This window comes from Paraburkholderia lebeckiae, from assembly GCF_014201005.1.
GTDB classification, from domain to species: domain Bacteria; phylum Pseudomonadota; class Gammaproteobacteria; order Burkholderiales; family Burkholderiaceae; genus Paraburkholderia; species Paraburkholderia tuberum.
The window spans coordinates 286,494-339,003 of the sequence record NZ_JACHDK010000009.1; the positions used below are offsets into that span (position 1 = coordinate 286,494).

Sequence of the window (52,510 nt, forward strand, 5' to 3'; positions counted from 1 at the left end):
GTCCCGCGGCCGCGCCCGGCGCGGTGGCCAGCGAGTGATGGCCGCCGTCTCGCCCGAGAAGGCGCCTTTCACGGTCGTGATCACGCGGCCGGCCGGCCAGTCGAGCGAACTCGTCGAACAGCTCGAAGCAGCCGGACTCGCGTCGCTCGACTTCCCGCTGATCGACATCGCGCCCGTCATCGACGACGCGCCGTTGTGCGCCGCGCTCGCGTCGCTCGAACGCTACGCGCTCGTCGTGTTCGTGTCGCCGAACGCAGTCGATCACGCGTTCGCGCGCCAGGACGATATCTGGCCGCATGCGCTGCCGATCGGCGTGGTCGGCCCCGGCAGCGTGCATGCGCTCGCGCGCCACGGCGTCAGCGCGCCCGAGCATCGCGTGATCAGCCCCGCCGCGGGCGCCGACGACGAATCGACGAGCTTCGACTCCGAGAGCCTGTTTGCCGCGATCGAGGCGCAACTCGGTGCCGCGGGCCTCGAAGGCAAGCGCGTGCTGATCGTGCGCGGCGACGGCGGGCGCGAATGGTTGAGCGAGCGCCTGCGTGAAGCCGGCGCCGAAGTCGACGCGGTGGCCGCTTACCGGCGCATCGTGCCGGAGCCGTCGATCGGCGCATGGGCGCGCGTGCACGAACTGCTCGCGGGCACGCCGCACGCATGGCTTCTGACCAGCTCCGAAGGCGTACGCAATCTGCACGAACTCGCGCACGAGCATCTGACCGCCGGCGAGATCGAGCAGCTCAAACACGCGCCGCTCGTCACGCCGCATCCCCGCATCGCGCAGACCGCGCGGGCATTGGGTTTTGATAGGATTACGGTGTCCGGCGCGGGCGACGAGCGCATAGTCCGAGCCCTCGTTGCCGCGGCCGCCGTGCCTCCCGTCGTCCAACCGGTATCGTCCAACCCGGCTCAACCACGCATGACTGAAACGAACGCATCCACGAACGCCTCACCTCAGCCGCCCGCAAGCGCCGCCTTGCCGCCGAACCAACCCTTCACGCCGTACGAAGCGCAAAAGCGCCGCAGCACGAGCGGACCGCTGCTGTGGTTTGTCATCGTGGTCATCGCGTGCGCGGCGGGCGTGGGCGGCTTCGCGATGAACCGCAAGCTGGTGCGCACCGAGCAGGAACTCGCGCAGCGTCAGCAGGCCAACGACACGCAGACCAACGAACTGCGCATCAAGATCGACCAGGCGCTCGCCACCGTGCATCAATCGGACTCGCAGGTCGCGCAGCTCGAAGGCAAGCTCGCCGATGCGCAGGCCGCGCAGCAGGCGCTGCAACAGCAATACGCGGATCTCGCGCGCAATCGCGACGACTGGACGCTCGCCGAAGTCGGGCAGATGCTGTCGGCGGCGAGCCAGCAGTTGCAGCTGACCGGCAATACGCAGCTCGCGCTGTTCGCGTTGCAAAGCGCCGATACGCGCCTCGCGGCGTCGGACAGTCCGCAGGCGGTCGCGGTGCGCAAGGCGATCGCGCAGGACATCGACAAGCTGAAGGCCGCGCCGTCCACCGATCTGACCGGCCTCGCGATCAAGCTCGACAACGCGATCGATCACGTGAACGGCCTGCCGCTGTCGGGTGAAGCACCGATTCCGCGTGCCACGCCGCATGCGGCCACGTGGGCCGACACCGCGAAGGTGGCCGCCGCCACCGGCAAGCCGCGCTGGAAAGTGTGGATCGACGAGGTCACGCACGGCATCGGCGAACAGCTGACGAGCCTCGTGCAGGTGCGCCGTATCGACAACGCCGACGCGATGCTGGTCACGCCGGATCAAGGCTACTTCGTGCGCGAGAACCTGAAGCTGCGTCTGCTGTCGGCGCGTCTCGCGCTGCTGTCGCGCAACCAGACCACGCTGAAGTCCGACCTGCAGGCGGCGCAGTCCGCGTTGACGCGCTACTTCGACGCGTCGTCGAAAGACACGCAGACGGTCATCGATCTGGTCAAGCAGGTGGACGCCGGTTCGGCCGCGGTCGAGCTGCCGAACCTCGATACGAGCCTGCAGGCCGTCAATCAATACCGGAACCGGGGTTAATCATGGCGATCCGGGGACTCCTATGGCTCGCGGCGCTGTTCGCCGTCGCGGTCGTGCTCGCGGTGGGCGGGCGCTTCGACGCTGGGCAAGTGCTGCTGATCTATCCGCCGTACCGCGTCGACATGTCGCTGAACCTGTTCGTCGTCGGGCTGGTGGTGCTGTTCATCCTGCTCTATGCGCTGTTGCGCATCATCCGCAATGTCTGGCGCATGCCGCAGCGCGTCGCCGCGTACCGCGCACGTGCGCGTGTCGCGAAGGCGCACGCGGCGTTGCGCGACGCGATCGGCAACCTGTACGCGGGGCGTTTCTCGCGCGCGGAAAAGGCCGCCAAGGACGCGCTCACGAATGGCGACAACAAGGGCGCGGCCGGTTTGATCGCGGCGACCGCTGCGCATCGCATGCATGAGTACGCGCGGCGCGACGAATGGCTCGCGCAGATCGACGAAGCCGACTGGCAGGACGCGCGCCTGATGGCCACCGCCGACATGCGCGCCGACGGCCGCGACGCCGACGGCGCGCTCAATGCGCTGACCGAGATGCAATCGCAGGGCGCGCGGCGCATTCACGCTCAGCAAATCATGCTGCGCGCGCAGCAGCAGCTGAAGAACTGGGGAGAAGTGCTGAAGCTCGTGAAGACGCTGGAGAAGCGCGAGGCGATCCATCCGGCGGTCGCGGTGCGGCTGCGTCAACTGGCGGCGGAAAATCTGCTGCGCGATCGTCGCCACAATGCGGATGCGCTGCTCGAACTATGGAACTCGCTATCGGCGACCGAGCGTCATTCGCCGCGCCTCGCCGACACCGCCGCCGAACTGCTGGTCGCGCTGAACCGTCCTCAGGAGGCGCGCAAGATCGTCGAGGAGGCGCTCGCGCAGAACTGGGATGCGCGCCTGTTGCGACGCTATCCGGATACGGCCGGCGGCGATGCGTTGCCGCTGATCCAGAAGGCCGAGGCGTGGCAGAAGGATCGGCCGGAAGACGCGGACCTGATGTTCGCGCTGGGGCGCCTGTGCCTGCATCAGCAGTTGTGGGGCAAGGCGCAGTCGTTCCTCGAACGCGCGCTGAAGCTTGCCGACAACGAGACGCTGAAGATCCGCTCGCATCGCGCGCTCGCGCGTCTGCACGAGCAGTTGGGCGATACCGACAAGGCGAGCCAGCACTATCGCGAGAGTGCGTTGGCGATGAACGTGACGTGAGTTCGGCGCTTTCGGCCATGCGCTGAAGCGCGCAAGCCCCGCAAACCGCTACCTGATGGCCGCAGCCTCGCGCTGCGGCCATTTGTTTTTCCGGCGGCCGAGCGTGCGCTGGACTCGCGCGCAATTCGCAGATCCCCAGCTCGAATCGTCGGGACTGCGCTTTGCTTCACCACCTCACTGGATGCGCAACCTCGGAGGTGTTCAAAGTGGCCAGCGACGCTGTGACGGTGCAAACCGAGACCCGCAGCGGCGACGTCGAGCGCAAGGGCGTCGTCGTCATTACAGGGGCAAGTGCCGGCGTGGGGCGCGCGAGCGCGTCCGAATTTGCGCGGCAGGGCTATGACGTTGGGCTCATCGCGCGCGAGCCGCGACGGCTCGCTCGTGCCGCCGAGGAGATCGCCGCGACCTATGGCGTGCGCGCACTCGCAATTCCGGCCGATGTCGCCGATGCCGACGCGATCGAGCGTGCCGCGCAGCGTGTGAAGCGCGAGTGGGGCGGCATCGACGTCTGGATCAACGTCGCGATGGCGACCGCGTTTGCGCCGGTGTCGGCGCTCAGCGCGCGCGATGTCGAACGCGGCACGCAGGTGACCTATCTGGGGCAGGTCAACGGCATGCTGGCGGCGCTCCCAGTGATGCGCGCGCGCGGGCACGGGACGATCGTCAATGTCGGCTCGGCGCTCGGGTACCGGTCGGTGCCGTTGCAGTCGATCTATTGCGGCGCGAAGTTTGCCGTGCGCGGCTTCACCGATTCGTTGCGTTCCGAGTTGCTGCACGACGGAGTCGATATCCATCTGACGATGGTCGATCTGCCCGCGGTCAATACGCCGCAATTCGACTGGGCGCTCAATCGCACGGGGCGCAGGGCGCGGCCGGTGGCGCCGGTGTTTCAGCCGGAAGTGGCGGCACGGGCGATCTACTTTGCGGCCACCCATCGGCGGCGGCAGGTGTGGGTCGGGTGGTCGACGGTCAAGGCGATCCTCGCGAACCGGATCGCGCCGACGCTGCTCGACCGCTATCTCGCGCGTGCGGGTTACGACGGGCAATTGACCGATGAACCGTTGCCCGCCGATGCGCCCGCGAATCTCTACGAGCCGGTGCCAGGCCACTACACTTCGCATGGTCGCTTCGATGATGAAGCGCGTGCGTACTGCTGGCAGATGTTCACCAATCGGCATCGCCATGCGGTGTACGGCGCGGCAGTGATGGCGCTGGCCGGGGGCGTCGCGTGGCTGCTGAGGCGCCAGCGGCCCTGATGCGCGGCCGGTCGGCCTCATCCCTGTCGCCGACGGAATGTCTGGACTATCCTTCGAATGACGGTACCGTCCACAAACCGTGGTGCGGCGTCCTCGACTACGGACATTCCAAAAATGGAAGCGGACAGGCCAGTTCCTCGCAAGGAACAGACTGCTGTAAGCAGCGCACACGGCTGGATGCGCTGGCTGCCGGGACTGACGGTGCTCAAGGCGTACCGGCTGAGCTGGCTGCCGAACGATCTGACGGCGGGACTGGTGCTGACCACGATGCTGGTGCCGGTTGGGATCGCTTACGCGGAGGCGTCCGGCGTCCCTGGCGTGTACGGCCTCTACGCGACGATCGTTCCGCTGTTGGCGTATGCGCTGTTCGGTCCGAGCCGGATTCTCGTGCTCGGTCCCGACTCCGCGCTCGCCGCTCCGATTCTGGCGGTCGTCGTGCAAATCGCTGCGGGCGACCCGTCGCGCGCGATTGCGGCGGCCAGCATGATGGCGATCGTGTCCGGCCTGTTCTGTATCGTGATGGGCTTGCTGCGGCTGGGATTCATCACTGAATTGTTGTCGAAACCCATTCGCTACGGCTATATGAACGGCATTGCGCTCGCCGTGCTGATCAGTCAGCTCCCCAAACTGTTTGCCATCTCGATCGAAGAGCGCGGGCCATTGCGGGACATCGTGAGCCTCGTGCAGGCCATCGCCGATGGCAAATCCAACTGGTATAGCTTCGCGGTGGGCGCTGGAAGCCTCGTGCTGATCCTGTTTCTCAAGCGCTTCGAAAAGCTGCCGGGCATCCTGATCGCCGTGATCGTCGCGACGTTGTGCGTCACCGCATTGCACCTCGATAGCATTGGTGTGAAAGTGCTCGGCAAGATTCCTCAAGGCCTGCCGACCTTTGCTCTGCCGTGGGTCACCGACGCCGATCTGGTCAAGATTCTGCTCGGCGGCTGCGCGGTCGCGCTGATCTCGTTCGCGGATACCAGCGTGCTGTCGCGAACTTTCGCGGCACGTTTTCGCAGCCGCGTCGACCCCAATCAGGAGATGGTCGGGCTCGGCGCGGCCAATCTTGCGGCCGGCCTGTTCCACGGCTTCCCGATCAGCAGCAGTTCGTCGCGCACGCCGGTCGCCGAGGCGGCGGGTGCGAAGACGCAACTGACGGGCGTCGTCGGCGCGCTGGCGGTCGCGGCGCTGCTGATGGCCGCGCCCAATCTGATGCGCTACCTGCCCAACAGTGCGCTCGCCGCGGTCGTCATCGCGGCGGCGATCGGTCTGTTCGAGATCACGGACCTGAAGCGGATTTTCCGCATCCAGCAATGGGAGTTCTGGCTGTCGATGGCCTGCTTTGCCGGCGTCGCGGTGTTCGGTGCGATCCCCGGCATCTGCTTCGCGGTGGTGATCGCGGTCATCGAATTTCTGTGGGACGGCTGGCGACCGCACTACGCGGTGCTCGGTCGCGTCGAAGGTTTGCGCGGCTATCACGACTTGCAGCGCTATCCGCATGCCCAGCGAATCCCCGGGCTCGTGCTGTTTCGCTGGGATGCACCGCTGTTCTTTGCGAATGCCGAGCAGTTTCAGGTGCGCCTGCTGCAAGCCGTCGCCGAATCGCCGGCACCGGTGCGGCGTGTGGTGGTGGCGGCCGAACCGGTGACGAGCGTGGACGTCACCTCCGCCGACATGCTGCGGGAACTGACGCGCACGCTCGACGAGCGCGGGATTGCGCTGCACTTTGCAGAGGTGAAGGATCCGGTTCGCGACAAGCTCAGACGTTTCGAGCTGACCGATCTGATTGGCGATGCGCGCTTTCATCCGACGGTGAGCAGTGCGGTTGATAACTATGTCGAGGGGGTTGGGAAGGAATAGTATTCAGACTTGGAGCTGGGTCACCGGAGAGCCGGCATGCGCCTGCCGTCCGCTTCTAAAACGCCTGCGAAAACGGTTTGGGACCGCGCCAGTTCGCATCGGCTCGAGATTCAGGCCAGGGTTCTCGATGTCGCGGTCCGCAATAACAGACAGCACTTGCAGTTTCTTCGCAAGAGTGCCGAGCGGCTCCTTGCGGACCGGACAGCACAGCTCGATCGAACACCGGATGCCTCGCTCCAGGCAGTACTCCGGGCGCAGGACGAGCGCGTCTGGAATCTTCAAGTTCGCGATATCGACGCCCCCATTCGGGGTATCGGCACACAGCAGCTCGCGGTGACGCCTGGTTTGCACCGTGACGAGCCCACATTTGTCCTACGGACACCGGTGACAAAAATCTGATCCGAACACATGCGCGCACCCTGAAGCTCCCACTCGCACATGTCGAGTCCCAGCTGGCTGAGCGGGCCAAATGGATCCGGCCGGACCTTGAGAGCGAAACGGCTTCAAGTGCCTTTCTGGACCGGCGAGCTATATGTTGTTCATCCCCGAGGAATGGGAGAGCAAGTATCCTGCAATGCTCTCCGAGAAAAGAAAGGCTGCATTCTTCGACACGCGCCGTCCATAGACGACGCGCCCTGCGCTTAGAAGAACCCCAGCGCCTCCGCCTGATAGCTGACCAGCAGACACTTCGTCTGCTGATAGTTCGACAACGCCATCTTGTGTGTTTCGCGCCCGATCCCCGACTGCTTGTAGCCACCGAAGGCCGCATGCGCCGGATACAGGTGATAGCAGTTGGTCCACACGCGTCCCGCCTCGATCTCGCGTCCCATCTTGTAAGCGCGGGTGCCGTCGCGAGTCCACACGCCCGCGCCCAGGCCATAGTACGTGTCGTTCGCGAGTTCGATCGCTTGCTGTTCGTCCTTGAACGTCATCACCGAGGCGACCGGCCCGAAGATCTCCTCCTGGAACACACGCATATCGTTGTTGCCGAACAGCATCGTCGGCTTCACGTAGAAACCTTCGCCGAGGCCGGCGCCAGGCGTTGCGCGCTCGCCGCCGACGAGACACCGCGCCCCTTCGTCCCGGCCGATGTCGATATACGACAGGATCTTGTCGAGCTGCTGCTGCGATGCCTGCGCACCGATCATCGTTTCGAGGTTCAACGGATGGCCGGCCTTGATGCGTTCCACCCGGGCGATCGCCTTCTCGATGAAGCGCTCGTAAATCGACTCCTGAACCAGCACGCGCGACGGGCACGTGCACACTTCTCCTTGATTCAGCGCGAACATCGCGAGACCTTCGAGCGCCTTGTCGAGGAACGCGTCGTCGCGATCTAGCACGTCGGCGAAGAAGATGTTCGGGCTCTTGCCGCCTAGTTCGACCGTCGACGGGATCAGGTTGTCCGCGGCTGCGTGGAGGATGCGCTTGCCGACCGGCGTCGAGCCGGTGAACGCGATCTTCGCGATGCGCTTGCTGGTGGCGAGCGCTTCGCCCGCTTCCTTGCCGAAGCCGTTGACGATGTTGATGACCCCGGCAGGGAACAGGTCGCCGATCAGTTCGACCAGCACGAGTACCGAAGCAGGCGTCTGCTCGGCGGGCTTCATCACGACGCAGCAGCCGGCCGCGAGCGCGGGCGCGAGCTTCCATGCGGCCATCAGCAGCGGAAAATTCCACGGGATGATCTGACCGACCACCCCAGCCGGCTCGTGAAAGTGATAAGCGACCGTGTTGTCGTCGATCTCCGAGATGCCGCCTTCCTGCGCGCGGATGCAACCCGCGAAATAGCGGAAATGATCGACGGCGAGCGGCAGGTCCGCGGCCATCGTTTCGCGCAGCGGCTTGCCGTTGTCGATCGTCTCGGCGACCGCGAGCAGCTTCAGGTTCTTCTCCATGCGCTCGGCCACCGCCAGCAGCAGGTTCGCGCGTTCTGTCACCGAGGTCTTCGCCCATTTGCGGCGCGCTGCGTGCGCGGCGTCGATGGCGAGGTCGATATCGGCAGCGCTCGAGCGAGGCACGCGACAAAACGGCTGCCCGTTGATCGGCGACACGTTGTCGAAATAGTCGCCGCCGACCGGCGGTACCCACTTGCCGCCGATGTAGTTTTCGTAACGCTGGCGGTAGGGATACTCGATGTCGATGCCGAGGGCTTTCAGGTCAAATGGATTCATCACTTGTCTCCGTTTTGTGATGTTGATCGGGTGACTGCGCGGGACCACATCAGGCACGAACCGTACCAATGCATCGAAGTGGGATATTTCAGGGACTGCGGTGAGCTGTATGGCGGAAGTGTTCCGTTTCGGAACAGTCGCGCGGGCAGCGGGTGTTCAGAAACGCCGCAGATTCGGCCGACGCTGACGCAGATCAAGGATGCGGGCCCGCGCGGGGTCGCCGCACGCGTCGGGCGGAATGACAAAGGGAGTATTCTGTTGACACGCATCGAAGCGTCCGGCACGACCTGGGCGCATTCAGGAGGAGACAATGCGCGACGACGTTCATCCGTTCGGCGTGGCGGCGGCTAACCGCTCCAAAGGTTGGCCCGCACCGGCGATCCAGAAAGCCCACGAACGCTCCGAGACGTTCGGCCTGCGCGCATCGATCCGGCCGGATTACGACATCCTGTCCGACACGGGACTCGCGCTGAAGCGCGAACAGAACCAGGTGCTGTGCGCGCATGCGATGCCGGTCATGGAGACGCTGCGCGAGCAGATCGTCAATACGCAAAGCATGATCGTGCTGACCAACGCCGAAGGGTTGATCCTGCATTCGATCGGCGATGACGACTTTCTGCATCGCGCGGAAAAAGTGGCGCTGCGGCCTGGCGCGAACTGGGCCGAGGATCGTCAGGGGACCAACGCGATCGGTACCTCGCTGGCCGAGGGGTGTGCGATGGTCGTTCATGGCGATCAGCACTATCTGGCGTCAAACCGCTTCCTGACCTGTTCGAGTGTGCCGATTCTCGATCCGCACGGCGATCTGACCGGCGTGCTCGACGTGACGGGCGACCACCGCAGCTATCACCAGCACACGATGGCGCTCGCGAAGATGTCGGTGCAGATGATCGAAAACCATCTGTTCTCGACTGCATTTCGCGACGTGCTGCAAGTGTCTTTTCACGGACGGCCGGAATTTCTCGGCACGCTGATGGAAGGGATCATTGCGTTTACCGATGATGGTCGCTTTCTGTCCGCCAATCGGAGTGCGCAGTTTCAGTTGGGCTTGTCGCTCGCTGCGTTGCGCGCGCATACGCTGTCGTCGCTGTTTCAGATCTCGTATGCGCAATTAATCGACCGGTTGACGCATGGCGTCGCGCCGCATCTGATGCTGAATTTGCACAACGGTGCGGTGGTTTGCGCGCGCGGGCAGTTCAGGCGGTCGTCGTTTGGGCTGGGGCGTGGGGCCGTCGATGTGCAGGGTGCAGTCGCGCCGCGACCGGTGTGTGCGAATGCGCGTCAACCGGCCGCGGGACTGTCGCGACTCGGCGATCTCGATACTGGCGATGCTCGTGTGTCCGCACTGATCGCGAAGGTTCGCAAGGTGCTCGGCAAGGATATTCCGATTCTGATCACCGGCGAGACCGGTACCGGCAAGGAGTTGCTCGCGCAGGCGATTCATAACGATTCGCCGCGAGGTGATGGGCCGTTTGTGGCGGTTAACTGTGCTTCGATTCCGGAGTCGCTGATCGAATCCGAGCTATTCGGATATGAAGAGGGTGCGTTTACCGGCGCGCGGCGTAAAGGGGCGATCGGCAAGCTGATGCAGGCGCATGGAGGCACGCTGTTTCTCGATGAGATTGGGGATATGCCGCATTCGTTGCAGGTGCGGTTGCTGCGTGTTTTGCAGGAGCGGGTTGTGACGCCGCTTGGGGCGACGCGGGCGGCTCCTGTTGATGTCGCCATTATTTGCGCGACACACCGCAACTTGCGCGAGATGATTGCGCAGAACCAGTTTCGTGAGGACCTTTACTATCGGATCAACGGGCTTGCGGTTCGGTTGCCGGCGTTGCGTGAGCGGAGCGATCTCGCGGTCGTCGTTCAAAAGATGTTGCAGTGGGAATCAGTCGAAAGCGGGGGGCGGCAGGCGCTCAGCGTTGCGGCTGATGTGATGGCGACGTTCGGGCGACATGCGTGGCCGGGTAACTGTCGGCAACTGGCTAATCTGCTACGCACTGCGGCGGCGATGGTGGAGGAGGATGGGGTGATTCGGTGGGAGCATTTGCCGGATGATTTTCTGGATGATGTGGGGGGCGCGGGTTGCGGCGATGGCACGGTTGGACAGGGGGACTCTGCTGCGTCGGCCGCTTCGAGCTCTTCAGCCCTTTCGGCCGGTTCAGCTGCGGATGCCCCTGCTGCCGGCGATGCGTCGCTGCCCGACGGTGCTCGGCTGCAAGATGTTGCCACCTCTGTGGTTGCGATGACGCTGGCGCGCTATGGCGGAAACGTGTCTGCCGCGGCGCGTGCGCTCGGGGTCTCGCGGAACACTATCTATCGCAGGATGTCGGCTGTGCAGCCGGGGCGGGTGGCGGAAAAGGATTGATGCGGGAGTTTGCGCAGGACCAGTCGATAATGGCCGCGGTGACCGGCCATTGTTTTCTCTATGAGTCGACTTGCTTGCGTGCGGTCTACAGTAGCCGAAGCACTTTTCCTTTTCACGACTCGCACCGCACGCGGATCGCTTGCAGGCGCGCGACGCATCCGTGGCCCGTTGGAGCGGGTGATGCCAACGCGTCCCGGCGAGCTACTACTGCTTGCAAATCTCACCGGCATCGCCGCAATGACCGGTCTGCTTCCGAAATCCCGAGCGGTAACGCCGCCGCTGTCGCAAACTGCAGCGGTCGCCGCGCAGCCAGCCGGCACGCCGCTCGACTCGGCTCAACCGCTCGGCTCAACCGTATGCGGAGCAACAAGGCACGCGGACCAACACGGTGAGCGAACCCCATGTTCATCACCACCATAGCAGTGCGTCGTCGCCAGCGCCCAGATACGCGCACGACGATATTTACCGTAATGCCACCCAGCCGCCACCTCGACCCGTTGCCGTCGACCCTAATGCAGGTGAGGTTGTCGCGGTCAACGCAGTCCAAACGCAAGAGCCGACCACCGGGCTCGGCGCAGTAGGCGGTTCGGTGGCAGGCGGGCTGCTGGTCAATCAGGTTGGGCAAGGGGGCGGCCGTGTTCTGCGACGATAGCGAGTGCGGTTGGCGGCGGCGTTGCCGGTAACGGTTATCGAACATGCCGTACGCAAAGATGCCACCTACCTGTCTATGGCGATTCGCTGAGTGCTTCGTAAGCACGCAGAGAACCGGAGGGCACAGCGCCTTACAAACGGTTACCAGGCTGACACTTCACGTTTATTTGTCCATTAGAGCTACACATACAATCGATATCGCTAAATCGCATCAACACCCGATGGCAGCGAACAGGGAGATAAACGTGAAGCGCATTTTCATTTTGTGTATTGCAGGCGCTTGCGCTGCGTGCACTTCGGGCGCGGCGCTGGCTCATGTAGACCTTGGTGTTTACCTTGGCGCGCCGGGGCCAGTTTATGTCGCGCCGCCCCCAGTGGTCTATGAGGCGCCACCAGTGACTTACGTGCCTGCTCCGGCCTATGGCTACGGGTATGGCTATGGCTATGGGTACGAATACAATGACGACCGTGACAGGCACTGGCACCATGACCATGGTTGGCACAGGGGCTGGGAGCACCATCATCGTCATGGGGACGATGACGAATAACCTGGCACTGCACCCAATTCGCGATATCGCAGCTTTGTTCTGACGACGCCGAAGCCTCGTTCCGAAGGCCGCCGTTCCTTGCGGCAGCGGCAGCTTTGCGGCACCAGAACTGAATGGGTACAACCGCCCAGTTGCAGCCGTTCGCCGTCGCTGCAACACGTTCATTCGACCGGTTGAATCCACCATCGAACTGCTGACTTTGATAGTCGGATCCTGCTGGACCGGCCATCGGCCAGAGCGGGCCATTCGGCCAGTCCTACGGACGGCCCTTGGTGCCATTGAGCGCTGCAAGGTCCGAGCCTGCAGGCGCCCACGATATCGCTTGCGTCCGGCTTGGGCGACGGAAATAGTGGTTCGATCAGTGCCCACAGTTTGTCATCGATGACGGGTGCTGGCATTCCTTGGTCCGTTGTTCAGACATCCAAGGTCAACCGTTATGCGGAAAGTAATCCGCCCTCCCAGGTTCTTTTTTGAACTGACCTTTAATTGACTCTCTTCTATTGATACCTTCTGCAGGTCATAGAAGAGCGCATGCGCGCGTGTTGTCGCGTCGAAAAACTTTCGCCGCAACGGCTGTGCAGCGTTAGCAATTCGCGTTGTTCTCCACGATCATGCGCTCGCTGCTTTCCACGGCGTAGTGACGCGAACAACCCGCTGAACTGTTCCCCGTCACCGACATAGATTTGCACTGGTATAGATCGATGTCGGTCTTACAGTCTCGCAAGAAATTTCCCGAGATGACGCCGCCAACCCGGCCCTCCACCGCGATGCCGACTGCATCTGGTCCGTTGAAGCCTTCCACGATATTGCCGACCAATACGGCCGCGCTTTTGTTCGAGCGAAGATCGATACCGTTGCGCGGGCTGTTCTGGCCAATTACCGTATTGCCGTTCACGACCGGATCGGCGACGTCATAGCAGCTAATTCCAAAGTCTCCCATTGCTCGAAGATTGTTATTACTGATGGTGGGGTAATCCTGGCTTTGCGCCCAGATGCCGATCACATGCCCAGCAGCAAGGCAGGACACACTGTTATCTGTAACAGTGATGCCTTGACCCCGGTCGTGCCAGGTGAAAGTCAGATCAAGCGAACCCGCCTTGATAGACTGGCTCGCGACCACGGCGGCGCCAGCAACGCTCAGCACATACGTAAGAGGTGGAACACCTGTGCCGCTGATACGCTGCCCGATCTGGATAGCGGGATTAGCTGTGGCGAGCGTGATATTCGGCGTGCCGTTTGCCGTGGCCCGCTGCTTGGGCAAGACCGCGACCGAGTCCGGATTCAGTCCTTGCAGAGAAATGGCTGCGTCGGCCGAGCCTTGAGTCAAATCCACGGTATTGCCGGAAATGATGCATTGAATTGCGCCGCCATACACCTGGATTCCAGCCCGAATCGGCGCATAACTGGAACCTGACCGGTCACTAGCCGGACGGCTGACTATCACGGCGTTACCCATCACCGTGCATGAACGCGAGCGAACCACCGCGATACCCCACCACGTCGAGCCTTCACACGTATTGCCTGTGATCGCGGTATTGTTGACGTTCTCTGTCACCACGCCTCTGCGAAACGCGCCTCGCACCACGTTGCCAACGATCGTGCACTGGTTATCTTGCAGTGGAAACGAGTACGCATGGTATTCCGCCAGCCCTTCGACATGAATGCCTGTGCGACAATCCTGTCCCGCCTTGGCCGTCACGAGGTTGCCGGTCACGGTGGCACAGCAGCCCCAGATTGTGATGCCGTCTCCCCGATCTTCGCCGTACTCGGATTGGGTGTCGGCCGGTCCTCCTCCTGCTCCGATGCAATCCAAGATCTTGTTGTTGGCAATGGTGAAGTCATGGTATTCCCCGTCCGACTCAACCTGTATGCCGTTCTGAAACTGGAAAATAGTCGAGTGCGTCACGCTTCCAATATTTGCCCGGAACAAGATACCCACATTTCTATTGCCTGTTCGTTCCTGAAGAAGATTGGGATTGGTGATAAACACGCCGTCGAAGTCACAACCGCTTGCGTTCACGGTGATCGCCGCGGCGTTCGCAATGCCGGCTGTGAACCGCAGTTCGCCGCCGCCCGAAAGGCGAATTCTCTTATTTACACTGAGTGGCCCAGTCAGATTGAAAACACAATTCTCCGGGACGATGAGCGCGGAAGCGGCATTGTCGAGTGCGGCCTGAAACTCGCGCGTGTGATCCAGCAACGGCTTCCCGGATAATGCATCCTTGCACACTCTCGACGACATGCAATCGAGCAGATTGACCGCCTGGTGTTTGTCTTCTCGTTGCGCCGTCAATGTTGCACCCGTGGCGGCCGCGCATCCTCCGATCACAGCGCCGGCACCTGTCGCAAGCCTTGCGAGAAAGTTGCGTCTTGGTTCGCTCATTAAGAAGTTGCTATTAGAAGGTTTTGATCGGAGCCTTGCGACAATGCCAGCTTCCTAAGAAGCTCTAAGGCAATGAAATTTGTAGTTGTCGCCAAATGGTTGACACAGGAGGCGATTTTCATGAATGGCTCATGCATGAGAACGAGGCGTTCGAACCGGACGCGAAGACGCCGGAAGTTGTGCAACCAGGCAACGGTACGCTCAACGACCCATCGGGTCTTGCCGAGGCCGCCGCGCGGTTCGCCACGGCGGGCAATGTGCGTGGCAATGCCAGCGGCATGTAGCGGGCGACGGAACTTGTCGTGATCGTAGCCGCGATCGGTCTGCCCAACCTTGGGTTTTGACAGTGGCCGGCCGCCGGCTGCAGCACGAATAGTATGCCGGTCAATACGGCCCGGTCGTCCAGCGGCTTGCACCCCGGGTACCGGGTTCGTCGTGGCTTCGGTCGTGGCAGAAGAGGTTCGATCAGGGACCACAATTCGTCATCGAGTATTGGTTTAGCCATGGCCTCCTCGTTGCCGAAACAATGAAGAGGGTAACAGAGCCGACTACGGGTTAACGACCCTTCGACTCATTTCGTTAGAGATTTTGAGTCCGCGAAGGCGAAGTATCAGATAAAGGATGATGGGTGAAATCGGCGACAGGTGCTTGAGATATGACCCATAGTCCGGTTCGAACAAGGCCTGAGTGGCGATGAAACTGAAGAGGAAACAGAAACACAGCCTATCGAATTGCACCGCGGGAAAGAGTGCAATCACCAGGCGATAGCGATTGAAAAGCATGACGAAGGTAAGAAACACGCCAATGCCGCCAGCAGTCTGGAGTGGCGACCCAGACGTTATCAACCTTAGTGGCACGAAAAAGGTAGTCCATGTGAGCACAACATTCACGATGCCGATAATCATTCCGTCGCCGTTGAAGAAAGGCTGGATGATTGAGCTGGCGTCATTCTCATCGCGGTATTGGTTGACGGCCTGGCGCGCAAATTCAATCGATTGACCATAGACATTGGCAAACACCACGGACACCACTGCGAACAGCAAGAGTCCCATGAACAGAAGAGCGACTGGCCGCCTCATAAACGGCGGCGCGAAATACAAGACGAACGTCGCGCATAAGGTAATGGCCCAATACGATCGGAAATAAACTGCCACAAGCATCGCGCCAATGGCGAAGATGGGCATCACCGCTCGGGAGCCGTGCAGGCTGAATACCACGAGCATCAGAAGCGCAATGACAATCTCCTTGGAAGGCAGACCGACATACACTGTCTGATTGACAAGCCAGAAAGCGACAAGAACCATTTCGATAACGGTAAGGGACTCAACTCGCGCTTTCCAAACAGCGATGGTCAAACTGAGGACCGAGGCGGCGAAGCCAATCAGCGTTATCCCAGGATTGGTCAAGCTGAAAAACTTGAAGATCCACGCCAGGTTGTCGAACGAATCTCCGTACGCCTCAACTTTTGTCACGGTCTTCATCCGGTCGCTGATAACGAGCTCGTCGAGCAGAAATTTCGCAGGCAGCACCGAGTCGTGGGCCGTTGCAACAATGCATAGCACAAGCAACACGACGCACCACGTAGCCGCCGAGAGGTCCGGTGTAGCATGACCGCCGATAAGACTGGGCACCTTGACGATTCTCATGGTTGGTTCCTAACGCCGCACTGACGCTAAATGGGATATCGGCTGTGAAATTCGGTTTGAACGTCTGCTCAGCGTGGTCCATATCGTCTGTCAGATCTCACCGCGAGCGATGCGCAGGCAATTGTCAGCTTTATGCCCCGTTTCGATCAACCGTCGGGCCCAATGCTGTGATCCGCTGCACGACTCCATGCCGACGAGGCACGGTTTGCGATTGGCAAAGTATTCGAGAGACACCGCTCGCTTGATCGGCCGTTCACGATTTCGCCGCTATCCCGATCCACCCAGTGAACCTGCATTACGTTCTTTGCGATGTCTACACCCACGACCATATGTGCCATGACAGATCCCTTGGTTCGGTTGAGCAGATGAGTATGATCAATCACTTCTCAATACGGTAGAAATCCGCATAGCAGTGGATCGCTCACACGGACCGACTGGGTGGGGGCGTTCATATCATTCAAATCAATGCAATCGGCGGGGTGCTATTTGACACCCTATCAGCACATTTGCTCGAAGGGGTGCGCTTGCATGCATGCGTCCGAAAGCGACAGTGTCTTGTCGCTTTCAAAGGTAATCGTCGTGGAATTCTCATTAATGGTCCCAAAAGAGAGGTCTCGCGATGAATGCGCCTGCCGGCACGCTGAAGAATATTCAAGTCGCGCGAGCTGTGGCCGCCTTAAGCGTTGTAGCCTATCACCTCGGCGCCATGCCCTTCGGACAAGTCGGCGTGGATGTTTTCTTCGTCATCAGCGGCTTCATCATGTCGTACATCGCGCCTTCGGATGGACGCGCGTTTCTCGCCAAGCGAATTGCAAGAATTGTCCCGCTATACTGGCTGCTGACCTTTGGTGTGTATGCGATCGCTGTCCTCGAGCCCCAATGGTTGAACACGACGACAGAAGGTGCCTCCTATCTCGTCAAGTCGCTTCTGTTCATTCCGTATATCAAGGAAAATGGCAACTGGGGACCACTGCTTAGAAATGGATGGACCCTAATCTACGAGATGTTCTTCTACCTAGTCGTTGCGGTATCGATTTTATGTGTCCGCGCAAAATATGCCACCTTACTCAGCAGTGTGATTCTCATTCTGGCGTGCGGTTTTGCATCGGCACACGGAACTGGAAATCTCATTGCCGACTATCTGATGCAGCCCTTGGTGCTGGAGTTCTGTCTTGGTGTCGCCTGCTACTGGATTTTCCGGAGCAATCATTTCGGCCGGATCAAACCTGCGATATGGGTTACGGTAGCGATTCTCAGCGTAATCACGATAGCCGGACTCAACGCGGTCTTCGGTGATCCAGAGGGATTCCAGCGGGTTGCAAGATATGGCATGCCAGCATTCGCTATCATCGTTTCACTTCTTGGGCTTGAACGATCGGGAGTCATATTCCGTAACCCTGTGCTAGCTCAAATGGGCGCAGCGAGCTACTCCATCTATTTGCTTCACCCCTATGCGATCGGAGCGATGGAAAAGGTCCTTCATGTTCACGCCGGTATCAGTACTGCAACGGGTGCCTTTGCTGCGCTGATTGCGATTGTCGCCGTGTGTGTTTCGGGATGGCTATGTTTCCGTTACGTTGAAGCGCCAATGCAGGGGATGCTGAAGCGCTTCCGGGTTCGAGCGCCACGAGTCAGGCCATCCGCTTGATGCTAGCCGGGCCGGCGTAACGGCCTGGGGGACGCCCACCAGAGCGGTGTATCCCCGCATGACACAGCCGGATGAGCTGCTGCACACGGTTTATGTAAAAGCCGTCATGCTTGCTGTCGTATTGGGCTTGTTCGCGATCTCTTGCCTGCTGGCGACACGAAACTACCACCTGAACGTCGCACTGTGGGTCGGATTGCCCGCCGCCGTCGAGTCGATACTGATTTACTGGCTTACTAGCGGGCGCAGGTGCACTTGTGGGGCGCCTCTTCCTGGCTGCTAGCCTGATAACATTCGCTGCGTTGCGGATTCATCAGGAACGCGGCCTGAGCAAATTGCATTTCGGATCTTTGCGCTGATGTCGTTCCTGTTGGCCTATCTGGACTGGCGACCGATCTCCTGCGCCTGTGTCATCGCGGTGCACCACTCCACGTTCAATTCTCTCCCGCTTGCTGGAATGAACGTCTACTGCTTCACCGAGCTCGCATGGTCGATCGTGCTATTAAATGCGGCTTACGCAGTCGTCCAGGTCACGTTGCTGATCTCGATCTCGATGCATATGAATGCCGATGCGCAATCGGGACTGAACTCGTCGTCCCTGGCGAGAGCTTTCGCGGTATACGGGGAAATTTGATCTGCGCCTTCCGCCCATGAAGATCGAGGGGACGTCAATCTCGGCGTCCTGAAGTGCGCAGGCTTCGTTTATAAGTTTGTATACCTAACGTTATTTGTCGAATGATAAATTCAATACCACAAAGCGAGTCCGGCCTTGTCAATGGGACGGGTACGAGTTCCTAAATATGTGGCTTTAGTGCCGAATCACGGTGGCAATGCATCCCGTATTGGTGGAGTATTGGCCGCGCGGCCATAGCGCGCTTTCAGATTTCAGATGCGACACCAGTTCAAACATCGCAACGAGGTCGAGCGCTTGCTCGGCGCGTCAAATGGTTCCTGCGCATATTTTCACGATTTGTCAAACTGGATGCGACGTTCATCGCCCTCATCAATTTAGCGCTCGTCGTTAATGGGCTTAACTTGTGTGAACACGCCTTGGGATCTGGCGCGGCTCCTAGGGGTCTCTGAAAGAGTTTGAAAACCACCCAGCGCGACAGCTTCATCCAACGCGTACCCAGGAGAGCCTCTGGATGAGGCGGGGCCACGGTCGGCCAGCCCAGCACGCGAAAGCGCCATGCGTCTGCTGTATCTGGCGACGCGGTTTATGGATCGTCGGCGGTGCGGCGTGGATCAGCCGAGGTAAGTCGCCACAACGCTACGTCTGGCCGCGTGCGCCAATTCGAGGCCCCGATCACGCCGCCTATTACAACCTATTGAAGGAGGAAAATCGATGAAGCAGTCAAGAGATGTCATGTTCGCGCGTCTGAAAAACTTCAAGACAGATCCCGAGGCGCTGCGTACGCATTTCGTCGAGCAGATCCAGAAGATGCCTTCGACGCCTTACCGGGACAACAGGGTCGACTACGTGGGTTGGGCCGTGACCAGTCGAGATGGAACAATGGGTGACGGTATTCAGCGCATTTCGTCTGGAGGACCCGGCGTGCGAGGTGTGATTCCCACTGCCGCGTGCGGAGGCTGCCTGACTCAGGTCATTGAAACCTTGCGTCGTGGGGGACTTGCGCCCTATCGGGCTCGCATCATGCAATTGGAGAGCGAAGGCGACGAGATGCCTTTACACAAAGACTCAGACAAGGAAACTTGGCGCCTGCATATTCCCATCATCACAAACCCCAACTGCTTCTTCGAGTGGCAGCGAGCCGACGGCAGCATCGAGAGCGTTCACCTGCCCGCAGACGGATCGGCCTGGCTGGTGCGCGTGGACGTGAACCATCGTGCCGTCAATCGCAGCAACGAAGCGTCGCAACGAGTTCATCTGCTGATGGGTCTGGGTGCCAATCCGAGTTTCGACATGCTCGCCGAACCCCTGGTGCCGGTCATGCGCGAAAGCGAGCGTGCCGTGGACCTGAGTCTCTTCACCCGTTCAATGGATGGTTGAGCGGTGAGCGTAGACATCCAAAACAGCTGGAATGCAGATGAGTTCGCACGGGTCACGCAAGGGCGCTGGAGAATAGCCCCGTCTTCTGTTGGATGGCGATGCGACGGCATCTGTGCGGAACCCGGCCTGTTCCGCAACACACAGATGTTGCTCGCGCCGGCCGGTCCTGTCGGCCTTCGGCCCCGTGCATTTGAGCGGTTGGCGCCAAAGGCTGCAGGCATCATTGCACAAGCCGGAGAAGTCCAGGCCCATTGGGGCGGTCCGCTGTTAGAAGTGAAAGATCTGGGCGAAGCGGTAACAGCACTGGCGCTCGATAGTCGCAGCCGCTTTAGAGGGCAGGTTATCGCCGTGACTGGCAGCGTGGGCAAGACATCCACAGTCGCTATGGCGGCCCACGCGATGAGCGGTGTGGGCCCGAGTGATCGCAGTCAAACGACCGCGAACTCGCCCTATGGAATCGGGTGGAATCTCGCCTCGATGAACCTCCATGCCAGCTTCTGGGTTCAGGAGGCGGCAGTTGCACGCATGGAAAAATGCAGTGCGATGATTCAGCCGCATGTGGCCATCGTCACGGCCATCGCACCCGCTCACGTGGCTCGCTTTCGCAGCACGGCCGAAATCGCAAAGCAGAAGGCGCTTATCTACACCGGCATGGCCCCGGGCGGCATCGCGGTAATTAATGCCGACATGCCAGAGTTCCCGATCTTCGAGTCCAGCGCCCGGGCCGCGAAGCTGCGCGTTGTGCGGTTTGGCAGTACCAGGGATTGCGATGTGCGGTTGATCTGCATTGAGGGCTCAACGGTTAGCGTCGACATCTTCGGGGAGGTGCATACCTTCGAATTCGGCGCAGCCGGTCGGCATATGGCGATGAACGCGACCGCCGTGCTGGCGTCAACAGCTGCGATGGGTCTGCCCGTGTCGTTGGTGGCGGGGCAGCTCGCTAGTTTCAGGCCACTGCCCGGACGCGGTCGACGGGTGCGTACGGGTCATGCGAACGGGAGCATCGAGGTTTGGGACGAAGCGTACAACGCAAATCCTGCGTCGATGCGCGCCGCGCTGCAGGTCCTCGTGGACACCCCCCTCAGCGAAGTGCCCTGCGCTTCAAGGGTTCTGGTGCTGGGCGACATGCTGGAACTCGGCAAGGAGGCGCAGTCGATGCATCTGGACTTGGAGGGCGACCTGCGTGCGGCGCGCCCCGACCGTGTCCTGCTGTGCGGAAAGCTGATGCAAGCCCTGTCCGAGCGGCTGCATGGGGAGATCAAAGGGCAGTGGTTCGAGGACGTGGACGCGCTGCTTAGAGCATTGGATACATGGATCAAGGACGGCGACGTGGTGCTGGTCAAGAGTTCCAACGGCGTCGGCCTCACGCAGGTCGTCAGTCGTCTGTTGCGGTCGACTCCGGGGGCAGCGGCGTGAGGGCGCCTGCGAGCTTGATCGAACCCTGCTCCTTGCGCGACTGCCTCGGCCTGGACTGCGCCGCGGGCTGCTGCGCGATTCGCAGGGTACGCGTTACGTTTAGGTGGTAAGGAGGATACTGTTTTGAGACTGAGTCAATTGCTGGTCATAGCACGCCCGAGTGCTGCCGAGATGTGGGAAGAATGCCGTGCGACGTCGCCACACGACGAAAGCAAATCCGGCGTGCTTTTCATCTCAGCCTGCAATGGCAAGGATCGGGCGCATGTCGTTGTTGCGCGCAGCAGAGAGTTCGGCTCGGCATGGCAGCGCGGCGCCCAGCTGTTGAACGAATGGCAGCGCCGCAACGCAAAGTTGCCAGTGCTCTGGCTGCGCGTGGATGTGGTGCACACGGTGCACGAGATGGACTGGGAAACCGTGACGAAAGGCTTGGCGATCACCAAGCGCAACTATTTCCGCTTCGGGATTGCCTTCGACGAGGAATTTTCTGTAGCGATGCTTGAGCCGGAGATCGGTGCTAATGCCGTACTCTACGATGGGACCAAGAACGAAGCGACGCCGAATGAGCTCAATCTCAAGCGCTATGGTCAACGTCGATTCGGGCATGAACTGAAATGGCCTGCGCAGCCACGAGATCGTGTGTGGCTGTTCGAGACCCGGGCGGTCTTTACCGATGGCAAGGCACTGCATCGCGTGGAACACCAGGGTCGCAACCGTGGTCATCGCGTATTGCCGGCGTGGGACGCGACGTGTGTGCAGGAGGTGATTACCACCAGCTCAGCGTACCTGGCACGACAGGTCACGTCGTCGGGCAAGTACCACTACGGGTGGTTTCCATGCTTTGATCGCGCCATTCCGACGTACAACACCTTGCGGCATGCCAGTTCGACTTACGCTCTGCTCGAAGGATGGGAACTTACCCGCGCGCCAGAGCACAAGATGGCAATCGACAAGGCGCTGGCCTACCTGACCGAACACTTCATACATCACGTGACGCTGCCTTCAGGCGCGCAAGCGGCTTTCCTCGTGGATACAGGCGACGAAATCAAGCTCGGCGGCAACGCGGTGTGCCTGCTGGCGCTGTCAAAGTACACCGAGCTCACTGGTGACACCCGGTACCTGCCGCTGCTTGAGGAATTGGCGCTCGGCATCCTCCACATGCAAAACGAGTCGACGGGGCGCTTCGTGCATGTGCTTCACTATCCCGATTTGGGCGTCAAAGAAGAGAACCGGATCATCTACTACGATGGGGAGGCCGCTTTCGGCCTCATGCGACTGTACGGTTTGACGAAGGATCCGAGGTGGCTTCAGGCGGTGGAACGGGCCTTTGACTATTTCATCGAAGTCAAACACTGGAAGGCGCATGACCACTGGCTGGGCTATTGCGTCAACGAACTCACGCGCTATAAGCCCGAGGCGCGCTACTTCCGCTTCGGCCTCGACAATGTACGAGACCACCTCGACTTCGTGCTTGACCGAATCACCACCTTTCCCACCTTGCTGGAGTTGATGATGGCGGCTCAAAGAATGATTGCGCGCTTGCAATCCATGCCGGAGCTCTCGCACTTGCTGGAAGGTTTTGATCTTGACAAGTTCCATCGAGCCCTTGGGCAACGGGCGAGATACCTGATGACCGGCCACTTTTACCCCGAGCTGGCGATGTTTTTCAAAAACCCCGCCCGGGTGGTTGGCAGCTTCTTCATTAAGCACCACGGGTTCCGAGTGCGCATCGACGACGTGGAGCACTACTTGTCAGGCTTCGTGGCGTACTTGAACTATCTCAATGGCCAGCAGACTTTGGCGCCTGAGTCCGAGCTTGAGCCGATCCACGGCGGCGCCGAAGACATACAGGTAGCCACTGGAGGTGCATGGCTCACGCCCCAACCGGTCTGATGAAGCACACGCGGCCGTTGCTTCGATGCAGCTGAAATGTAGTCCGGCAACGTCGTGGTCGCTCTGATCAGAAAGGAAGGGGGCAATGTCCTGTTTTGATCATCGTCGGGATGCGCCCGCTCCTTGCAGCGCTAATCACCAGATTTGCCGAACACCGACCGCAACTCTGCGGTTTGCTGATGCCGCACGTTGCAGATGCGGCCACGTCCATGCTTGTGATGGGGGCGTACGCGCTCGCAAACGAGAGGTAGGATCGTGGCGCTGTCGGAAACGCTGGCAGCTACACGTTGAAGTGCGTTTAAGGCTGTGCTGCATAGCTTCGCGAAGTGCCACGTGCAGGGTGACGTGCCAGGATTTTCGTGAAGATGCTATCAAACCAGGTAGCTACCATCATCTCACTATCCGGCCAAGGAATTGATAGGGCTATCGTTTTGATCTCGCAATCAGAGGTCAGCAAAAAAGCCGATGCGCCAGGCGCGGAAGATCACGAGAGGGTGCCTACAGCACGAGAATATTTATGAATTCAATCAAGATCTACATGAATCGTCGGTGGCGCGTCGCGCGCTGGAGGTTTTCCAAATTTATCTTCGTTGCCTTTGAGATCCTTGGATTCTCAGAGGGTAGTGAAGGTAATGAAAAACTCCTCGGACCTTTTGAGAAACCACAACCCCAGGAATTGCGCATCCCCCAACAGAGCGAACCCTTTGATGTGGTGGAAGCGCTAAACGGCGCTTTCAGCTCCCCCGAGCACTGCGCCCGAGTGCCCAACGGATTGTGGATCGAAGTGGACGGTAGTGGCGAGTGCATCAGGTATTACACCCACGGATTTGCCGACGGCGAGAACGCCATCGCGCTGGTCTATTTTAGTGGCGACGTCATGCTGAGAACCTCACAAGGTGCCAGACACATTAGCCAAGCTTACATGGTTGCCTCGCCGCTGAAGATCGAAAGGGACTTGGCCGCGTGGTCAGCCGAGGCCCAGCGGCCCGCGATCTTTTTGGCTCGTCCAGGCATCTATGGCTCCTCGGGCGACCACAATCTCAGACGCAGGCCGCGCGAGATCGAGTTGATGGACCGTGCGCTGGACTTCCTGAAGGAAAGCTTCAAGATCTCCTCGTTCATTCTGGCTGGCCACTCCGGGGGCGGCCAGATCGCGGCCGCGTTGCTCAACAAGCGATCGGATATCGATGCAGCCGCGATCTCCTCCGGCCTCGTCTCAGTCAAACAGGTCGCTGCCTATTGGGAGTACCGTCGCGAGATCCCTGGCAAGCTTCTCGACGATGCCACGACCTACTACAACCCTGTAGACGAGATTGGTAATATCCGACGAGAGCCCAAGCCAGCTATTTACGTCATCTCGGATCCGGAGGATCGCAGTGTTCCGTTTTACAGTCAGCTGTACTACGTGCGTCGTTTGCGCTCTATCGGGCTCGACCCACGTCACATCTATGCCCATGCTCCGCCGCCGCAGCGTCACGTGCTGGCCGAACATGCCAAGCGCGCGGCATCGCTGCTGGCTCGGGGGCGGTCGGAGAAGGATGTGCGCCGGGCACTTCAGGAAATTGACTTGTTGCAGGTCAAGTCATAGTCGTTGACCACACGGTGCCGGCATTGATATTTGCCCAACGTCCGTTGGCCTTAGCGTGATTGTGCACCAGCGTGCCGGCCCCGGCACTTGATGAGTGCACCGATATCTGAAATTGCGCGGCTGTAGTTCAGCGTGCCGGTGTCGGTTGGGACGGTACCTCCCGGGACATTGAGCAGAGTGGGACACGGCATCGCGCGCACTATCACGCTGCATCAGACGCAGCAGGTTGGCATTGACCCCGTAGTCCAGCGCTAGGCGCGCAACTGATACTGCCTGGAGGCAGTGCCGCGTCGATCCGCGCGCGTTTCTTACCGTCATCAAATCGGCATCATCCGTCCCACGTTAGTCGGACGATTCCTAATCCTGAGTTGTGGTGTGTCATTGGTGTCCACCTGTTTAGGTGGACACCTTTCTGTCATATTGCCAACACCATCGACAGAGTGTTGCTTATTGAGCGCTTACGTTTGATAGCGACGCGGAAAGGAAACAATCCATAGATCACTCAATTGCTAGGAACGAATCGATCTCGTAATTTCTGACTCCAGTGCGACTAACTGTACGTTGTATCACTTTAAGTATCCGGACGTCGTGCGATTCGCTCGACTGATTTGCGCCCCACAGATATGGAGGCCATCCATTCAAGTTTGACACGATCGTGCTCTCTGCCTCGAGGGACTGGAAGACGGTACTCAAAAAACTGAAGCCTCGAACGAAGCCATCCCTAAATATCAAAGTGCCGTCTGTATAGGTAGCATATCGAAGATCATTCGGAAGATGCATGTCCTCATCGGACTCATCTATAAGGCTCGCTAGTCGACTCCAAAAATCATAAGGGAAGCTTTGCGTAAATACTTGCGATTGCATTTCCGCCATAGATGCTGGAAGCGGTCGTGCTGCACCTGGAGCTGGATTCAGTGATCCCACTCGGATTACTCGTTCCGCCCAATTGGCGGTAGGCTCAAGCAACCACGACCTCTTGAATTCCGTATATCCATACTGGTATAGATGAAAGAGTTCGTGGGCAACAACGCTCCATGACCCGGGAAACTTATCGAGCTTACTGGAAATATCGATTCTGATCGAACATGCACCGTCTCTTTGGGGTACTGCTGAATAGGTCGACGGTTCGCTGTAGGCCAACCCATTCCCGGAATTCAGTCCCAAATTTATGTCAATGTATGAAGCGGCTCGGTAACGAGCGCTCTCAAGAGGATCACGAAACCCAAGAAGATTGAACGCTTTTCTAGCCGCATCTGCCTGTCGTGCTACGTTTTCAACATAGTCAGGCACCCCGTTCGAATTGGCATCCGTTTGATCGACAATTTGACTCTCGCCACTGCGCGTATAGAACACTCTTATACCACTCCCCGCGAGCTCATATTTTTCTGTAAGCGTCGGGATAAATCCAGTCGATAACCGATTATCCGGGCATGGGTTGATTGATTGGGAATTGGCACTTCCGATGGAAAATAACCCAGAAAAAGACAGCACAAGGGTTGTTTTAAGAGCTTTTGTGGCAAATGACATTAATTAGTTCCTTATTTTGATTCGGATTTCGAGAACGTTAATGAAGAGGGCGAGGGACGTGCAAATTTCGCTGGATGGATGCTACTGAAATATTCCTCCGAAAGATCAATGAGTCTGGGTAGCAGCTTCTGATTCACATTAAGTTGGTTGAGATTAGAAGAATTCGTCATTTCATTACCACATGAAGGTGTCTCCGGACGGCTCCTTCATGTTCATATGCGCGCTCAGATATCCGGGCGTCAAATCGAAGAAATTCTTTCACCGGCTTTGGGATCTTTTCGGCCCATTGCCACAGTTGCATCCCGCTCCCCTACCATGAGAACCGAGTCTTCGGATCTGCGGTACGCGTCTATAGAAGCGTTGATTAAAGGGCCATCCCGGAAGCTTGTGATGGGTCTCCTTCATTTTCGAGCAGTGGATGACTGCGTGGTAGCTGCCCTCGCTAGCCGGCAGAAATCCAGGTCTATGCGAAACTGGCCGCGAAAGCGACGCCCGGGCGAAGGCACTTTAAGGTGTCGCGTGTCTTCCTCCGGAAAACATCGCGTTGATTTCGTCTTGACTCAGTGTAATTTCGGTCTGCTTTCTATGCGCTTTCAATTTTCTAAAAAAATGAGGGACAATAGCCGCGTTTGTCTCATAGACTTCTCTCGGTCGCTGCCATGCGTGTTCTGCTCGTCGAAGACAATCCGATTCTTGCCCGCTCATTGACCGACGCGCTCACGGGCGCGCGTTTCACTGTCGACTGCATGGAAGACGGCGAGGCGGCTGATCATGTGCTGCGCACGCAGGACTACGCGATTGTGATCCTCGATCTGCGATTGCCAAGGACAGAGGGTCTCGAAGTGCTGCGGCGATTGCGTGCGCGACGCAATCTTGTACCGGTGCTCATCCTCAGTGCTCTGGACTCGGTTGAGGATCGCGTGCGCGGGCTCAATCTCGGCGCCGACGATTACCTGGAGAAACCCTTCCAACTGATCGAACTCGAAGCGCGGGTGCGAGCGTTGATTCGTCGCGGCCACGGACACGAGCATGTGTGCGTGCGGTGCGGATCGCTAGTGTATGACAGCGTCGATCGCGGCTTCAGTCTCGACGGCGCGAGGCTTTCGCTCACACCGCGCGAACACGCCGTGCTCGAGGTGCTGGTCCTGCGCAACGGCCGCGCGATTAGCAAGGACAGGCTGTCGCAGAAAATTTTTGGAATCGACGAATCGGTGAATGCCGACGCGATTGAAGTCTATGTGCACCGCTTGCGCAAGAAGCTCGAACGCAGCGATGTAGCGATTGTTACGCTTCGCGGCCTCGGTTACCTGCTCGAAACGAAAGCGCGATGAAACCGCTGAGTTTGCGCATGCAACTGGCGCTGTGGCTACTGGCGCCGCTGCTGGTGCTCCTTACGCTAGATGCGTGGTTCACGCATCAACGCTGGACGGCCGCAGCGTATGCGGCTTTCGATCATGCGCTGGGGATTTCGTTGAAAGCGATCTGCGCAGGCGTCCGCTCGCGCGATGGCACAATCGAAGTCGATCTGCCCGATCTGTTAAGGGAGACGTTCGAGCAAAACAGTTTCGGCACGATCTACTATGTAGTTCGCGAGGACAACGGCCGCGCGGTGAAGGGGTATCCCGATCTGGAGTTGCCTGCCAGACAATCCGACAAGCCACAACAGATGAGCTTCTACGACACGACGTTCCACGGGGAGTCCTTGCGGATGGCGACGTTGCAGTTGCCGGTGCACGATGTGCACTCTAATCAGACGCGCGTCGTGCGGGTGATAGTCGGCGGAACGATCGAGGTGCAGCAGGCGTTCGCGCGCGCGGCTTTGTTGGACGCGCTGCTGCGAAAGGCGCTATTGGCGACGCTGGTACTCGCCGTGGTATGGCTTGGGGTGGGGCGCGGCTTGCGGCCGCTCAGTCGACTGTCAGCCAGGTTCGGTACCCACACCGATGACGACCCCGTACCGCTTGACGCAAGCGGTCTGCCAAGCGATGTAGCACCGCTCGTCGATTCGATCAATCAGTACATCGCGCATACACAGCGGATGGAATTGTCACGGCGACAGTTTTTTACCGATGCAGCTCATCAGTTGAAGACGCCGCTCGCAATCGTTCAGGCGGAGTCGGAGCTCGCGTTACGCAATGCCGAAAATGGCAACGGCGGCGTCCATCTGCGCCGGCTCAATCGGGCGGTGCGGCTCACTGCGCGGATTCTGCAGCAATTGCTGTCGCTGTCGCATTTCGATGCGGACAGCGGCAAGGCGGTCGAGGGTACCAGGGTACCGCTGCATCGGGTCGCACGCAGCGCGACCTCCGACTGGTTGGCTGTAGCACGATTGCGTGGCATCGATCTCGGCTTTGAGCAGGAGACGCGTGTAGAAGTGAAAGGACAGGCGCACCTGCTGATAGAACTCGTCAGCAATCTGATCGACAACGCAATCCGGTATGCGGGCGACGGGTCGGTGATCACCGTGCGGGTCGCGCAGTTTGACGATCGAGCGTTACTTGAAGTGACCGACAACGGCCCCGGCATCGCGTCTGACGAGCGCGAAGCTGTGTTCGAGCGGTTCTATCGAAGTAGTGCGACGCAGAGCGTCGCGGGAACCGGGCTTGGCCTGTCAATCGTGCGTGAGATTGCCCGTGTGCATGACGCGCAGATCACCCTGCACGATGCAACGGGAGGCGGGCTAGTGGTCCGCGTGGTTTTCCCTTTGTTGTCCAACTGTTTGCCAGCTTCGTGACTGACCAGGTAAGCGCGACACCATGTGTGGATACTTGAAGCCGCTGACCTTTAGATAAACGCAATCTGGTAGGTGACGTTGGCGGCCACCATGTCACGTCCTCCGCTTGAAACTCCGGTTCGTCCCCACGCACGAGCCGTCACAGCCCGGGCACCAGTGCCGGTTGACCAGCCCTTCGAGCTTCGCGTCAAGCGTTTGCATATGCTTACCTCTGGCGCTGAATGTCTCAGAGCTGCGGACGGAATAGTGCGGCCGATTGCTGTCCTTACCGTTTGATGACATCGAGGCGGCGAAAGCCGTAATGCTGTTCCAGATCGTTGAGCGTGGCGCAGCGACGCAGGTCATCGAACAGCAGCACAGCCTCGGGTAGATTCCACGCGCGTGCCAGCGCTGGCAGGTGCCGCCGCCAGCGCTTCTGTTTTCGGTCTATCACCTGCGCGAGCTCTTTTCGCGCACTCAGACGGTTCGGTCCATCTGGCAACTCGCCCGGGTACATCTGTTCGGCTACCTGGCCGTAAGACCATTTGTTCAGGTAGATCACATGCTCGATATTGAAACCCAGTCCATAGCCGCTCCTGTCCTCTGACAATGCCCGTTCCGGCGTGTCCATTGGAGCTCTCCATCAGACCGTGTTTTTTGACCGGTTCTACCGGACCACGGTCAAGATTAGAATGATAGTAAAACATCAGAAAATTGTTAGTGGATCAGACCCCTTCCTAACGGAATTTCCGGCAAAAATGACGCAATCGAAAGGCAGAAAAATATGAGCTACGGGGACGTGCTGAAGGAGATCATCACGAAGCGCCGTCGTGAACTTGGACTCACACAACGGGAGTTTGCGCGACGCGCAGACCTCGCGCACGTGACCATCTGCGCGCTGGAACGCGGTGACATGCGTGATCCCAAGATCAGCACCTTGAGAGCCATCGCCGGGGCGCTGGACATAGACGTGCTGCTACTGGTGATGGGGCGTGCGACAGCGCACGAACCAGCCTGGCCGCTTCGGACCAGCCGCAGCGCGATTGAATCGCTCGCTGAACCCTACCGGTCCCTGCTCGACGGGCTTGTCGCGACCTTCGTCCGCGACTGTCACCGGATAACGGATCAGGACCTGCGTTAATTCTATGCCACCGCTGCTTTATGCGAACCCTCCCACCCACGGGTTCGGCATGCGCTGCTTTATGCTTCTGGACAAAGGAGTGCGGTCAGCCTTCCGTCACCGGTCACGCTGGATGGATCGGGATCAGTTGGGGTCAGCTTGTCAAGCGTCGATATATATGCGTTGTTTTTCGTCACTTCGAAGATGAAATAGCCGAGGAAGAAAATCCCCGCGCCGAAGCCATACACGGCATCGCTCAAGCCAAGATCCATGCTCATCCCCAGCTTCGCGAAGCCGACGTTCACGCGGTCCAGATAGGCAACGATGTAGCAGAGCATCAATAGCGGCGCGAGCCGCCAGGTAACCTTGCGATAAGTCGCCTCTTCGAACGTCGAAGGCGGCGCGCCAGCGCCGGGATGGTGGAGCGGATTTGCAGGACTAGCCATGACTATGTCTCCTCTTTGTTATGGAATTGAAGTGCCGCCGCCGAACGATTCTATCCGCGCCAGGTCTTTTGCAGGACGAATCGATATTGGGGGAAAACACTGACTGCGCACGCTGTGCGTGCGCAGCGCTTCACCTACCGCTACACGCAGCGCCCCCCATCCACTTCGAGGCACACGCCGGTAATAAACTCCGCCTCATCCGAAGCCAGATACAGCGCCGCATTCGCAATATCCTGCGGCGTCGAAAACCGCCCGAGAGGAATCCCTGCCAGGAACTTTTGCCGGTTCTGCGGCGTATCCTCGACGCCCATGAACTCGGACAACAGCGCGGTCTCACCGATCACCGGATTCACGCAGTTCACGCGAATCCGCTCCGGCCCCAGCTCAACGGCGAGCGACTTGCTAGCGACGATCACCGCGCCCTTGCTGCCGTTGTACCAGACGAGACCGGGCCGCGGCCGCACGCCCGCCGTCGACGCGATATTGATGAAGCTGCCGCCGCCTTGCTCGCGAAAATACGGCACGAACTCCTGCACGCTCCAGTAGATGCTCTTCACGTTCACCGCATAGACGCGGTCGAACTCGGCCTCGGTCACTTCGAGTACCGGCTTGTTGCGATGCGTGGTGCCCGCGTTGTTGACGACGATCTGCACGCTGCCGAAGTCTTCCAGCGCGGCCTCGCGCAGCGTGCGCCAGTCGTCGCGTTGCGCGACGTTGCCGGGGACCGCGATCGCCTTGCCGCCCGCATTCGCGATCTCACTCGCGACGCGTTCGGCGGCCGGCCCGTTGAGGTCGTTGACCACGACGTTCGCGCCTTCGCGCGCAAAGGTCTTTGCGATGCCTTCGCCGAAACCCGAACCGCCACCCGTGACGATGGCCGTTTTACCTGTCAACCGCATGATGTCTCCGTTGTATGTGATGAATAGAGCGATGCGTTGTTGCGTGTAACGCGCTGCTCGCGCTGCTCGCGAGCGGGCCCTACGGTACCCGCTAGCCGTGCCGGATCGCGATCGTCTTCGGCACCGTAAAGCCATACAGCGCCTCGAAGCCTTTCTCGCGGCCATGTCCCGAATGCTTGACGCCGCCGAACGGCAATTCGACGCCGCCGCCCGCGCCATAGTTGTTGATGAACACCTGGCCCGAGCGCAACCGTCGGGCGAGGCGCATCTGGCGCGCGCCATCGCGTGTCCAGATGCCGGCGACGAGCCCGAACCGCGTGCCGTTCGCGAGCGCGAGCGCTTCGGCTTCGTCGCGGAACGACATCGCGGCGAGCACCGGACCGAACACTTCGTCGCACGCGATGCGGTGGCTCGCGGGCACGTCGCGCAGCAAGGTCGGGGCCTGATAGAAGCCGCTTTCAGGCGCTTCGGGAATCACCTCGCCGTGCGCGGCCATCGCGATGCCGTCGTGTTGCGCATCCGACAGAAAGTCCCACACACGTTGCTGCTGTTTCGCGCTGATCAGCGGTCCGCAGTCGAGGTCGGCATTCGACGGCCCGACGCGCAACGCCTGAAAGGCGCTGCTGAGTCTGTCGAGCAGCGGCTCGTAAATCGCCTGCTCGATCAGCACGCGGCTGCCCGCCGAGCAGGTTTGCCCGGCGTTTTGCACGATCGCGGAGATCAGCACCGGCAGCGCGGCGTCGAGATCGGCGTCGGCGAACACGATTTGCGGCGACTTGCCGCCGAGTTCGAGCGTGACGGGCACGTGGTTTTCGGCGGCCATCTGCGTGACGAGCTTGCCGGTTTCGGGCGAGCCCGTGAACGAGATGTGATCGATGCCCGGATGACGCGCGAGCGCGGCGCCCGCTTCGTGTCCATAGCCGGTCACGATGTTCAGCGCACCGGCCGGCAAGCCGGCCTCGGCGGCGAGCTCTGCGACCCGCAGCACGGAAAGGCACGCGTCCTCGGCCGGTTTGACGACGCACGCATTGCCGGTCGTGAGCGCCGCGCCGACGCTGCGCCCGAAGATCTGCATCGGGTAATTCCACGGCACGATGTGGCCGGTCACGCCGTGCGGCTCGCGGATCGTCAGCACCGTGTAGCCGGATTGGTAGGGCAGGGTTTCGCCGTGCAGCTTGTCGGCCGCGCCGGCGTAGAACTCGAAGTAGCGGGTCAGGGCGGCGGCGTCGGCGCGCGCCTGCTTGAGCGGTTTGCCGGTGTCGCGCGCTTCGAGCTGTGCAAGGTCTTCCTGGCGCGCTGCCACCAGCAGCGACAGCCGGTACAGCACGCGGCCGCGCTCGGCGGCGCTCAGCGCGCCCCATGCGCCGTCGAACGCTCCGCGTGCGGTGTGCACGGCGGTGTCGATATCGGCCTCGGTGCCGCGCGCGATGCGCGTGAACGGCTGGCCGTCCGAGGGATCGAGTACGGCGATCGATTCGCCGCCGGAAGCGGCGCACCACTCGCCGCCGATGAAGTGCCGTGCTTCTTCCATGCATGCTCCTTGATGACGTGCGGCCGGCGTGCGGCGGCGCGGGTTCGAAGGGGAGACACAAAACGGTAGAGACGCGAAGCGAGACTCGCCAGACGATTATCGCGCCGATCCGACCGCGGATGCCACCTGCCGATTGGCTATAATGGCGCATTCCGTACGGTCCGGTGCGCGGCCCCGTCGTTCGGGGCGAGAGGGTTTCATCAGGGCCCGACGTTCGCGGTTCGCACACAGTTCGCACCGCATCCGCAGCCCGCGCGCCGTTCGCCGCCTTCGATTTCCATCCCCTTCAGAGAGCGCTCATGAGCTTCAATCACGTTCCCGCAGGCAAAGACCTTCCGCACGATTTCAACGTCATCATCGAAATCCCGGCGCAAAGCGACCCGGTGAAGTACGAAGCCGACAAGGACCTGGGCCTGCTCGTCGTCGACCGTTTCATCGGCACCGGCATGCGCTATCCGGCCAACTACGGCTTCATTCCGCAGACGCTGTCGGGCGACGGCGATCCGGTCGACGTGCTGGTGATCACGCCGTTCCCGCTGCTGGCAGGCTCGGTCGTGCGTGCCCGCGCGCTCGGCATGCTGCAGATGACCGATGAGTCCGGTGTCGACGCGAAGCTGATCGCCGTGCCGCACGACAAGATCTGCCCGATGACGGCGAACCTGAAGTCGATCGACGACGTGCCGGCTTACCTGAAGGACCAGATCAAGCACTTCTTCGAGCAATACAAGGCGCTCGAGAAGGGCAAGTGGGTGAAGGTCGAAGGCTGGGCCGACGTCGATGCTGCCCACAAGGAAATCAGCGAAGGCGTCGCGAACTACAAGAAGTAAGCGCGCCGCGGTTCATCCGCTCGCTGCATCCAGTACGAAAACCGCGCGAGTCCGCAAGGACCGCGCGGTTTTTTCATGTGATTTGCGCGGCGTTCGTCTACCGTGCAAAGAGCGCCACGATTTTCGTCTCGCGCACGTGAGCTGAACGCATCGCTTCGATGAACGGAACGTATTTTTATATTTAGGTGTAAACCCTTATCATTCGTCGCACGCCCTTTGCGCGCGCGAACTCACTTCGGCACCCCCGCGCGTTTCCATAAATTTAACCAAACCCACTGTCCGGATGATGAACCGCAGCAAGTCCCACTCGACATCGCCGCGCTGGTCGACCCGGCTGCATTCGGTCGTCACCGCGATCTATCGCAAGCGGCCGGTCTGGATGGTGTCGTTCGCGGCGAGCGAGGCGAATCTGTCGGAGGGCTTGCGAGCAGCGTGCGCGTCGACGGCGATGCTCGCGCTCGGCAACCTGCTGGACGATCCAGTGTTCGCGTGGGCGGCGATCGGCGCGTTCTGGACCTGCCTCGCCGATGCCGCCGGCTCGAACCGCGCGCGCTTCATGTCGATGATGAGCTTCGCGCTGCTGTCGACGCTGTGCGGCGGCATCGCCGCATTCGCGTCCGCCGCGGGCACCACGTTCGCCGCGCTCGCGGTGCTCGCGCTCACGACGCTCGGCGCGTTCGGCCGCATCTGGGGCGCGGCCACGTCGCAGGTGACGATCCTCGCGGCGACCGCCTGCGTCGTGATGGTCGATCGGCCGATGCACGACGCGCGTACCGGTGTTGCGTTTCTCGGCGTCTATCTGGTCGGCTGTCTGTTCGCGATCGTGCTGAGCTTGACGGTGTGGCGCATTCATCCATTCGGCGCGAGCCGCGCGTCGTTGCGCGCGGTGTATCTGCGCCTCGCCGATGTCGCGTTCGATAGCGCGCGGCTTGTCGGCGGACGTGCCGCGCCGCGCGAATGGGCCACGCATGCCGCGCGGTTTCGCGCCGACGCGCGCGCGTCGCTCGAACGGTCGCGCGATGCGCTCGCGAGCGTGCCCGCATCGAAAGCGGGCGGAGCGGCTGTCTACGACACGTTGCTCGGCCTGCTGACCGACGGCGAAGCGCTGTTCGCGTATCTGATCGCAGTGTCGGGCGCGGGCGCGAAAGTGCCCGACGATCCGCGCCGCACGCAACGCGCGGTGCGTTCGCTCAATGCGATCGGCGAAGTGCTCAGCGACATCGGCAGCGCGACCGGCGACGCGCGCTGGGAACGTCTCGCGGACCAGCAGGGGCGTCTGCGGCGTCTCGCGCATCGGCTCGAAAGCGCGTTGCTCGAACCGGTGAAGCTGCAATCCGGTTTCGAGCTCGTCGATTTTGCGCCGCGTGAGGTGCACGTCGAGCCGTGGAGCGCGTGCGTCGCGCGTTATACGGCGCGCGCGTGGTCGACGCTGAAGGCCAACCTGTCGTGGCAGTCGGTCGGCTTGCGCCATGCGGCGCGTGTCGGCGCGACGACGACGGCGGGCTTCGTCGTGATTCGCGCGCTCGGTCTGCCGTTCGGCTATTGGGCCACGATGGCCACGCTGCTGATCCTGCAGCCGTCGATCGCCGCGACCTGGCCGCGCAGCATCGAACGCGCGACGGGCAGTATCGTCGGCGGCGTGCTCGCGGCGGCGATCGGCTATGCGATTCATTCGCCGCTCGGCATCTCGCTCGCGGTGTTCCCGCTGGTGATGGCGACGATGGCGCTGCGCCCCGTCAGTTACAGCCTGTTCGTGCTGTTCCTGACGCCGACCTTCGTGCTGGTCGCCGACTTCGCGACGCCGGGCGCCAACCAGTTGACGTTCGCGCTGACGCGGCTCGGCAACAACGTGCTCGGTTGCGTGCTCGCGCTGCTCGCGACGTTCCTTCTATGGCCGACGCGCGAGAAGCTCGATGTGCGCGTCTATCTCGGCGACGCGGTGCGCGCGAATCTCGCGTATCTGCGCGCGTCGCTCGAAACGCCTCGACACGGCGGCAAGGAGATCGAGCAATTGCGCCGCGCTGCGGGCCTCACCAGCAACAACGCGGAAGAAGCGATTGGCCGCGCGCGGCTCGAAAAGCTCGAGGACTCGATGGCCGATACGGTCACGCTGACGGTGCTGAGCCTGCTGCGACGGATGGCCGGCACCGCGACGCAATTGCGCCTCACCGCGAACCGTCGCGACCTGCATAGCGAACTCGACGAATGGGTCGAGGCGACGAGCGCGGCGATCGAGGCCGCGCTGAATCGCACGTTACGGCCGGTGCGGCTCGAGTTACCCGCTCGCGAGCAGTTGACGTCGCTGGAAGCAGATGTGGTGGGCGAGCTGGCGCGGGTGCATCGGCTGCTGACGGAGAGGATGCGGGAGGCGAGGGGATAGCTCGACTCAGCAGTCGGAACGTTCGCCGTCTTCCGCGACGTCATTCACCGCTGCCACCGGCAACACCGACTGCAGCGTGAACATCCCGGCCGCCAACGCCCGTTTATCGGCCGCCGTGAGCCGCTTGACCCAATACTCGGCGCTCGACGCACTCGACCGGTCCGCCAGCTCGAACGACGCCAGCACCCGCACCGGCTTGCGCGAGCGCGTATAACGCGCGCCCGTGCCGCTCAGATGTTTGTCGAAGCGAGCAGCGACATCGGTCGCGATGCCGGTATAGACGCTGCCGTCCGAGCATTCGAGCAGATAGAGAAACCACGCCATAACCGCGCTGCTAGCCTTTGAATGGATTGTGTTCGCGCAGCTCGTCCACGTACGCGTGGATGCTGTTTTTTTCGTTATCGAGGAAATGGCCGACCGCATCGGCGAACGCCGGGTGCGCGAGCCAATGCGTCGAGCGCGTGACCGTGGGCAGAAAGCCGCGCGCCATCTTGTGCTCGCCCTGCGCGCCGCCTTCGAATGCGCCGAGCTTTTCTTCGATGCAGAATTCGAGCGGCTGATAGTACGCGGTTTCGAAGTGCAGGCACGGCACGTGTTCGAGCGCGCCCCAGTAGCGGCCATACAAGGTGCCGCCGGTTTTCTCGTCGCGCTGATAGACGACGAGCGAGCTCGCGATCGGCTTGCCTTCATATTCGGCGATCACGAGCAGCAGATTCTCCGGCATCGACGCGCCGATCATCCGGAAGAAATCGAGGTTCAGATACGGACTCGAAAAATGCTCGCGATAGGTTTGCCGATAGCACTTGCTGAAGAAGCGCCAATCGGCATCCTCGATGTCTGCGCCGCGGATCCTTCGCATCGTGATGCCGGCCTCGTGCACCTTGCGCCGTTCGGCGCGGATGTTCTTGCGCTTCTTCTGTTCGAGCGTCGACAGAAAGTCTTCGAAGTCGCGATAGCCGTCGTTGAGCCAGTGAAACTGCACGCCTTCGCGTTGCATCATGCCGATATCGGTGAGCGCGTCCGCTTCGCTCTGAGTCGGAAACAGCACATGCAGCGACGACACCTCGGCCTGCTCGGCGAACGCCATCAACGTGGCCGCGAGATGGCGCAACGCATGCTCGTTCGCCGACAGCAGCCGGTTGCCCTGTACCGGCGTGAAGGGCACCGCGCACAGCAGCTTCGGGTAATAGGGCAGGCCGTTGCGCTTGTACGCGTCGGCCCAGGCCCAGTCGAACACGTACTCGCCGTACGAGTGTCCTTTCAGATAGACGGGCGCCGCCGCCGCGAGCATGCCTGTGCGCGCGTCGGTCAGCGTGACGAATTGCGGCGCCCAACCGGTGTCGGGAATCGCGCATTGCGTCGCGTTGAGCGCGCTCAGAAACTCGTGCCGCAAAAACGGCGTGGGCTGCGGCTGCGCGGCGAGGAGGGCGTTCCACTCGGCGGCGTCCACCTCGGAGGGCGATGCCAGAATGCCCGTGCGATAATCGATACGTTGCTGGTTCAATCTGAGTGACTGTTTGCAATGACCGGCGCGGCGCCGTGAAACTGAAGCTGCCACGTCGTTCGTTGAGTTCGTTTATCCGGTTTGTTCAATCCCGTCGAGCCATCGAGCCGCGGTACCGCGAGCCGTGAAGGCTTGCCTGTCGATCCTGCCATGAAGACCCGAATCGCTCTTGCTCAAATCAATGTCACCGTCGGCGACTTCGCCGGCAACGTCGCGAAGATCGTCGCCGCCGCGCGCGCCGCGCACAGCGATGGTGCGAAGCTGCTGGTCGCGCCTGAACTCGCGCTGTCGGGTTATCCGCCCGAAGACCTGCTGCTGCGCCCCGCGTTCTACACCGCGAGCGCGGCCGCGTTGGCCGATCTCGCCGCACAGTTGAAGCCGTTCACCGGTCTGCATGTGATCGTCGGCCATCCGCTGCGCGACGGGTCGGACAACCTTGCGCACCATCCGGCGAACGGCCATGGTAATGCAAACGCGCCGATCGAGCGCGGCGTGCCGCCAGTCGATACGTTCAATGCGGCATCGCTGATCGTCGACGGCGAAGTGAAGGGCACCTATCGCAAGCAGGATCTGCCGAACACCGAAGTGTTCGACGAGAAACGCTACTTCGCCTCCGACCCGCAGCCGTTCGTGTTCGAACTCGACGGCGTCAAGTACGGTGTCGTGATCTGCGAGGACGCGTGGCATGCGTCGGCCGCGCAGATGGCAAAGGCCGCGGGAGCGCAGGTGCTGCTGATTCCGAACGGCTCGCCGTACCACCTGAACAAGGAAGCGGTGCGCTTCGACATCCTGCGCGCGCGCATTCGCGAGACCGGTATTCCGATGGTCTACGTGAACATGGTCGGCGGCCAGGACGAACTCGTGTTCGATGGCGGTTCGTTCGTGCTCGACGCGCGGGGCGAACTCGTCGCGAAGCTCGCGCAGTTCGAGGAAGCCACGGCGATCGTCGAGTTCGACACTGGCACGCCGCTGCCGGCCGCGATCGCGCCGGAGCAGTCGATCGAAGCGCAGGTCTACGCGGCGCTCGTCATGGGTGTGCGCGACTACATCGGCAAGAACGGTTTTCCTGGTGCTTTGATCGGTCTGTCGGGCGGCGTCGATTCGGCGCTCGTGCTGGCCGTTGCATGCGATGCGCTCGGCGCCGACAAGGTACGCGCGGTGATGATGCCGTCGCGCTACACGGCCGATATCTCGACCAGCGACGCCGCCGAGATGGCGCGCCGCGTCGGCGTGCGTTACGACGAGATCGCGATCGCGCCGATGTTCGATGCGTTCCGCGGCTCGCTCGCCGAGGAGTTCGCGGGCCGCGCCGAGGACGCGACCGAAGAGAACATTCAGGCGCGCATTCGCGGCACGCTGCTAATGGCGCTGTCGAACAAGTTCGGCTCGATCGTGCTGACCACCGGCAACAAGAGCGAGATGGCGGTCGGCTATTGCACGCTGTACGGCGACATGGCCGGCGGCTTCGCGGTGATCAAGGACATCGCGAAGACGCTCGTGTACCGGCTGTGCCGCTATCGCAACGCGGCCACCACGTTTGCGACGCGCGAGGTGATTCCCGAGCGGATTCTGACGCGCGCGCCGTCCGCTGAGCTGCGCGAGAACCAGACCGACCAGGACAGCCTGCCCGAATACGAAGTGCTCGACGCGATCATGCGCATGTATATGGAGGAGGACCGTTCGCTCGCGGAGATCATCGCGGCGGGTTATCAGGTCGACGACGTGAAGCGCGTCACGCGCCTGATCAAGATCAACGAGTACAAGCGCCGTCAGGCGCCGATCGGCATTCGCGTCACGCATCGCGCGTTCGGCCGCGACTGGCGTTATCCGATCACGTCGCGCTACACCGAACCGGTGGAGTGAAAGACGACATCCGCGCGCGGATGCCGCAATGCATCCGGCGCGGCGTAGAATAAAAATCATTCTTTCCCTTTCCACTCTTCCCATCAAGAGACGAGGTTCGCCATGAAGCGCATCACCGCAGTCATCAAACCGTTCAAACTCGACGAAGTGCGCGAGGCGCTCGCGGAAGTCGGCCTCACCGGCCTGACCGTTACCGAGGTCAAGGGGTTCGGCCGCCAGAAGGGGCATACCGAGCTCTACCGTGGTGCGGAATACGTGGTCGACTTTCTGCCGAAAGTGAAGATCGAAGTCGTGGTCGCGGACAGCCAGTGCGATCAGGTCATCGACGCGATCATCGGCGCGGCGCGTACCGGCAAGATCGGCGACGGCAAGATCTTCGTCGCGGACGTCGAGCGCGTGATCCGAATCCGTACCGGCGAAGAGAACGAAGCAGCGGTATAAGCCGACGCAATCACGCACCGTCCCGGTGCGCGCAACGGCAAAAACCGTGCGCCGAATAAAAAACGGTGCAATACCCTTGCGGATATCGCACCGATACGCGCCTCTCGCAGCAGCGTGAAAAAGATTCTCTTGAAGAAACCTGTACTACACCCCGAGGGATGGCCCTCGGGGCGCACCGTTCGATTAGAACGAGTGCTGGATACCTGCGTACACGCCGCTTTGCTGGCGGCCTTGCAGCGGGTTGTCCGTCGCAGCGGCGAAGCCCGCATTGTTCGCGTTCAGACCGAAGTTAGCATTACGGCTGTTGCGCACCGTCGCGGCCTGCAGGTCGAGCAGCGTGCGCTTCGACAGGTTGTACGAACCGCCAACCGTGTAGATCGTCGCATTGCCCGCGCCGTTGTTGCCGTTCACGTGGTAGACCGCCGCGATCAGCGCTGCAGCCGGCGTTGCCTGCCATGTCACACCGCCCCATTCGTGATCGAGTGTGGTCGGCTGACCGGGCAGAACGCCCGTTGCGCCTGCCGAACGGACTGCCTGGTATGCAGCCTGAATCTTGAACTGGCCGAGGAACACGTTCAGCAGAGCCGAGTACTCGCGCGATGCCGCGAACACGCCGTTGCTCGTGTTATTTGTATTGATGCCGTTGTTGGCAACCGGGCCACCCCACAACCCACCGGTCGCCGGGTTGCGGATTTCGTCGTACAGACCGCGGATCTGGAACAGCGAGCTGGTGTAGGTGATCTGCGCGCCAGCTTCGCGACCTTGCGGCGTCGAGCCGTTACCGTTCCAGCTCGTCGCGTTCGACAGCGCGTACTGACCGTAGAAGTCAAAGCCTGCGATCTTCGGCGACTGGTACGCGAAGTTGTTGCTCGACTGCGGCCAGTTGCGGCCACGCACCAGCGATGCCGACGACCAGTTCGACTGACCGAACGGGTCGAAGTCCCACACGCCGTTCGAGATGAAGAGCATGCGGCCCATCGTGAACGTACCGTACTGGTTGTTCGAAATACCGACCGTTGCCCAGCGATTGAAGAGACCGCCGCCGCCAGGACCTGCGCCCGTCATCGTGTTGAACGAGCCTTCCAACTGGAACAGGATCTTGTTGCCGGCGCCGATGTCCTCGACACCCTTCATGCCCCACAGGCTGGTGCCCCAGTCGCCGCTTTCCGCCTTGAAGCGGTTCGAGCTGGTGTTGGCCGCGCCGTTGGCGTTAGCGCCGGTCGGGACGCCCGACATGTACTCGAGACCTGCATCCAAACGGCCATACAGCGTGACGCTACTCTGAGCGTGTGCAACAACGCCGGCCGACATCAGCGCGGCGACGAGCAAAGCTTTCTTCATCTTCTCCTCCATACCCTGTCAAAAAAGAAACCCAGTACTGCGAGTGGTGTTCGGACGCGATAAGCACCGAACAGAAAGCGGTACCAGGGAGAGTGGCGGGTGGATAGGGATTCTCCTGTCATGACATGTAGCGTCGAGCTATCTTTGCATCATGCCGATCCCACGCCGACCGGTTCTCCTCTGTGTTTTGAAGTGAAACTACTTTTAATCAACTTTGTTTTGCTACTTTGGTTACCAATTTATCAAAAATAACTTTAACTGGAAGAAGAAATTAGTACCGTCCGCAAGGGGTGTCGCCAAATTGCAATACGAATGTGGGCCGGCACCCGAAGCAGTTCCTCGGAAAAAGGCGCAAAGCCTTGTTCGGCAAGGGAATCGCGGACTGGAAGGGGGCGTATTAAGGATTGCCACTATTGACGAGTCAAAAGTGACAGGGTAGGGCGAAAACTCGGCCTGAATGGCCCGTTTTTTGGGATTTTCGGCGCTTTTTCGTTGTTCGAATGGCCGGGCGGAGGGACATGGTAGAAAACGAAAAAGGCGCTCGTAAGCGCCTTGTAAAACTACATTGACTACATTTTCGATGCGGTTCGCATCATAAGTCGCGGGTAATTTTATTACTTGAGACTGCCCGACAGGAATTGCTTCAGACGTTCGCTCTTCGTGTTCCTGAACACTTCGTCGGGATGGCCTTCTTCCTCGACGCGGCCCTGGTGCAGAAACATCACGTGGTTCGACACGTTGCGCGCGAAGCCCATTTCGTGAGTGACGACGATCATCGTGCGGCCTTCCTCGGCGAGCTTCTGCATTACCTTCAGCACTTCGCCGACGAGCTCCGGGTCGAGCGCGGAGGTCGGCTCGTCGAACAGCATCACGTCGGGGTGCATCGCCAGCGCCCGCGCGATCGCGACACGCTGCTGCTGGCCGCCCGACAGATGCGACGGATACTGCTTCTCGAGACGCGGCGCGAGACCGACCTTCTCCAGATATTCGCGCGCGCGATCCTCGGCTTCCTTGCGTTTCAGACCGAGCACATGCACCGGCGCCTCGATGATGTTCTCGAGCACGTTCATGTGCGACCACAGATTGAAGTGCTGGAACACCATCGAAAGCTTGGTGCGCACGCGCTGCAACTGCTTCGGGTCCGACACGCGCAACGCGCCGTTCCTGGCGGTCTGCGTGCGCACTTCCTCGCCGTCAACGAAAATGCGCCCCGCGTTCGGCTGTTCGAGAAAGTTGATGCAGCGGAGCATCGTGCTCTTGCCCGAGCCGGACGAACCGATCACGCTGATCACGTCGCCGGCATTGGCTTTCAGCGACACGCCCTTGAGGACTTCGTTGTCGCCGTACTTTTTGTGAAGCTCGTCGACGAAGAGCTTCTGCTTCTTGGAGTTCATCAGGATCCTTAACGAGCTTGCTTGTCCAGGGACGCGCAGTTACTTGCCTTGCGGCCGCAGGTAAGCGAGCCAGCGACGCTCGGCGCGGCGGAACAGCCACACGAGCGCGAAAGAAATACACAGATACAGCAGCGCGGCGATGCCGAACGCATTGAACGACTGGTACGTCGCGGAGTTCACGTCGCGCGCGATCTTCAGGATGTCCGGCACCGTGGCCGTGAACGCGACGGTGGTCGCGTGCAGCATCAGGATCACTTCGTTGCTGTAGTAGGGCAGTGCGCGGCGCAGCGCCGACGGCAGAATCACGCGCCGGTACAGCGTGAACGACGACATGCCGTACGCGCGCGCCGCTTCGATCTCGCCGTAGGGCGTCGCCTTGATCGCGCCCGCGAAGATTTCGGTCGTGTACGCGCAGGTATTCAGCGTGAACGCGAGCAGCGTGCAGTGCATGCCGTCGCGGAAGAACGCGTTGGTGAGCTCGTTGTTGCGGATGATCTCGAGGCTGTAGAGACCCGTGTAGCACAGCAGCAGCTGCACGTAGAGCGGCGTGCCACGGAAGATATACGTATAGAGCCACACGAGGCCCGCGAGCCATTTCTTCTTCGACACGCGCGCGACCGCGAGCGGCACCGACAGACAGAAGCCCAGGCCGATCGACACGACCAGCAGCCACAACGTGATCGCGACGCCGGTGAAGCGATAGCCGTCGGTGAACAGATAGTTGCGCCAGTATTGCTGAATGATCTCGATCATAGATCCGCCTTTCGCACGCCGGTCGAGTAACGCTTTTCGAGGTACATCAGCACGAAGTTCGACACTGTGGTGATGACGAGATAGATCGCCCCCGCGAGCAGGGTAAAGAAGAAGAACCGCAAGGTACCCTTGCCGGCGTCCTGCGAGGCCTTGACGACGTCGGCGAGACCGATGATCGACACGAGCGCCGTCGCCTTGACCATCACCTGCCAGTTATTGCCGATGCCGGGCAGCGCGAAGCGCATCATTTGCGGGAACATCACGCGCGAGAACACCTGCCAGCTCGTCATGCCGTAGGCGGCGCCCGCTTCGAGCTGGCCGCGCGGCACCGCGATAAACGCGCCGCGGAACGTCTCGGTGAAGTACGCGCCGTAGATGAAGCCGAGCACCGCGACGCCGGCCACGAACGGGTCGATGTCGATCTGCTCCCAGCCTAACGCGTCGGTCAGGTTGTTCAGCCAGATCTGGATGCTATAGAACAGCAGCAGCATCAGCACGAGATCGGGCACGCCGCGCACGAGCGTCGTATACACGGTGCCGATGCCGTTCGACAGGCGGTTCTTCGACAATTTCGCCGCCGCGCCGAGCAGGCCGAGCACGAACGCGAGCGCGAGCGAGAACACCGCCAGCTTGACGGTTTGCCAGGTGCCGCTGAGAAGCAGCGGGCCGTAGCCTTGAAGGAACATAGGTAGTCCACGACGATGCGCTACGCGCACCGCGAAAGACGCGGTCCGCGTGGCGCCGCGTCGGGGACGAGCGCCTGGCTCGCCGTGATCCGCGGCGCACAGCGTGCCGCTGTGCAAATCATGCTGCAGAAACGTTGGTGCTCCTGCAGCGCGCTTGTGGGACTTTCGTCTCGGATTGTTTTGAATCTACTGCCTGGTGTCGCCACCTTCGTTGCCGCTTTCACTGCCACCGGCACGAGCCGGCTTACCACGCAGTATCCTGCCCGTTTCGCTCAACGGCCAGGATAAATGTCGAAATCGAAGTACTGCTTTTCGAGCTTCTTGAACGTGCCGTCCTGATGAACCTCGGCGAGCGCCTGATTGAACTTCGCCTTCAGCTCGGCATCGCCCTTGCGCAGGCCGATCGCGGTGCCTTCGCCGATCGTCTGCGGATCCTTCACTTCCGGGCCGGCCCAGGAGAACCCTTTGCCGCGCGGCGTCTTCAGAAAGCCGGCGTCGGCCTGCACTTCGTCCTGGAGCGCGGCGTCGAGGCGCCCCGACGCGAGATCCGCATACACCTGGTCCTGATTCTGGTACGACACGACGAGCACGCCCTTCGGCTCCCACGAGGCCTTCGCGTACTGTTCCTGCGTCGAACCCTGCTCGACGCCGACGTGCTTGCCTTTCAGCGATTCAGGGGTGGGCAGAAGCGGCGAACCGGTTTTCGCAATCATGCGGGCCGGCGCGTCGAACATCTTGTCGGAGAAGTCGATCTGCTCGCGGCGCTTGTCGGTGACGCTCAGCGAGGAAATGATCGCGTCGAACTTGCGAGCTTTCAGCGCCGGGATGATGCCATCGAGATCCTGCGTGACCCACACGCACTTCACGTTCATCTTCGCGCACAGCGCGCGGGTCAGATCGGCATCGAAACCGACGATGTCGCCATTAGGCGCCTTCGATTCGAACGGCGGATAACTGGCGTCGACCCCGATGCGCACCGTTTTCCATTCTTTCGCCATTGCGCCGGTGGCCATGACTTCCAGAGCCACGCACAGTGCGAACTTCTTCATGTTTCTCCTGAATCAAACTGATCGTCGTGATGACACGACTCGACGAGCGCCGGCCGAGGGCGGACGGTCGCTATTCTAGGCGGTCAAAATTGCCGTGCCGCAGGGATTGTCGCCGCACTCTGGTCGTCCTTGCGCGGGCGGTTCGTCCGACGTGGCGCGCCCGTCCGGCGCGTTCGGTGCTTATCGGGCGCGGCTCGCACGGTTTGGTGCCGAGTCGAAGCCGTCGCGCACCGATTGCGGCCCGCCCGCCGAGGCTTGCCGGCGCGGCCTGCACGTCCCGCGGGACGTCCACGCGGCTTGAAAAGCGCGGTATTTTACCCGAAGAGTGGCAAGCTGCCAGCGCAGCGCGGCATCGAGCGGCAAGACGCCGTGCAACGCGTTGTGCGTGCGCGACGCCGGCGCGGTTTTGCGGGCGCCGGGCATCCGGGCGTCGGGCATCCGGGCGCCGGCATCCGGACGCCGGGCTGTCCGCGCAATAGGCTCGCCGGTCGCGCCGCCCGCGCGATTGCATGCAGCGATGGAACGCTGCGGTGCGGTCGCGCACGATTGTTATGGGGGGGCGCAACCCCTACATTCTCAACATCGCTCTGATTGACTACTTACCGGGAGACTTTCCATGATCGAGATTCGCCGCTCCGCAGAACGCGGTCACGCCAACCACGGCTGGCTCGACTCGTATCACAGCTTCTCGTTTGCCGATTACCGCGACCCCGAGCACATGCACTTCGGGCCGCTGCGCGTGATCAACGAAGACCGCATCGCCGGCGGTCAGGGTTTCGGCGCGCACGGGCATCGCGACATGGAGATCGTCACGTATGTGCTCGAAGGCGCGCTCGCGCATCGCGACAGCATGGGCAATGGCTCGACGATCCGTCCCGGCGACGTGCAGCGCATGAGCGCGGGCACCGGTGTGCAGCATAGCGAGTTCAACGCGTCGCGCGACGAACTCGCGCACTTGCTGCAGATCTGGATCATCCCGCGCCGCGCGGGCGACCAGCCCGGCTACGAGGAAAAGCGCTTCGACGCCGACAGCAAGCGCGGCCGCCTGCGCGTGATCGCGTCGCCCGACGGCCGCGACGGCTCGGTGACGATCCACGCGGACGCGTCGATCTACGCGGGACTGTTCGACGGCGCCGAACACGCGACGTTCGCGCTGCCGGCGGGGCGCCTCGCCTATCTGCACGTCGCGCGCGGCACGCTGAGCGTGAACGGCACGGTGCTCGAGGCGGGCGATGCCGCGAAGCTCAGCGACGTCGACACGGTGACGCTGGAAAAGGGCGACGACGCGGAAGTGCTGCTGTTCGATCTGGGTCAGTTGAACGGCTGATTCAAGCAGTTGATTCGCGCGGGCCGCCGATCGGGCAGCGAGCAACGCCAAACAGCAACGCCACGGAAAACATCTTCCGTGGCGTTTTTCTATTAGCGAGGCGCCCTCCCTGGCCCGCCTCCCGGATGCAACGCGCCGCTTATTGATTGGCGGCCGGCGCCGACGCCGCGCCCCTGTGATGCTCCCAGCGCTCGCGCATCTTCTCGTGACGCTGCTCCATCCTCGCGAAGCGCTGCTTCAGCGCCGTGCTGACGGTGGTCTTCTGCTGGTCGTTCAGGCCGTTATAGAACTTCAGCCACGCGTCGGTGGTTTGCTGACGCAGTTGCGCGTCCTTCTGCTCGATCTGCTGATGCGTCGCGGCCATAGCGTTCAGGTCCAGAATCGGCTGTTGCTGTGCGGCCTTGAACTGATCTTGAACCTGCTTGTGGTTGGCGCGCATCGCTTCGTGGTTCTGCTTCATCGTATCGAGCGCGTTTTGCCACAGCTTTTCCTGATCCGCGTTCAGCTTCAGCTGGTCGTGGAGTTGGGTCAGTTCCTTCATGAAATGGCCATGCCAGCCGCCGGGCCCGCCGTGCGCCTGCTCGGCGGGTTGGGCGGCGTAAGCGGCGCCCGCGCCGATGGCGAGAGCGGTGGCAGCAACGGCGAGAACGCGCGACATCTTTTTGGTGGACATATGAGGCTCCTTGTAATGGAATAGCCGACGAAGCAACCGGTCTTTGGACTGCCTGCACTCGGTAAGGCACAGGGTAGAGAACCGCGTGCGCCGCCGTGTTACGCGCCCGGACGCCGCTATTACCAGCAATTACGTGTGGCTTTCACCGTAACACCCGGTAACCCTTCAGACCGTTTGGAAAACGAAATCCCTTTTGGCTGCGCGTTAAACTTCATTCCATGGCTACTCAAATCCTGGTCGTCGACGACGACGTCGAACTGCGCGATCTGTTGCGCGACTATCTCGCCCGTCAGGGCATCGAAGTTTCGGTGCTGCACGACGCGGGCTCGCTCGAACGGCGCCTCGAGCGCGAGCGCCCCGACCTCATCGTGCTGGACCTGATGATGCCCGGCGTGGACGGCCTCACCGCGCTGCGCAAGCTGCGCGCGTCGGGCGACGATATCCCCGTCATCATGCTGACCGCGCGTGCGGACGACGTCGATCGTATCGTCGGTCTCGAACTCGGCGCGGACGATTACCTCGGCAAACCGTTCAATCCGCGCGAACTGCTCGCGCGCGTGCAGGCGGTGCTGCGGCGGCGCCGCACGCTGCCGTCGGCGGCCGCGCCCGAGCAGCGCGAGCCGTTCAGCTTCGGCCGCTTCACGCTGGATTTCCAGTCGCGTACGCTGCATCTCGAAGACAAGCCGCTCACGCTGTCGGGCAGCGAGTTCGCGCTGCTGAAGATTTTCGTCAATCACCCCATGCGCACGCTCACGCGCGAGCGCCTGCTGGAACTGCTGCACGGTCCCGAGTACGACGGCACCGACCGCGGCATCGACGTGCAGGTGTGGCGCCTGCGTCGCATTCTCGAAACCGATCCATCCACGCCGCGCTTCATCCAGACCGTGCGCGGCCGTGGTTACGTGTTCGTGCCGGACGGCGAGCAGCATGCGTCGGCCCATTGATTCGCTGTTCGGGCGGCTTGCGCTGCTCGTCGTCGCGGTGCTGTTGCTGTCGCATTTCGCGTGGTATGCGCTGATGCGACTCGAACGTTCGCAACTGCAAACGCGCTACGCCGTCGAGGAAGCGACCTTCCTCGTCGACGCGGTGCGTCAGCACGTCGCCCGCACACCGGATCAACCGCTGCCGTCGCGTGTGAAGCTGGTCGATCCGGCGAGCCCGGACGTGCCGGCGGCCAGCGCTAACATGCCGCCGCCGCTCGTGCGTTTCGTCGAGGACGTGCGCGACCGCATGCCGGCCGACACCCAGGTGCGCGTCGGTCCGCCCGGCGCTCCGCCCACGCTATGGGTGCGCGCCGCGACCGATCAGAACTGGATCGTCGTGCCGGTGCAGCCGCTGCGCATGCCGCGCTCGCTCGACCGCACGGTCTTGTGGCTCGTCATCATTTTCTCGTTTGCGGTGATGGCGGCGCTGTTCGCCGCGTGGGCGCTGCAGCGGCCGCTGCGCTTGCTCGCGCAGGCGGTGGCGCGCTTCGGTCGCGGGCTGCCGGTACCGCCGGTGCCCGAGCGCGGGCCGCGCGAGTTGCGGCAACTCACCCACGGCTTCAATCAAATGGTGCAGGAAGTCGCGCGTACCGAGAACGATCGCGCGGTGATGCTTGCCGGTGTCGCGCATGACCTGAAGACGCCGCTCGCGCGTCTGCGGCTGCGCGCCGAAATGATGGACGACGCGAAGATGCGCGACGGCGTCGTGCGCGACGTCGATTCGATGACGCATATCGTCGAGCAGTTCCTGCTGTTCGCGCACGACGGCGCGGACCGCAGCGAACCCGTGGAAGTGGATGCGCAGTGCGAGCGTGTCGTGCGCAGCTATCGGGCGGTGGCTGCCAGTGCGCCGACCGTGCGCACGGAACTGAACGCCGGGCCGTCATTTCTGCTGCCGGCGGCCACGCTCGACCGGATTCTATCGAATCTGATCGACAACGCGCATGCGTATGGCGCGCCGCCGGTGGTCGTCGCGACCGCGCGCACACCGCAGGGCTTTACGCTATCAATTAGCGACAACGGCACGGGCATCGCCGCCCAGGACCTGATCAGCGCGAGCCGGCCGTTCGTGCGGCTCGATCCGGCGCGCGGCGGCAACGGCCATAGCGGGCTGGGCCTTGCGATCGTCGAGCGGCTCGTGCGGCGCGCGGGCGGTGAATGGGAAATCGGCAATCATGGCGGCCGCGGATTGCGGGTGTTGATGAGTTTTCCGTTCGACGTGTTGCCGCGGGTCGCGACCGCCTCGGAAATCGCCTGGTAGAAGCAGGGGTGTTGGAGTCGCGATGCGCGCGGGACGTCGGCATCGCGAGCGGCGAGAGCTCAGTCCGAAAACAGCGTATTCAACGCGTTCGCCGTTTCGCTATCGACGGTATTCCACGTCACCGATTCCGCCTCGAAAATATAGTGCGTCGTATATTTGCCGAGGCGCGCGAGTATTTCCTCCTGAATCAGTTCCGGCGCGACCTCCAGTTTCAGATACCACGCGGTCGACGACAGACGCGTCTGGAACGCGCCGTATTCGGCGAGCAGATGGTCGAATGCATCAGCGTCGTGATCGCGACAGACGATCACCAGATTTCCCTTCATGCGAATCTCCCGTTAGTGCGGTAGTGACAATCCGATATCAGGATTGATGATACCGGCTTCGTTGCGGGAGGCTCGGCGTCGTTTTCAGCGCAGGTAGGGTGTCAGCGTGGTTGGCTGAGCGGAGAGGGCGATACCGTCGCGCGCTGAATCTTTCGGCGAGCGCCAGGCATTCACCAGGCATTCACCGCCGTGCGCGTAGGCGGCGCCGTATCGTCGGGCCGCAGTGCTTCGGTGCGGTCGCGCCCGCCGGTCTTCGCCGCGTACAGCGCAGTATCGGCGCGGCTCATGAGGCGCTCGGGCAGATCGTCGGGCGACAGTTCGGTGATGCCGATGCTCACGCTCAGCCCCGCCGAGGCCGGCAGCTTCGGCGAGGGCACCGCTTTCAACCGCAGCCGCAGACGTTCGACGACCTCGCGCCCGCCCGTCAGATCGGTGGCCGGCAGCAGCAGGCCGAACTCTTCGCCGCCGAGCCGGCCGACCGCGTCGGAGCCACGCAGCTCGGCGCGACACGTATCGACGAAATGTTCGAGCGCGCGGTCGCCGGCGGCGTGGCCGAAGCGGTCGTTGATCTGCTTGAAGTGGTCGAGATCGGCGATCGCCATGCACAGCGGCTCGCGCCCCGCGTGCGCGCGATCGATCTCGTGGCGTAGCAGGTCGAGGAAATAGCGCCGCGACAGAGCGCCGGTCAACGCATCGTGCCGCGCCTCCGCCGACAGCAGCGTATTGGCCGACTGCAACTGCTCGGCGAGATCGCGTGTCGCGCGATGGTGGCGCCGCTCGCGCACGTAGGACACGGTGATCACCCACGCGAGCGCGACGGTGCCGGCCAGCGTCAAGAACACCAGCAGGTGGTCGCGCTTGTGGTTGCGCAGCAGCTCCGGCCACGCGGCGAGCGGATCGACCAGGTGCGCGGAGAGCCCCGAGTTCAGGCCGCCGCGGTTCTGATAAAGAGCCGGGGCCGGCCGTTCGATCATGCCGAACAGCTGCGCGGCGACCGACGCCGGCACCCACGGCGCCTGCTCACGCACTTGCGTGTCTTCGCGGATCAGCATGTCGGGGAACGTCTCCCGGCGGTAGACGATGCGCCGCTCGGCGGGGCTCATCAGCGTGACGCGCGAGTTCGGCAACGCGTGGCCTTCGAGCGCGCTGTTGTGCGCCATGATGATGACGCCGTTGTCGTCGGACACGAAGGTGCCCGCGTGCGCGACCCAGTGGCGCAGCCGCGCGATGCCGACCTTCGCGACCACCGCGCCGACCAGCAGCCCGTCCGCGTACACCGGCGCGGCGATGAAGATGCCCGGCTCGCCGCTCGCGCGACCCACGCCGTAGGCTTCGGAGAATGCACCGAGCAGCGCGTTGGTCAGATAGCCGCGCGCGCGCATGTCCACGCCGACGAACGATTGCTGCGCGCCCTCGGGGTTTGACATCGTGCCGCTCGACGCGACGCAAATCCCGTTCGCGTTGACGATCCAGACCTGATCGAGCCCGGAGAAGCCCTGCGCTTCGTGCAGGAACCTGCTGACCGCGGCCATCTTCGGATCCTTGAGCAAGGCGGCCCGCAAGGCGGGTTCCGCCGCCTCGCCGTTCACGGCATAATTCTGCGATTGCACCAGGGCACGCTGGACCACGTCCATTTCGGCCATGGTTGCGGGGATGGCGCGGGACATCGCGAGATCGCTGGCAATCACTTCAGCCATGTTGTCGACGATCGACGTGGACATTTGCCGCTGCGTGCGCAACGCCGCGTCCAGCTCTTGCTGTACCATCCGGTCCGCGACCATGCCAGCCACGAACCAGCAGACGAGTACGATCAGCACGAAGCTGACCGGCCCGGCTACCTGGCGCAAGGTTGTCCTGTTCATCGACCCTCTGATCCGTCTGGCTGTGACATGCAACTTGCTCGTTCGTGGGCAGCGCGCTCTCAACGCTGTGTCGTTATCTGCATCAGCTGCGGTTTCGTCCCGTCGCGAGCGAGGCGCGCTGCGCCGTCGCCATGTCCGGGATGAACCGCTGGATAAACAGGTACGTCGTTTCCCGATTTTAACCGTCGCGGAGCACGATGCCACCGTTATTGCTGGGATGCCGCCTGCATATGCCGCGCCGATCAGGTTCTTAACGGCAGTCGCGCCGCTTTCTTGATAGCTGTGCGGGCCAATGGAGCGATCGAGCGACGACGGCCGGGGCGACGCGCCGATGTGGCTTGTGCGCCACGCCGCGAGACGGCCTCGCCACCTGTCACCCTGAAGTACGCGGCAGCAGGGTGCGGCGCGGCGACGCGTGCCGGGGCTTGCTGAAGCCTTACGCCACGGCCTCGCGGCGCCGCCTCGCAATTTGCGGCCAAAAGGTTGTGCCTGAAACATAGGATGGTGTAGTGTCGTGCCGTCCAAAACGAGGAAAGCCCGCCAGCCCTCGGGCGGCGCCTGCGGCGACAGGAGTTCGGCGTGATGGTTGTGGTCGTGGGCGACGCGTTCACGAACCTGTCCGTTGCCGGCCCATGTGTCTCCAACGCTAACGATTTACCACGCACGCGCGTTTTGCCATGCCTGATTTCCGCTTTCCGGACCGACCCATAGACCGCCGCGGAGCAGCCGCGGCCTCCTTCGAGCGTTCGAATGCCTGTTTGAAGAGGGAGGGCATCTGATGGATTTCAGCTTCGACCTGAAGCGCACCGCCAATGCATCGGCATGGCGCGTGTTGCCCAACCGCTGGGACTTCGTCGCGTTCCCGTTGATCATCTGCCTGATCGCGATGGCGTCGATCGGCTTTCACGAGACGCTCGCGCCGATGTCGACGCTCAACACGCAGGCGATCTCGCTCGATCCG

At 61.6% G+C, this 52,510-nt stretch carries 41 protein-coding genes and 4 pseudogenes (1 of these 45 running past the window's edge); 25 read left to right on the top strand and 20 right to left on the bottom strand.

Annotated features, from left to right (window positions below; translation table 11 throughout):
• The 6 genes from hemC to HDG39_RS19830 all read left to right on the top strand — a co-directional run.
• Positions 1-38 carry the end of a hydroxymethylbilane synthase gene (hemC, locus tag HDG39_RS19805; RefSeq protein ID WP_184007874.1) on the top strand. Its footprint begins 961 nt before the window's first position, so only the last 38 of its 999 coding nucleotides appear in the window; its start codon lies beyond the left edge, outside the window; it ends in the stop codon at positions 36-38.
• The gene (hemDX, locus tag HDG39_RS19810) at positions 38-2,029 is read left to right on the top strand and encodes a fused uroporphyrinogen-III synthase HemD/membrane protein HemX (RefSeq protein ID WP_184007877.1); all 1,992 of its coding nucleotides are present in this window, start codon (positions 38-40) and stop codon (positions 2,027-2,029) included. Before hemC ends, hemDX begins: the two co-directional genes overlap by 1 nt.
• Positions 2,030-2,031: 2 nt before the next feature.
• Positions 2,032-3,222, top strand: a complete 1,191-nt coding sequence (locus HDG39_RS19815) for a heme biosynthesis protein HemY (protein WP_018419756.1) — start codon at positions 2,032-2,034, stop codon at positions 3,220-3,222.
• 227 nt (positions 3,223-3,449) lie between these two features.
• Positions 3,450-4,478 (top strand): SDR family oxidoreductase, encoded by a 1,029-nt coding sequence (locus HDG39_RS19820; RefSeq protein WP_184007966.1) that lies wholly within the window; start codon positions 3,450-3,452, stop codon positions 4,476-4,478.
• 114 nt (positions 4,479-4,592) lie between these two features.
• Positions 4,593-6,332, top strand: a complete 1,740-nt coding sequence (locus HDG39_RS19825; RefSeq protein WP_184007879.1) for a SulP family inorganic anion transporter — start codon at positions 4,593-4,595, stop codon at positions 6,330-6,332.
• Positions 6,333-6,368: 36 nt separating this feature from the next.
• Entirely contained in the window at positions 6,369-6,731 is a 363-nt protein-coding gene (locus HDG39_RS19830) for a hypothetical protein (RefSeq protein WP_184007881.1), read from the top strand.
• 242 nt (positions 6,732-6,973) lie between these two features.
• Here HDG39_RS19830 and HDG39_RS19835 read toward each other — a convergent pair whose 3' ends face one another.
• The gene (locus HDG39_RS19835; RefSeq protein WP_184007883.1) at positions 6,974-8,500 is read right to left on the bottom strand and encodes an aldehyde dehydrogenase family protein; all 1,527 of its coding nucleotides are present in this window, start codon (positions 8,498-8,500) and stop codon (positions 6,974-6,976) included.
• A gap of 310 nt (positions 8,501-8,810) precedes the next feature.
• Here HDG39_RS19835 and HDG39_RS19840 point away from each other — a divergent pair, with 310 nt between their 5' ends.
• Together HDG39_RS19840 and HDG39_RS35150 are read left to right on the top strand one after the other, a co-directional pair.
• Positions 8,811-10,865: a sigma-54-dependent Fis family transcriptional regulator gene (locus HDG39_RS19840; RefSeq protein WP_184007885.1), complete on the top strand. Its 2,055-nt coding sequence runs from the start codon at positions 8,811-8,813 to the stop codon at positions 10,863-10,865.
• A gap of 896 nt (positions 10,866-11,761) precedes the next feature.
• Positions 11,762-12,064: a hypothetical protein gene (locus tag HDG39_RS35150; protein ID WP_311666874.1), complete on the top strand. Its 303-nt coding sequence runs from the start codon at positions 11,762-11,764 to the stop codon at positions 12,062-12,064.
• A gap of 583 nt (positions 12,065-12,647) precedes the next feature.
• On the opposite strand, the gene HDG39_RS19850 is transcribed toward HDG39_RS35150, so the two are convergent.
• From HDG39_RS19850 to HDG39_RS35155, 4 genes and pseudogenes are all read right to left on the bottom strand, one after another.
• Positions 12,648-14,447 (bottom strand): NosD domain-containing protein, encoded by a 1,800-nt coding sequence (locus tag HDG39_RS19850; protein WP_184007887.1) that lies wholly within the window; start codon positions 14,445-14,447, stop codon positions 12,648-12,650.
• A gap of 104 nt (positions 14,448-14,551) precedes the next feature.
• Positions 14,552-14,952: pseudogene (locus HDG39_RS19855) on the bottom strand (transposase); the annotation flags it as partial.
• Positions 14,953-14,995: 43 nt separating this feature from the next.
• A complete protein-coding gene (locus HDG39_RS19860; protein ID WP_184007889.1) occupies positions 14,996-16,093 on the bottom strand; it encodes a hypothetical protein in 1,098 nt (365 codons plus the stop codon).
• A 129-nt stretch (positions 16,094-16,222) separates the two neighbouring features.
• A pseudogene (locus HDG39_RS35155) lies at positions 16,223-16,431 on the bottom strand (IS110 family transposase); the annotation flags it as partial.
• Between the two features lie 281 nt (positions 16,432-16,712).
• Here HDG39_RS35155 and HDG39_RS19865 point away from each other — a divergent pair.
• The 6 genes from HDG39_RS19865 to HDG39_RS19890 all read left to right on the top strand — a co-directional run bounded on the left by HDG39_RS19865 (position 16,713) and on the right by HDG39_RS19890 (position 24,643).
• Positions 16,713-17,741 carry an acyltransferase family protein gene (locus HDG39_RS19865; protein WP_184007891.1) on the top strand — a complete coding sequence of 343 codons (1,029 nt, stop codon included), beginning with the start codon at positions 16,713-16,715 and terminating at the stop codon, positions 17,739-17,741.
• Between the two features lie 355 nt (positions 17,742-18,096).
• A complete protein-coding gene (locus HDG39_RS19870; RefSeq protein WP_184007893.1) occupies positions 18,097-18,372 on the top strand; it encodes a hypothetical protein in 276 nt (91 codons plus the stop codon).
• A gap of 711 nt (positions 18,373-19,083) precedes the next feature.
• A complete protein-coding gene (locus HDG39_RS19875) occupies positions 19,084-19,749 on the top strand; it encodes a cupin domain-containing protein (protein ID WP_260328089.1) in 666 nt (221 codons plus the stop codon).
• Positions 19,750-19,752: 3 nt separating this feature from the next.
• Positions 19,753-21,165 (top strand): UDP-N-acetylmuramoyl-tripeptide--D-alanyl-D-alanine ligase, encoded by a 1,413-nt coding sequence (locus HDG39_RS19880; RefSeq protein ID WP_184007895.1) that lies wholly within the window; start codon positions 19,753-19,755, stop codon positions 21,163-21,165.
• Positions 21,166-21,288: 123 nt separating this feature from the next.
• Positions 21,289-23,055, top strand: a complete 1,767-nt coding sequence (locus tag HDG39_RS19885) for an AGE family epimerase/isomerase (RefSeq protein ID WP_184007897.1) — start codon at positions 21,289-21,291, stop codon at positions 23,053-23,055.
• Positions 23,056-23,572: 517 nt separating this feature from the next.
• Positions 23,573-24,643, top strand: a complete 1,071-nt coding sequence (locus tag HDG39_RS19890; RefSeq protein WP_184007899.1) for an alpha/beta hydrolase family protein — start codon at positions 23,573-23,575, stop codon at positions 24,641-24,643.
• A 498-nt stretch (positions 24,644-25,141) separates the two neighbouring features.
• Here HDG39_RS19890 and HDG39_RS19895 read toward each other — a convergent pair whose 3' ends face one another.
• Positions 25,142-26,170, bottom strand: a complete 1,029-nt coding sequence (locus tag HDG39_RS19895; RefSeq protein ID WP_184007901.1) for a hypothetical protein — start codon at positions 26,168-26,170, stop codon at positions 25,142-25,144.
• Positions 26,171-26,829: 659 nt separating this feature from the next.
• On the opposite strand from HDG39_RS19895, the gene HDG39_RS19900 reads away from it, so the two are divergent.
• Positions 26,830-27,501, top strand: coding sequence for a response regulator (locus tag HDG39_RS19900; protein ID WP_184007903.1), 672 nt, complete (start codon positions 26,830-26,832; stop codon positions 27,499-27,501).
• Positions 27,498-28,904 carry a sensor histidine kinase gene (locus HDG39_RS19905; RefSeq protein WP_184007904.1) on the top strand — a complete coding sequence of 469 codons (1,407 nt, stop codon included), beginning with the start codon at positions 27,498-27,500 and terminating at the stop codon, positions 28,902-28,904. Before HDG39_RS19900 ends, HDG39_RS19905 begins: the two co-directional genes overlap by 4 nt.
• A 265-nt stretch (positions 28,905-29,169) precedes the next feature.
• Here HDG39_RS19905 and HDG39_RS19910 read toward each other — a convergent pair whose 3' ends face one another.
• Positions 29,170-29,514 (bottom strand): hypothetical protein, encoded by a 345-nt coding sequence (locus HDG39_RS19910; RefSeq protein WP_184007906.1) that lies wholly within the window; start codon positions 29,512-29,514, stop codon positions 29,170-29,172.
• 153 nt (positions 29,515-29,667) lie between these two features.
• Between HDG39_RS19910 and HDG39_RS19915 the strand changes: the two genes are divergently transcribed.
• Positions 29,668-30,024 (top strand): helix-turn-helix domain-containing protein, encoded by a 357-nt coding sequence (locus HDG39_RS19915; RefSeq protein ID WP_184007908.1) that lies wholly within the window; start codon positions 29,668-29,670, stop codon positions 30,022-30,024.
• A gap of 164 nt (positions 30,025-30,188) precedes the next feature.
• On the opposite strand, the pseudogene HDG39_RS19920 reads toward HDG39_RS19915, so the two are convergent.
• The 3 genes and pseudogenes from HDG39_RS19920 to HDG39_RS19930 all read right to left on the bottom strand — a co-directional run.
• A pseudogene (locus tag HDG39_RS19920) lies at positions 30,189-30,449 on the bottom strand (MFS transporter); the annotation flags it as partial.
• Between the two features lie 140 nt (positions 30,450-30,589).
• Positions 30,590-31,348 carry an SDR family oxidoreductase gene (locus HDG39_RS19925; RefSeq protein ID WP_184007910.1) on the bottom strand — a complete coding sequence of 253 codons (759 nt, stop codon included), beginning with the start codon at positions 31,346-31,348 and terminating at the stop codon, positions 30,590-30,592.
• 91 nt (positions 31,349-31,439) lie between these two features.
• On the bottom strand, positions 31,440-32,879 hold the full coding sequence (locus tag HDG39_RS19930) for an aldehyde dehydrogenase family protein (protein WP_184007912.1): 1,440 nt from the start codon (positions 32,877-32,879) through the stop codon (positions 31,440-31,442).
• A 299-nt stretch (positions 32,880-33,178) separates the two neighbouring features.
• On the opposite strand from HDG39_RS19930, the gene ppa reads away from it, so the two are divergent.
• Both ppa and HDG39_RS19940 read left to right on the top strand, forming a co-directional pair.
• Positions 33,179-33,706: an inorganic diphosphatase gene (ppa, locus tag HDG39_RS19935; RefSeq protein WP_184007914.1), complete on the top strand. Its 528-nt coding sequence runs from the start codon at positions 33,179-33,181 to the stop codon at positions 33,704-33,706.
• Positions 33,707-33,989: 283 nt separating this feature from the next.
• Positions 33,990-36,086 (top strand): FUSC family protein, encoded by a 2,097-nt coding sequence (locus tag HDG39_RS19940; RefSeq protein ID WP_184007916.1) that lies wholly within the window; start codon positions 33,990-33,992, stop codon positions 36,084-36,086.
• Positions 36,087-36,092: 6 nt separating this feature from the next.
• Here HDG39_RS19940 and HDG39_RS19945 read toward each other — a convergent pair whose 3' ends face one another.
• A complete protein-coding gene (locus HDG39_RS19945; protein WP_184007918.1) occupies positions 36,093-36,410 on the bottom strand; it encodes a GIY-YIG nuclease family protein in 318 nt (105 codons plus the stop codon).
• A gap of 10 nt (positions 36,411-36,420) precedes the next feature.
• Positions 36,421-37,590, bottom strand: a complete 1,170-nt coding sequence (locus HDG39_RS19950; protein ID WP_184007920.1) for a GNAT family N-acetyltransferase — start codon at positions 37,588-37,590, stop codon at positions 36,421-36,423.
• 150 nt (positions 37,591-37,740) lie between these two features.
• Between HDG39_RS19950 and HDG39_RS19955 the strand changes: the two genes are divergently transcribed.
• Together HDG39_RS19955 and glnK are read left to right on the top strand one after the other, a co-directional pair.
• Positions 37,741-39,453, top strand: a complete 1,713-nt coding sequence (locus HDG39_RS19955; RefSeq protein WP_184007922.1) for an NAD+ synthase — start codon at positions 37,741-37,743, stop codon at positions 39,451-39,453.
• Positions 39,454-39,555: 102 nt separating this feature from the next.
• Complete coding sequence (gene glnK / locus HDG39_RS19960; protein ID WP_013088783.1) at positions 39,556-39,894, top strand: P-II family nitrogen regulator; 339 nt, start codon at positions 39,556-39,558, stop codon at positions 39,892-39,894.
• Between the two features lie 183 nt (positions 39,895-40,077).
• Here glnK and HDG39_RS19965 read toward each other — a convergent pair whose 3' ends face one another.
• From HDG39_RS19965 to HDG39_RS19985, 5 genes are all read right to left on the bottom strand, one after another.
• Entirely contained in the window at positions 40,078-41,235 is a 1,158-nt protein-coding gene (locus HDG39_RS19965) for a porin (RefSeq protein WP_184007924.1), read from the bottom strand.
• 614 nt (positions 41,236-41,849) lie between these two features.
• Positions 41,850-42,629 (bottom strand): ABC transporter ATP-binding protein, encoded by a 780-nt coding sequence (locus HDG39_RS19970; RefSeq protein ID WP_018419773.1) that lies wholly within the window; start codon positions 42,627-42,629, stop codon positions 41,850-41,852.
• A 39-nt stretch (positions 42,630-42,668) separates the two neighbouring features.
• On the bottom strand, positions 42,669-43,382 hold the full coding sequence (locus HDG39_RS19975; protein WP_018419774.1) for an ABC transporter permease: 714 nt from the start codon (positions 43,380-43,382) through the stop codon (positions 42,669-42,671).
• Positions 43,379-44,068 (bottom strand): ABC transporter permease, encoded by a 690-nt coding sequence (locus HDG39_RS19980; protein WP_184007926.1) that lies wholly within the window; start codon positions 44,066-44,068, stop codon positions 43,379-43,381. The genes HDG39_RS19975 and HDG39_RS19980 overlap by 4 nt, the downstream gene beginning before the upstream one ends.
• Before the next feature lie 272 nt (positions 44,069-44,340).
• Entirely contained in the window at positions 44,341-45,117 is a 777-nt protein-coding gene (locus HDG39_RS19985) for an ABC transporter substrate-binding protein (RefSeq protein WP_184007928.1), read from the bottom strand.
• 616 nt (positions 45,118-45,733) lie between these two features.
• On the opposite strand from HDG39_RS19985, the gene HDG39_RS19990 reads away from it, so the two are divergent.
• Positions 45,734-46,444, top strand: coding sequence for a pirin family protein (locus HDG39_RS19990; protein ID WP_184007930.1), 711 nt, complete (start codon positions 45,734-45,736; stop codon positions 46,442-46,444).
• A 139-nt stretch (positions 46,445-46,583) separates the two neighbouring features.
• Here the strand turns inward: HDG39_RS19990 and HDG39_RS19995 are convergent, their stop codons facing one another.
• On the bottom strand, positions 46,584-47,117 hold the full coding sequence (locus HDG39_RS19995; protein WP_184007932.1) for a periplasmic heavy metal sensor: 534 nt from the start codon (positions 47,115-47,117) through the stop codon (positions 46,584-46,586).
• 218 nt (positions 47,118-47,335) lie between these two features.
• Here HDG39_RS19995 and HDG39_RS20000 point away from each other — a divergent pair, with 218 nt between their 5' ends.
• Positions 47,336-48,061 carry a response regulator gene (locus tag HDG39_RS20000; protein ID WP_018419780.1) on the top strand — a complete coding sequence of 242 codons (726 nt, stop codon included), beginning with the start codon at positions 47,336-47,338 and terminating at the stop codon, positions 48,059-48,061.
• The gene (locus HDG39_RS20005; RefSeq protein WP_184007934.1) at positions 48,045-49,361 is read left to right on the top strand and encodes an ATP-binding protein; all 1,317 of its coding nucleotides are present in this window, start codon (positions 48,045-48,047) and stop codon (positions 49,359-49,361) included. Before HDG39_RS20000 ends, HDG39_RS20005 begins: the two co-directional genes overlap by 17 nt.
• A 59-nt stretch (positions 49,362-49,420) precedes the next feature.
• On the opposite strand, the gene HDG39_RS20010 is transcribed toward HDG39_RS20005, so the two are convergent.
• Positions 49,421-49,687, bottom strand: a complete 267-nt coding sequence (locus HDG39_RS20010; RefSeq protein WP_018419782.1) for a hypothetical protein — start codon at positions 49,685-49,687, stop codon at positions 49,421-49,423.
• Between the two features lie 170 nt (positions 49,688-49,857).
• Entirely contained in the window at positions 49,858-51,549 is a 1,692-nt protein-coding gene (locus HDG39_RS20015; RefSeq protein WP_184007936.1) for a sensor domain-containing diguanylate cyclase, read from the bottom strand.
• A gap of 778 nt (positions 51,550-52,327) precedes the next feature.
• Between HDG39_RS20015 and HDG39_RS20020 the strand changes: the two are divergent.
• Positions 52,328-52,510, top strand: a pseudogene (locus tag HDG39_RS20020) (sulfonate ABC transporter permease); the annotation flags it as partial.

Bases quoted from the DNA above. Each gene is read 5' to 3' on its own strand.
- hemDX (WP_184007877.1), top strand. From the start codon at position 38: ATGGCCGCCGTCTCGCCCGAGAAGGCGCCTTTCACGGTCGTGATCACG.
- HDG39_RS19815 (WP_018419756.1), top strand. From the start codon at position 2,032: ATGGCGATCCGGGGACTCCTATGGCTCGCGGCGCTGTTCGCCGTCGCG.
- HDG39_RS19825 (WP_184007879.1), top strand. From the start codon at position 4,593: ATGGAAGCGGACAGGCCAGTTCCTCGCAAGGAACAGACTGCTGTAAGC.
- HDG39_RS19830 (WP_184007881.1), top strand. From the start codon at position 6,369: ATGCGCCTGCCGTCCGCTTCTAAAACGCCTGCGAAAACGGTTTGGGAC.
- HDG39_RS19835 (WP_184007883.1), bottom strand. From the start codon at position 8,500: ATGAATCCATTTGACCTGAAAGCCCTCGGCATCGACATCGAGTATCCC.
- HDG39_RS19840 (WP_184007885.1), top strand. From the start codon at position 8,811: ATGCGCGACGACGTTCATCCGTTCGGCGTGGCGGCGGCTAACCGCTCC.
- HDG39_RS19850 (WP_184007887.1), bottom strand. From the start codon at position 14,447: ATGAGCGAACCAAGACGCAACTTTCTCGCAAGGCTTGCGACAGGTGCC.
- HDG39_RS19860 (WP_184007889.1), bottom strand. From the start codon at position 16,093: ATGAGAATCGTCAAGGTGCCCAGTCTTATCGGCGGTCATGCTACACCG.
- HDG39_RS19865 (WP_184007891.1), top strand. From the start codon at position 16,713: ATGAATGCGCCTGCCGGCACGCTGAAGAATATTCAAGTCGCGCGAGCT.
- HDG39_RS19870 (WP_184007893.1), top strand. From the start codon at position 18,097: ATGTCGTTCCTGTTGGCCTATCTGGACTGGCGACCGATCTCCTGCGCC.
- HDG39_RS19875 (WP_260328089.1), top strand. From the start codon at position 19,084: ATGAAGCAGTCAAGAGATGTCATGTTCGCGCGTCTGAAAAACTTCAAG.
- HDG39_RS19890 (WP_184007899.1), top strand. From the start codon at position 23,573: ATGAATTCAATCAAGATCTACATGAATCGTCGGTGGCGCGTCGCGCGC.
- HDG39_RS19895 (WP_184007901.1), bottom strand. From the start codon at position 26,170: ATGTCATTTGCCACAAAAGCTCTTAAAACAACCCTTGTGCTGTCTTTT.
- HDG39_RS19900 (WP_184007903.1), top strand. From the start codon at position 26,830: ATGCGTGTTCTGCTCGTCGAAGACAATCCGATTCTTGCCCGCTCATTG.
- HDG39_RS19905 (WP_184007904.1), top strand. From the start codon at position 27,498: ATGAAACCGCTGAGTTTGCGCATGCAACTGGCGCTGTGGCTACTGGCG.
- HDG39_RS19910 (WP_184007906.1), bottom strand. From the start codon at position 29,514: ATGGACACGCCGGAACGGGCATTGTCAGAGGACAGGAGCGGCTATGGA.
- HDG39_RS19915 (WP_184007908.1), top strand. From the start codon at position 29,668: ATGAGCTACGGGGACGTGCTGAAGGAGATCATCACGAAGCGCCGTCGT.
- HDG39_RS19925 (WP_184007910.1), bottom strand. From the start codon at position 31,348: ATGCGGTTGACAGGTAAAACGGCCATCGTCACGGGTGGCGGTTCGGGT.
- HDG39_RS19930 (WP_184007912.1), bottom strand. From the start codon at position 32,879: ATGGAAGAAGCACGGCACTTCATCGGCGGCGAGTGGTGCGCCGCTTCC.
- ppa (WP_184007914.1), top strand. From the start codon at position 33,179: ATGAGCTTCAATCACGTTCCCGCAGGCAAAGACCTTCCGCACGATTTC.
- HDG39_RS19940 (WP_184007916.1), top strand. From the start codon at position 33,990: ATGATGAACCGCAGCAAGTCCCACTCGACATCGCCGCGCTGGTCGACC.
- HDG39_RS19945 (WP_184007918.1), bottom strand. From the start codon at position 36,410: ATGGCGTGGTTTCTCTATCTGCTCGAATGCTCGGACGGCAGCGTCTAT.
- HDG39_RS19955 (WP_184007922.1), top strand. From the start codon at position 37,741: ATGAAGACCCGAATCGCTCTTGCTCAAATCAATGTCACCGTCGGCGAC.
- glnK (WP_013088783.1), top strand. From the start codon at position 39,556: ATGAAGCGCATCACCGCAGTCATCAAACCGTTCAAACTCGACGAAGTG.
- HDG39_RS19965 (WP_184007924.1), bottom strand. From the start codon at position 41,235: ATGAAGAAAGCTTTGCTCGTCGCCGCGCTGATGTCGGCCGGCGTTGTT.
- HDG39_RS19970 (WP_018419773.1), bottom strand. From the start codon at position 42,629: ATGAACTCCAAGAAGCAGAAGCTCTTCGTCGACGAGCTTCACAAAAAG.
- HDG39_RS19975 (WP_018419774.1), bottom strand. From the start codon at position 43,382: ATGATCGAGATCATTCAGCAATACTGGCGCAACTATCTGTTCACCGAC.
- HDG39_RS19980 (WP_184007926.1), bottom strand. From the start codon at position 44,068: ATGTTCCTTCAAGGCTACGGCCCGCTGCTTCTCAGCGGCACCTGGCAA.
- HDG39_RS19985 (WP_184007928.1), bottom strand. From the start codon at position 45,117: ATGAAGAAGTTCGCACTGTGCGTGGCTCTGGAAGTCATGGCCACCGGC.
- HDG39_RS19990 (WP_184007930.1), top strand. From the start codon at position 45,734: ATGATCGAGATTCGCCGCTCCGCAGAACGCGGTCACGCCAACCACGGC.
- HDG39_RS19995 (WP_184007932.1), bottom strand. From the start codon at position 47,117: ATGTCCACCAAAAAGATGTCGCGCGTTCTCGCCGTTGCTGCCACCGCT.
- HDG39_RS20000 (WP_018419780.1), top strand. From the start codon at position 47,336: ATGGCTACTCAAATCCTGGTCGTCGACGACGACGTCGAACTGCGCGAT.
- HDG39_RS20005 (WP_184007934.1), top strand. From the start codon at position 48,045: ATGCGTCGGCCCATTGATTCGCTGTTCGGGCGGCTTGCGCTGCTCGTC.
- HDG39_RS20010 (WP_018419782.1), bottom strand. From the start codon at position 49,687: ATGAAGGGAAATCTGGTGATCGTCTGTCGCGATCACGACGCTGATGCA.
- HDG39_RS20015 (WP_184007936.1), bottom strand. From the start codon at position 51,549: ATGAACAGGACAACCTTGCGCCAGGTAGCCGGGCCGGTCAGCTTCGTG.